Origin of the sequence: Pseudomonas sp. RA_15y_Pfl1_P11, from assembly GCF_963970975.1 — a bacterium.
Classification (GTDB): Bacteria; Pseudomonadota; Gammaproteobacteria; order Pseudomonadales; family Pseudomonadaceae; genus Aquipseudomonas; species Aquipseudomonas tritici.
In genome coordinates this window covers 115,343-170,726 of the sequence record NZ_CAXAOY010000015.1, presented here as the reverse complement: position 1 = coordinate 170,726, position 55,384 = coordinate 115,343, and the positions used below count along the sequence as shown (strand labels likewise).

Genomic DNA, 55,384 nt, shown 5'->3' with positions numbered 1-55,384 from the left:
AGTATCACCGTTCAAGATCTTTCGAGTGCCCGCAACTGTGATTGTTTATGTAGTACGCGGGCTACCTCTAGTGATGATGATTTTCTGGAGCTACTTCCTTGTCCCTCTGATGGTAGGGCGCTCGATTAGTGGGTTCACAGCGCTTCTCTGCACGTTAATTGTGTACGAAGCGGCATACCTTTCAGAGGTTGTACGAGCAGGTATCGAGTCATTGCCTAAGGGGCAAACTGAAGCCGCTCGGTCTTTGGGGCTGAGCTACTGGAAAACCATGATCAAGGTCATCCTTCCGCAAGCGCTATACAACATGGTGCCGAGTCTGATCAGCCAATTCGTTTCGACCATTAAAGAAACATCGTTGGGTTATGTGATCGGCGTGCAGGAAATGACTTTTTCTGCAAACCAGATCAACACCCAGCTTCTGACCAAGCCATTTGAGGTCTTCATGATCTTGGCATTGGTTTACTTTTCCGTATGTTTTTGCCTCACCCAACTGGCGCAGGCACTAGAGCGGCGCGTCACCCGTAAGCGCCTTGGTATAGCCCGTAACAATCGGAGCAAAGTCGATGATCAAGTTCTCCAAAGTCTGTAAGTGGTACGGCGAATATCAAGCCTTGGTTGATGTTAATGCTGAAGTAAAAAAGGGTGAGGTGGTTGTAATTTGCGGGCCGTCAGGTTCTGGTAAATCGACGTTAATCAGAACCATCAACCGCCTTGAAGAGATTCAACGAGGTGAAATCTACCTGGACGGCCAGAATGTTCACGCCAAGGGGCTAGATCTGAATGAGTTCCGGACTCGAGTCGGATTTGTGTTTCAGCAATTCAACCTGTTTCCGCACATGTCGGCTTTAGACAATGTGGCCCTGGCACCAATCACCGTCCGTGGCCATAGCAAGCACGAAGTGAAAAAGAACGCGATGGAGTTATTGGATCGAGTTGGCTTGGCGCATAAGGCCTCCGCATTTCCGCAGCAACTATCTGGTGGGCAGCAGCAACGTGTGGCGATTGCAAGAGCATTAGCAATGAATCCTCCTGTGATGCTATTCGACGAACCTACCAGTGCATTGGATCCAGAAATGGTGGGTGAGGTTCTCAACGTCATGAAAGCGCTTGCCAAAGAAGGGATGACGATGATGTGTGTCACGCATGAGATGGGGTTTGCTCGCGACGTGGCTGACCGGATCTGGTTCATGGATCAGGGCGCGATCCTAGAAGAGAATGATCCTGTCACATTCTTCTCTGCTCCCCAACACCCCAGGGCCAAGGCATTCATTTCAGACCTCCGCGCTCACTAGGATCATTGTTATGCAGACTTCTGCATCTGCGATATCCAATGACGTAATTGTCATCGGTGCGGGTATTGTTGGGCTCTCCATTGCGCTGCAGCTGAAGCTTGATGGCTACAAGGTGACGGTGGTCGATCAATCTCCTGCCATGCAAGGTTGTTCGGCGGGTAACGCGGGGTATTTGTCGCAGGCGAACATCTTTCCGCCTGCTACCTCCGACCTCCTTCTTAAACTGCCAAAGCTGCTTCTGGACAAGGAAGGGCCGCTGGTAATCAAGCCTTCCTACCTTGGCAAAATGATGCCTTGGTCGCTGCGGGCTGTTTCTGCCCTGAGGTCAGCGCCATACGCTATAAATGTGAATGCGCTGTCGAGCTTGATCACTCGATCTCAGGAGAGCCTGGCTTTGTTGGCAGCGCAGGCAAATGCCAGCCATCTCTTAAGCACGGAAGGTGGCTTAATCGTGTATCGCACCGAGGAGGCATTCAAGGCAAAGCAGAAGTCGATCCCGGTATGGCGAGATTATGGTGTAGAAGTCGAGACGCTCACTCGGCAAAAAACACTGGAAATGGAGCCGGCGCTCGCCAGGGACATTACCGGGGCAATCCACTTTACTCACTCGGGCCGTTGCAGCAACCCCCAGGGTCTGGGTCTTCTCTATCTGGAGCAGCTCAAGCGTTCCGGCGCTCGCTTTGTTCAGGATAGGGTGAAAAACGCGCGTCAGATAGGTATTGATCAGTGGGAGATTACCCTCTCTAGTTCACGACTGAAGTCTTCGAAGGTCGTGCTGTGTGCAGGCCATGCTTCGGATGAGCTGCTTAATGGATACGGCTACAGGAAGGCGTTGGTCAGCGAGCGTGGTTACCATTTGATGATCCCCGCCCCACGCGTTCAGCTCAACAGGCCCGTGGTGTTCGGAGAGCCCTATTTTGCCGCCACACCGATGGTGCACGGCTTGCGCCTAGCTGGCACCGCCGAGTTCTGCGCTGCGGATTCCCCGCCCGATATGAAACGTTCGTTGATGTTAAGGGGCTTGGCTGAGAAATACCTGCCAGGGCTCAACTCTGACGATGCCCAACCTTGGATGGGCGTTCGTCCAGCGCTGCCAGATGGCTTGCCGGCTATCGGTAAGGTGGAGCAAGGCATTGGTTTCTATTATGCCTTCGGGCATGGCCATAACGGCCTGATGACATCTGCAATCACAGCCCGATGCGTTTCGGCACTGATTGCTGAACGAGAACCGCCCGTGGATCTAAAGCCTTTTGATCTGAAACGTTTTGGTCACACATTTTGTGATTGATAGGAGTTGTACCATGGCCAATTTTCAGCGTATCGAACATAACGAACTCATGAGTAAGTCTGTTCGTGCCAACGGCTTCGTGTTTATCGGTGGTCAAACTGCGGAGAAACATGATGAAGATGTGTCCAGCCAAACCCGTCAGGTTCTGAAGAAGATTGACGAGCAGCTCGAAGCCATGGGGCTGGACAAGTCTCACTTGGTAAGTGTGTCGGTTTGGCTCAAAGACATTGCTCGCGATTTCGATGCAATGAACGAGGTCTGGGCGGAATGGGTAGACCGTGAACATACTCCTTCGCGTGCGACGGTTGAAGCCCGCGTTCGCACTGCTGACATGCTGGTCGAGATCGCCGCGACTGCAGCGGAGTAATTGAGAATTTCAGGTTCATAGGCCCACGCAGGCTGGGTTGGGTAAAGCCTTCGTTTTGGATAGGCACTGCTTCACACCAGTGTTTATCTCTTTTTGTTTGCAACGAGCTGTAGTTGATTTCATGAAAGAAGACGATGTGATCTCAGTGCAAGGCAAGGCCATGGATTCGGTTACTTCAAATGTGGCGGTTTACGGAGACCTACTTTTCACCACCCAAATTCCCCTGCGCGAGGACGGTTCGGTTGAGCTAGGCAGCATCACCGCTCAGAGCGAGTGCACTCTGAGGTCACTCAAGGTGGCCCTAGAGCAGTCAGGCAGCTCTCTGGATCGAGTGCTTCACCTGACCATTTACTTGATTAACCCAGAAGATCGCCCAGGCTTCGATGCGACCTACAGGCAGTTTTTCAAAAAGTCCTGCCCAGTGCACGCGGGGATTAGGGTTACAAGCTTGGGAGTTTCCGGCGTGAGAGTAGAAGTATCAGCTGTAGCGGCGAAGGGTAAGAGCCAACCTGCATGAGGTCTGCATCCCCCCCGTTGACTGGAAACTACCGAATAGCAATACCAATCCGGCTACGGCAGGGCTGATAACGGCTTACGATAGGCAAGCTCCGGTTCTAAACCCTCAAATCCTCACTTACGTTAGCTCAAAGGCATGGCTTTAGCTGCATGATGCTTGTGTAGCTGGGTGAGGGCGAGGCATCCCAAGCAACCAATTATTCCGGCCAAGAAAGTAATCCCGGTATCCAGCCCGAAGTAGTCGATGAGGTAGCCGGTCAGAACGGGGATTGAGCCAGCAGGTATGTAGCCCCCCATGTTAAACACCGCATTTGCCTCAGCCCTACGTTCGCTCTGAACGTTGTCAGCGATAAGTGTCAGACCTCCAAGTTGGCCGAGGCCCTGACCGGCGCCCGCAAACAGTGCCGAGGCGATTAGCCATGTCACTGAGTGCGCCACCCTCGAAGGCGAGCGCCTCGCCAGCCTGCTGGAGAACGCGCCGATCCTGCGCAGTGAAGGGCGCATGTTCCCGGTGCAGATGCGTTGGGGGCGGCCGTATCAGACGGGTGAATTTATCGAGCCGCGCCTGGTGCAGACCATCCTTGAAGCCCTGCATGACGAAACCGGCAGCGTGCTGGTGTTCTTGCCGGGGCAGGCGGAGATTCGGCGGGTCAATCAACAACTGGCCGACGCCCTGGGTGATCGTACCGATGTGCTGCTGTGCCCACTGCATGGCGAACTCGATTTGAACGCTCAGCGCGCTGCTATCGATCCCGCGCCCGCCGGCAAACGCAAAGTCGTGCTGGCCACCAACATCGCCGAGACCAGCCTGACCATCAATGGCGTGCGCGTGGTGATCGACGCCGGCTTGGCCCGCGTGCCGCGCTTCGACCCGGGCAGCGGCATGACCCGCCTCGACACCCAGCGCATCTCCCGCGCCAGCGCCACGCAACGAGCTGGCCGGGCAGGGCGGTTGGAGCCGGGCGTGTGTTATCGCTTGTGGTCCGAGGACCAGCATGAAGGCCTGGCTGCTTACGGCAGCGCGGAAATCCTCGCCGCCGACCTGGCGGGTTTGGCCTTGCAGTTGGCACGCTGGGGAGTCACGCCTACACAGCTGGTGTGGCTGGATGTACCGCCGACCGCTGTGTATGCCCAGGCGCAGGACTTGCTGATGCGCCTGGGCGCCATGAATGAAGACACACTCACCGCGCACGGCCAGAAGATGGCCGAGTTACCTGCTCATCCGCGTATCGCCCATTTACTCTTGCGCGGGCAGGACTTGGGGCTTGCGGCGACGGCGTGTGATGTCGCCGCCTTGCTGGGTGAGCGCGACATCTTGCGCGGGGGCGGCGCGGATTTGCACAGCCGCCTGGCGCTGTTGTCCGGCGAAGAACGTGCGCGTGGCACGCAAGGCGGCGTGCAGCGCGCCAAGCAACTGGCCCGTCAATATCGCGGCTACCTGAGAGGCAAGGCCACGCAACCGGTGGCTGACCCCGATCACCCACGCTGGCTCGGCGCCTTGCTCGCCCTGGCCTACCCGGACCGCGTCGCCCAGCAACGCCGTTCCGGTGGCGCCGAATACCGTCTGGCCAATGGCCGTGCCGCGTTGTTCGCCGAGGCCGACAGCCTGATGAAACAGCCCTGGCTGGTGATCGCCGACCTGGGCAGCCGCCAGGGCCAGCGTGAAGAACGCATCTACCTGGCGGCGGATTTTGATCCGGCGTTGTTCGACACGGTGTTGGCCGAGCAAGTGCGCAATGTTGACCAACTCGACTGGGACGAACGCGAAGGCGTCTTGCGTGCCGAGCGCCAACGCAAAGTCGGTGAGTTGGTACTCAGCCGCGAACCCCTGACCGGCCTCGACGAATCCGCCCGCAGCCAGGCGCTGGTCAACCTGGTGCGCCGCAAAGGCCTGGAACTGCTGCCCTGGACTCCGGAACTGCGTCAGTGGCAAGCCCGTGTGATGCTGTTGCGCCAACTCGACGCCGGCAACACCAGCGAGTGGCCCGACATCAGCGACAGCGCCTTGCTCGCCAGCCTTGAACACTGGCTGATGCCTTACTTGGGCAAAGTCTCGCGCCTGAGTCATTTCGCCAACCTGGATATCTCCAGCTACCTGCACAACCTGTTGCCGTGGCCGCTGCCGCAGCGCCTCGACGAACTGGCGCCGCAGCACGTGAAAGTGCCGTCGGGTTCGTCAGTGCGGTTGGACTACAGCAAACAGCCGCCGATTCTGGCAGTGCGTTTGCAGGAATTGTTCGGGCTGGCAGACACCCCGCGTATCGCTGGCGGGCGCCTGGCCGTGAAGTTGCACCTGCTGTCCCCGGCGCGGCGGCCGGTGCAGGTGACGCAAGACCTGGCGAACTTCTGGCGCAGTACCTACGCCGAGGTGAAGAAGGATTTGAAAGGGCGCTACCCCAAGCATTACTGGCCGGATGACCCGTTGGTGGCCGAAGCTACGGCCCGGATCAAACCCAGAAAGCCTTGAATGTAAGTAACTCCCCAGTCGTTTTGATGACTGGGGGGTTACCTGAAAGCGTTGAATCAGAGCAAGGTGGTTGTCTTGAAGGGCTTAAAGCGCTTCAAGCGCACTGTCAAATTGCTTATGCGCGTTTGGCAACGATTTGCTCGTTTGGGTGTGGATGCCACAGGTGTACTCGATGAACGAATGCCCGGCGGTTTCAGACTGGGCAACATTGTAGTTCTGAAAGGGCAGCATGGCCCTGCGTACCGGGGATTGATCCAGGATGTTCTTGAATGTGGTGCTCGCGTCATCAGCGATCCACAGCCTTCTTACTTTTCTCTGCTGGTTGCCATCGATGAATTTATGCCGGGCATGCAGGACACGCAGGTTATCCATCACCAGAATGTCCCCTGGCTCAAGGCTGATGGGGGTAATGTAACGCTCGTTGGTGGAGTAGTGGGTCTGGATGTATTTAAACGCCGCGCTGGCCCATTCGGGAATAAACGCAGTGCTGTCATACCGGTAGCGAATTCTTAACGTTTCGTCATCGATTTTTTCAAAGACTGCGCAATCGATGGACAGCAAATCGTCGCGGCAGTAAGTGACACTGCCGCTGGTCATCAATATTTTTAATGTGTCAGCGTGATGGGCAAGCAGGTCATTGTAGATTTTCTGCCCATCCACCAGGAAGTTGTCGCCGCCAAATTCAGGCTTTGAAACGCACTGGAGAATGACGAATTTGGGTGGCGTGATTTTTTTCGCAGTGCCCTCTACGTAGGCGATGCCATTCAAGAATGACCCATCGGTATGCGGGAAAAAATCGCTCGACAGTTCGCCATGATAATCATCCTTGAAGCGTTGCCAGTCCTTGTTGATCGGCTCGCCACCGCCCACCACACCGTGTTCATCGGACTTGGTATGAAACTGAATCAGCCCGAACTTGCCGGCGGTCTCTCTAAAGGCTTCCAGAGAGTGGTCTTGAGGCTTGATAACGCAATATCCATGCTCTTTCAGAAACGTCGAGATTTCTTTGGTTTCAAAAAAATCAAACTTACGTGTGCTCATTTCACGCTCCTTGTTTTATTGGAAGAACTTTTTACAGGCCGTTGAAAAAATGATCGAAGATCATCTTCAAACCAAAAAACGTCACCCCTGCCTTTAACAGCATTGCGCCGACACGCTGCGATATACGGTCTCTGAGAAAGCCGCCCAAGTACGAACCCAATGTAGAGGCGGTAATCATGATGATGATCAGGTTGGCGTAATCCATGAACGCAAAACCTGCAATAACAAAGGCGGCGACCTTGAGCCCGTGCAGTACGCTCATTTGCATGGCGTGGGTGACAATTACTTCGTTTTTATTAATATTCATCTTCATCAGGATGGGCTGCGATATCAAACCGGTTACGGCCACGAACAGTGAAAGGAAGGTTTGAAAAAAGCCCACCAGGGCAAAGTTTTTAAATATAAAACCCAGGCGTGCGACGATCTTGGTCCAGGTGATGGCCAGGATGAAGAAGCCGAGAATCAGTGATAAATATTGCTCGGGAAATTTGCCGATGAAGAAGTAACCGATGAACGCGCCGACCAGGCAGCCGATAACGTATTTAGGCAGGATTTCCACTTTCGCACTTTTAAAGTCAAACGCGAATCGACTGGCGTTGCTGACCATTTGAATCAAGCCGTGAACCGGTACAACCGCAGAGATGGGGATAAATTGAGGCATAACCGCAAGCAGTCCAATCCCGCCGCCCACGCCAATGGCAGCCGTCATGAATGACGTAATAAAACTGACGCCCACCAATAGATACAAACCATCAGAAAGTTCGAGCATTGTTAATTCCTATCCAATTTTATAAAACGTAAAGCATATATATCGATGCGCAGGCTTCTCACCGGGTGAGTAAATCGGGCGCAATCGCCTGCGAGCGCGCTGAGAGAGTCAGGCGCTTTGAATCTGGCGTAGAAGTGGGTATTGCTACGTGAATAAAGGGCAGCAATGATGGCCGCTACTTATAAACTTCCTGCGATAAGTCATTAGCCTGTCATCACTCTGAAGTGATGCGATACGTGCCAGAAACTACGCCATGACTGAGGGGGGTAGAACATGTATATGTTTTACCCACCGATACGCTCATGGCGAGCCTCTCTTACAGCACTCGATTTACTGCTCAGGCAGGGCCCAGGCGATGATGCTGTCACCTAACTTGGTTGGGATTCGGTCATGACCGCCAACCACCGCCACCACGTACTGTCGACCCTGGCTCATGAAGGTCAAGGGCGAAGCCTGATTGCCTGCCGGGAGGCGTTCTTCCCAGAGCAGCTCACCGCTTTCGCTGTTGTAAGCCCGCATGAACCGGTCAATAGCGGCGCCGATGAACGTCACACCGCCAGCGGTTGTCACGCCCGTTGCATCACTTGGCGTACCGATTTCGAAGCGCATCTTGGAGGCGATCCCCCAAGGTCCACTGTCATAGCCTGTGCCGAACGGGCGGCTCCACACGACATCGCGAGTGCGCAGGTCGATACCGGAGATAAAGCCCCAGGGTGGCGCAATGCATGGCTGGTCAAGGGATGACATCCACGGGTCTTTAATCGCGCCGTAAGGTAGCCCGGCCTGGACGCGGAAGCCCTGGGCGTTGCCCGGCGACTCCTGGAACGACTTGGCATTGATGGCGTCGAGTTGTTCGCGCGGCACCAGCCCCTGCATATAAGGAAGGCGCTGGTTATTGATGATCAGCAGCCCTCGCTTAAGGTCGACCATCACACCGCCCCAGTTCAAGCCGCCATGATGGCCGGGGAAGATCAGGCTTTGCTGGCCCACGACCGGCGGGGTGAAGATCCCTTCGTAGCGTGCCTGGCGAAATTCGAGGCGACATTGCATCTGATCGAAAGGCGTCAGGCCCCAGGCATTGGCTTCGGTCAGTACTTCCGGTGTTTTCGATGGGCGCCCCATGGTGCTCGGCATACCAGGGGACAGTGGCTGGGTGGCTGCGGTGTAGTCTCCCGGGGCGGTGCCCTGTGGGACAGGAGCTTGCACGACATCCACCAGTGGTTCGCCGGTGGCGCGGTCAAGCACGAACAACTGGCCGGATTTGGTCGCCTGGATCACGGCCGGGCGTGGCCCGGCAGCCGTCGGAAAATCAATCAGGCTGGGTTGCGGGCTCAGGTCGTAGTCCCATAGATCATGGTGGACTGTCTGGAAGTGCCAGCGGACCTTACCGGTGGTGGCGTCCAGTGCGACCAGTGACGAACTGAACTTGTCTTCTTGTGCTGTGCGGGTGCCGCCATAGAAGTCGCCCGCTGCGTTGCCGGTGGTGACATACACCAGGCCCAGTTCATCGTCGGCCGACAGCGGTGCCCACGAGTTGGGGGTGCTGAGGGTGTAGGTCTCGTTGTTACCCGCGGGGGCATTGGTGTCTGGCCGGCCCAAATCCCAGGCCCACTTCTGTTTGCCGGTCACTGCATCGTAGGCGCGCACCACGCCCGAGGGGGCAGGGCGCACATCCGAGTCGAGTACTCGGCCACCGGTGATCACCACCCCGCGAATGACCAGAGGAGCAGACGTGATACCCGTCGAACCTTTTCTGAAAGTGCCCAGCCCGTCTTTCAAATCCGCAAAGCCTGCGTTGCCGAAGTCGGGACACGCCTGGCCGGTCAGGGCGTCTACCGCGCCGAGGCGAATATCATTGGTGCCCCAAATGATGCGCGAGGCGCACAAGCCACTGGCATTGGGGACTTCGAAATAAGAGACACCACGGCAATAGGCGCCGCCATTGGCGAAGTAGTCCGGGTCGACTTTGGAGTCGAATCGCCAGTTCTCCTTTCCAGTGGTGGCATCCAGGGAAATGATGATTTGCTTGGGGGTGCAGGTGTAGAGCGAGTTACCCACCTTGATCGGCGTGGCTTCGTTCAAGTACTTGGTTTTCTCACCGGGTTGCTTCACGTCGCCGTGGTGGTATTCCCAGGCTTTGACCAGGCCCGACACATTTGAAGGCGTGATCTGCGACGCGGCTGAATAGTGGTTGCCCAGGTTGGAGCCTGCATAGGCGGTCCAGTTGGTCTCGGTGTGTGACGCGGCAATATTGCCGTCTGGAGAGGCGACGGTACTGCGGCTGAAGGCGGCGGCGGGGCGTGTGGTGGCGTGCGCCGAGTCGGCAAGGTGAACGCTTTTCGGGTAGAACAGCGGCACCAGGATGGTAGCCCCCATCACCAGCGGCAGCACACCCATAATGGTGAAGTAATGACTTTTTCTGACGTTGGCAAAATCACGCCGTACTACGGGCCAGAACGCCAGGAACGGCACGCTGAGAACCGCCAGCCAGGCCAGGCGTGGAATATAGGCCCAGCCATCGTAACCAGACTCCCACACCGCCCAGGCATAGGTGGCCACAGAGGCTGCGCCATAAAGGTAGAGGCCCAAGGACTTTTTCAGGCCCAAGAGGATGGCCGATAACAACAGCGCGGTGCCCATCATCGCGTAATAGGGTGACCCGCCCGCGGCCATCAGCACGCCGCCTTTATAGGCCAGCATCACGCCAAGCAGGGCAACCACTGTGTTGTACACCCCGAACAGGAGGTTTGAGACTCCCGCTGCACTACCCAACGTCCTTTCGTTCATGGCCACCATCCCTGTGCGATTCGATACGGATCCGAGTCCGAGCGGCGCGCATGATTGCCTATTGTTGTAACGAAATACAATATGTAGTGAAAAAATTAACTGTTTGGTGATTTTTTTGTATTCTGTTTTGATCAGAAACAATTGTGCTAGGCTGCTTGGCCCGTTATTGGGCGCGGTGATGGCGAAGTTCCGGCACTGACGGGGAGCCAGTGACGCGTTCTAGATTTGGCTTTCTTCTGGCACTGCGCGTTGATCAGTCTTGAGTCGGCCGACTTGATCCAGGTGGCGCCAGAGAAACTGTGCGGCTTCTTCACGCCGATCAGACTCGATGAGGTCGAGCAAATGGATGTGTTCCTGGCATTGCGCCTTAAGACGCGTGCGATCAATGTTGGCCTTGTAGCCCATAAAGCGCCTGAGCTGATTCTGGTGGCGTATGGCGTCGATGAAAAAAACATTGCCGGAGCACTGCACGATCATTTCGTGAAACTGGGCCCCCAGCTGGAACAGTTGCGCGCGGGACAAGGTCTGGATCTCGCCGTCGATCAAGGCCTGTTGCTGTTGCCTGGCCTGGGCAAACGCGGCGTGATTGACCTGATAACCGGGCTCAAGGAGCGCCGCCGGTTCGATGGCCATCCGGAAACGGTAGCTATGAATATGCGCCTGCGTGTTATGCACGAAGTCCTTGAGGCCCCACCCTTGGCCTGGCTTACGCTCCACCATGGCTTCGCCGGCCAACCGGTTCAGCACCTTGAGCAACTGCCCCCGGGGCACCTCATAGCGTCGCAACAACTGCGCTTCGAAAAAGTGCGCAGGTATTTCTCCGCTCAGAATGTCGTCGACCACGCGAAGGTAAAAGTCCTCGAACGGATCGCTGGCGCAAGGGACTGCGGCTTCCTGAATCTGCCCGGCACCTTGTTTGAGGAAATAGCCACGATTGGGCTCTTGAATGGCAAGGTCCCACTCGGCGAGCAAGGCAAAAACCCGCCGGATCGGCGAGCGCGACACCCCGAGCGCTTGCGCAAATGTCTGCTCGCGCAAGGGCTCACCGGCTTTCATCGAACGGGCGCGAACCATGTCGATGACGCGTGGGGCCAACTGCAGGGCGAGGTCTTTCTTGATCACAGGTTTTATTCCGAATGGTTAGCTTCAGTCCGTTCCCGTCGGGGCAGATGCCCCCACCGCACTGGAGTGGGAAAATACCATACGAAGAGCATGAGTATTTGCACTGACCACTTTCAATAGCGTGGCGCTGGAGCCGCGAATGAGGCTCCAGGCTGATGATTTGTTTATTCCCAGGATGGATAGTTACCCATGCTCAAATTCAATGCTCACCTCGGTTTCCAGTTCAACGAATTGCCTTTTCTGCAACGCATCGAAGCCGCCGCCGCTGCCGGTTTCAGGGCGGTGGAGTTCCCATCGCCCTATGAATTTGACGCCAGCCTGCTCGCCGATCACCTGGCTCAATACAACCTGCCGTTGATTCAGTTCGCAGCGCCGGCAGGTGTTACCAAAGGCATCGCTGCCTTGCAGGGCAAGGAGCAGGAATTTCGCGATGGGCTGCGCGAGGCGGCCCGCTATGCGAAGGCGCTGAACTGCTCGGATGTGCACATCATGTCTGGCGTGACCACGCCCCAGGATGAGAGCGCGCCTGCCTACGTCAGTAACCTGGAATACGCGGTCAAGTACCTCGAAGATCAGGGTTTGCGCGCGCTTATTGAAGTGATCTGCCCGCAGGCGATGCCCGGCTATTACATGTCTGACTTCAGCAAGGCGCAACAGGTGCTGGAAACCTTTACGAGTGTCGGGCTGATTCTGGATCTTTACCATGCCCAGCTTTTGACCGGCGACGCAGCCGGGGTGCTGGCGCAGTTTTACGACAGGACCGTCCATGTACAAATCGCCGACAACCCGGGTCGTCATGAGCCGGGCACCGGGACCATGGACTTTGCCGCCTTGTTCGCGGCGCTGGAGCAGCGTGGCTACCGAGGATGGATCGGCTGTGAGTACCGCCCATCCGGCACCACGGTTGAAAGCCTTGAGTGGCTTAAGCCGCTGCGGGCCCAGGTGTTGAAACCCTAGGGGTTATTGCGCGGCAGGCAGCAGGAAGCGGGCGATCACCGGCAGGTGGTTGGAAATACGCAAAGTATCGTCTTGGCGCACCTTCGCTTCCACGCGTTTGATCCGCGAGCTGTAGAACAGGTAATCCAGGGTGCGATCCGGGCCATCAAGGCTTGGGTCGTTGGGGAAGTGCGTCAGCCATTTCTCACGGTCGATGCCACTGGATTGGCTGTTGCTGGGGATCATCGGGTATTTGTCCCACAGCATATGCAGCTCGCTGTCCGGCGAATATTGCCCGCGCTTACCGGCGTCCAAACGCAGGAATTGACCCAGGGGCAGCAGGTTGAAATCCCCGCCGATCAGCCAGGGCGTGCCACGGCCTTCGAGTCTGTCCAGCAGTTTGACCGTGGTTTTGACTTGCTCCTGCACCGCGCTGCGTCCGGGGGCAGCGCCGTCCAGGCGCGTGTTGATCACTGCCAGTTGGCCGCCGTCGCTGAGCGGCAGGTAGGTCAGCAGCAAGGCCGGTTTGGGTCGGAACTGACGGCTGAGGATATTGGCCTCGGGCGCCGGCAATTGCAGGCGTTCGGCGTGTTCGATCTGGTAGCGGCTAAGGGTCGCCAATTTGCGGCCGACGCTGCCGAAGATATGCAGGTTTGGCACAAAGTCGGCTTTCCAGTCGAACGTCTGGGCACTGCAAGGGTAGAGGTCGACCAGGCGTTCCTGCAAAAGGGCGAGCTGGTCCTGGTAGTGGGAAGGCTTGGCGTTTTCGTCGAGTTCCTGCAGCAGCAGGATGTCGGGTTTTTCGTCGCGAATCACCCGCGCCACTTCGTCGAGGCTGGCGGCCATGTCTTCAACCGTGGGGCGATCATCGGGGCCGCTGCCATCGGCGGTGTCGTACCAGAACACGTAATTCTTGCCGGCCAGGTATTGTACGTTCCAGGTCATGACCTTGAGCGCCTGCCCTGGCAGCAGCGTTGGTGCACGCGGCGCGACGCAGCTCACCGGCAGGGTTTCCTTGGCCTCGGGGCGCCAGGTCAGGCTGTAGATCAGTGCGGTGAGCAGGCCTGCGATGATCAACAGGCCCAGCAAGGTTATGCGCAATAAACGGGTCATCGGCTCGGCTTATAGCGTTTCAGGAGTGGCAAGGAGCATATCACCGCGCGTCGGCATCGCCACCGATCAACATGAATAAACGGAACAGCACCACGCTGGTAAACAGTTGCAGGAAGCTGTGGGCGCTGTCTATCAATAGGCCCAGCAATGGCGCCGGTTCTGGATAGGCTGCCACGCTGGCGCCCTTGAGCAGCCACAACGGTGTCATCACGCACAGCAGGCACACCAGGATTCGCCAGAAATGCCCACGGGTCAGGCGGAAGCTTTCCTTCATGGCCTCCAGCGCCGGCATGCCGCGCAGCACCAGCAAGTACTCGGCGAACGCCAGCACCACCATCAGCCACAGGCCCGGCAGGAAATACAGCGACAGCCCCAGCAGAATCAGCAGCGTGCTCATGGCCGTCAGCAGGGCGAAACGCGGCCACAGGGTCAGGGCCATGGCCCAAACATCCTGGGTGCGCGGCGACTCGCCACGGGTGCGGGCATCCAGGAACAGAATCAACGCGCCGGTGTACAGCGGGTACACCAGCAACCCCACCACCACGCTGTAACCGGGGAACGCGTCCGGGCCGACCATGTGGTTGAGCACCTGTTGCAGCAGGGCTTCGAGAATCACCAGCGGCAAGCATAACTGGACGATGGCGCCCAGGTTGTGTCGGGTGAAACGCAAGGAGTCGCGCAATACGTCTAACGGATTCATCAAGTTCATCGCAGGCCTGAAAGCAAGGGCAACACTTTAACCGATCAAGGCTGGCGGTACGCAAACGTAAACCTTGAGTAAAGACCATTGAAACAACTCGTAACACCCCCATAACTAAGACGGCGCCTGATTAAAGGCGAGACCACGATTTCTACCGGCAATCTAACGAGGTCGCCATGAACAGCGAAGAGCAAACCCTGATCGATGGACTGTTTTCACGGTTGCAGCAAGCCGAAACGGACTCAGCCCCCCGCGACGCCCAGGCCGAAGCGCGGATCAAGGAGCACATGACTCGCCAACCGGCGGCCGGGTACTTCATGACCCAGTCGATCCTGGTGCAGGAACACGCGCTCAAGACTCTCGACGCGCAGAACAAACAACAGGCGCAGCAGATCCAGCAATTGCAGGATGAGCTGCAACGGGCCAAATCCGCGCCACCCGCCGCTTCGGGTGGCGGTGGTTTCTTGTCGAGCATCTTTGGCGGAGGCGGTTCACGTGATTCGCAACCGGCACAGAGCGCGCCAGCCTCTTCCAGCGGCGGTTGGCGTGAACCGGCGCGGCCTTCCTTTGGCCAGCCTGCGCCGCAGCAAAACTACGGCGCCCCGCAGCCGAATTATCAACAGCCACAGCAAGCGCCAGCCTCTCCAATTGGCAGTGGTTTCCTCGGTGGTGCGTTGAAAACTGCTGCCGGTGTGGCCGGTGGTGTGATGTTGGCAGAGGGCATCAGCAGCCTGTTCAACCACAACTCACAACAGCCGCAAGTCGTCGAGGAAATCATCCGCGAAGAGCCCGCGCCTGCCAGTGACAACGGCAACTGGGGCAACGATGACCAGAAGTTTGCCGGCAATGACAGCTGGGGCAACGACAACGCCTCGGACAGCTTTGCCGACAGCGATTACGCCGACGATTCCTCTTCCTTCGGCGACGACGATTCCTTCGTCTGACACACCGTGACCGGGGTGCTTCGTCGCCCCGGTCTGATTTTTCCCGGAAACGTTCTCGCGGCTGGCATACTGGCAGCCTTTCCGGGCGCTGGCGCCTGGCTGTCATGAGGAAGTGCGGTGAAGAAAATTGCAGTGTTCGCCGATGTGCAAAACCTCTACTACACCGTCCGCCAGGCCTATGGTTGCCACTTCAACTACGCCGCCCTGTGGGCTGACATCAGCTCGCGGGGGCAGATTGTCGAGGCCTATGCGTACGCCATCGACCGCGGCGACAGCAAGCAGCAGCAATTCCAGCAGATCCTGCGCAACCTCGGCTTTACGGTAAAACTCAAACCGTACATCCAGCGCAGTGATGGCTCGGCCAAAGGCGACTGGGACGTGGGCATCACCCTCGACATCATGGACGCCGCCGACCACGTCGACGAAATCGTGCTGGCCTCCGGCGACGGTGATTTCGACATGCTGCTCGACCGCATCATCCACAAGCACGGCGTTGAAGCCGTGGCTTACGGCGTGCCGGGGCTGACGGCCAACTCACTGATACGCGCTGCCAGTCGCTACGTACCCATCGAAGGCGCGTTGTTGCTCAAATAAGCGCTGCGGCTTAATAAATTGTTAGACGGAGTTGGAACAGGTTTGGAACGTATAGCGGTCATCGACTTTGAAACCACTGGCATCACCCCGAGCAGCCACTGCCGCGCTACGGAAATCGCCGTGGTTATCCTCGAACGCGGCCAGATCGTGGACCGCTACCAGAGCCTGATGAACGCAGGCGTGCGCGTCCCCGGTTTCATCGAACAACTCACCGGCATCAGCAACGCCATGCTGCGCAGCGCACCGCCGGCGGAGCGGGTGATGAACGAGGTCAACGAATTCGTCGGCACCACGCCGTTGATGGCGCACAACGCCGCGTTCGACCAAAAATTCTGGGATTACGAGCTGGGCCTGATCCGCCGCACCCGCCTGCAGAAATTTGCCTGCTCCCTGTTGCTGGCTCGCCGCTTGATGCCCACCGCGCCCAACCACAAACTTGGCACGCTCAACGCCTTTGCCCAACTGCCCCACACCGGCAAGGCTCACCGGGCGATGGCGGATGCCGAGATGGCCGCTAACCTCACCGCGCACCTGGCCCAGCAACTGCGCGGCACCCACGGCCTGCGCGAACTGTCCCACGAACTGCTGTGCACCTTGCAGAAAGTGCCGGCGGCGAAGATCAATGAGCACCTGAAGAAACATCGCGGGTTCTAAACCCGCCGCAATCCCAAGAACACTGAAGGTCAAAATGTGGGAGCGGGCTGGCTCGCGAATGCAGTGTGTCAGTCGCCGAATAAATTGACTGATACACCGCCTTCGCGAGCAAGTCGAATCGTCGCACCGCCGTTCCCACATTTAGTTAGGCGGCGCTCATCAAGGCTGTACACACTCCAGGGCCCGATCCACCACCCCCTTCGCCATCCCCACCAAATGCATCACCGCCCGCTGCTGCGCGCTCAGTACCTCACCCGAATCCTGCACCGTCTCCACCGCGCAATGCAGCAAGTCAGCCGCATGGGCCAGGGCATCTTCGACGCTCAGGTTGTCATTCAGAATAAAATTGGGCGCATCCGGGGCGGACGCTTTGAGGTAGTAGTCGATGGCTCGGCGATTGAGCAGGGCGTCTTCGCTGAGGAAGTTTGCGTTCGATGTGGAAGTTGCTTTGATCATGTTCAGAACTCCAGAGTATTTGACTCGCTCCTTCCGTCAATTTCGGCTTGCACTTCCGGTCATCGAGGGGCCGATGACGTGGGGCAGATTAGTGGTGCAGTCTTTGCGGAGCAAGGGGTTGAAGCTCGCTCGGAAACTTCCCGCAAGTGAAAGGGAGTGGTCTTGCTGGCCATTTAGAACAGCCCTCTGGTACATCTTCGTATATCGGGGGAGAAAAAAAGAGAGTTAGCCAAATGAGGGCCGAGATCAGCGAAAAGGTCATCCAACTGTTCGTCGATATCATTGGCTTCATCGACCGCAGCCAAGTGACAGAGCAAACGGATTTCATTCATGACTTCAAGATCATTGATGACGATTTGACCTGCTTTGTCATGCAGATCAAGTGGCAGTTCAAGCTGCAAGCGACACAGGCAGATTGGGATCACATCACCACGATCAAGCAGATTGTCGATTTGATTGTTGAGGGCTCAAAGGTGCATTGATGCAACTTACGTCATCGCAGGCAAGCCACACACACAGTTGGAATGCATTTCAACGGTGGGAGCCGGGCTTGCCCGCGATGGCGGTGGGTCAGCCACCACTCTTCCCGACCCGCTCCAACTGCCCCAACGGCACCCGCCGCTCTATCGCGCTCGACAAAATGATCGAGGTCTTGCTGAACCCGAACTTCGCTACCCGATTAATCAGGTTTTCCAGCTCGGGCATGCTGCCCACTGCCGCTTGCATGATCACACATGGATCACCCGTCACCCGATGGCACTCGGTCAGCTCAGGGATTTGCGCCAGGGCGTCGTAGGTCTTTTGGCTGCCATGGTTAGTCAGCCGCAGCTCAATCACGCATTGAATCGGCAAGCCGACTTTGGACAGGTCCACCTTGGCCTGATAACCGGTGATCACGCCACTGGCTTCGAGCTTGGCCACTCGCTCAGCGACGGCGGGGGCGGAGAGGTTTACCTTGCGGGCGAGTTGCGCGTAGGAGGCGCGGCCGTCTTCGAGCAGGGCGCTGAGGAGCAGGCGGTCGTATTTGTCCATGATAAGGCTCCGGTAACGCGTGGCTTTCGAAAACATGGCTTATAGCGCTGATAACCATGCTTTGAAAAGTGTATAGGCGGTTTAAACAGGTTTTGTAACTTATGTTTATCGACCTGCTTTTTTAGAATAAGCCTCCCTACACCTGCCATAGAGCTGCCCAATGCCTGGCCCACGTCGCTTTCCCTTACCGTTGATCGCCGCCTTTTTTGCGTTGTATGTGATCTGGGGGTCTACCTACCTGGTGATCCGGATTGGCGTGGCGTACTGGCCGCCGTTGATGCTCGGTGGGATTCGCTTTTTGCTGGCGGGCGCGGCGATGTACGGCTATTTACGCTGGCGCGGGGCGCCGGCGCCGACCTGGGAGCAGTGGAAGGCCGCCGCCAAAATCGGCATTTTGCTGCTGACTTTCGGCAACGGCTCGGTGACGTTGGCCGAGCACTCGGGTGTGTCGTCCGGTGTTGCCGCACTGGCCGTGGCGACCGTGCCGTTGTTCACCTTGCTCTGTGGCTATTTCTGGGGCGCGCGCAATACCCGTCTGGAATGGGCCGGGGTGGTCCTGGGGATTATCGGCATCGCCATGCTCAACATGGGCAGCACCTTGCAATCGAGCCCAACGGGCGCTGCCTTGCTGTTATTTGCTGCCGCTTCGTGGGCATTTGGTTCGGTGTGGAGCCGGCGCTTGCCGCTGCCTCAAGGGGCCATGGCCAGTGCCGCAGAAATGTTGGTGGCCGGCGTCACGTTGTTGATCGGCAGCGTGTTGACCGGTGAGCGCCTGCAGGCTATGCCACCGCTTGAAGGTTGGCTGGCCCTGGCCTATCTGGCTGTGTTCGGTTCGATCATCGCCTTTAACGCTTATATGTACCTGCTCAAGCATGTACGCCCGGCGGCGGCTACCAGCTATGCCTACGTCAACCCGGCGGTGGCGGTGTTGTTGGGGATCGTATTCGTGGGCGAGACCATTGGCATGGAAGAAGCCCTCGCGATGCTGGTGATTATCAGCGCGGTGCTATTGATCAGCCTGCCCCAGTGGCGCAAGCCCAAGCCGGAAATAAGGTAAACTGCCGCGCATTACGCGCAGTGCGCTGAATTTTTCCTACGGTAAACACATGACTTTCGCCACACTTGGCCTGATCGAACCCTTGCTGCGCGCCCTTGAGACGCTTGGCTACCAGACCCCGACGCCGGTGCAGGCGCAAGCCATTCCGGCGGTGCTGGCCGGTCGCGACCTGATGGCCGCGGCCCAGACCGGCACCGGCAAGACCGCCGGTTTCGCCGTGCCGCTGCTGCAGTTGCTGACCATGGAAGGGCCGAAAGTCGCTGCCAACTCGGCGCGTGCGCTGATCCTGTGCCCAACCCGCGAGCTCGCCGAACAGGTTCACGCCAGCGTTGCCGAGTACGCGCAAAACCTGCCGCTGACCACTTACGCCGTGTACGGCGGCGTGAGCATCAACCCGCAGATGATGAAGCTGCGCAAAGGCGTCGACATCCTGGTCGCCACGCCTGGCCGCTTGATCGACCTGTTCCGCCAGAACGCGCTGAAACTCAACCAGCTGCAAACCCTAGTACTGGACGAAGCCGACCGCATGCTCGACCTGGGCTTCTCCGAAGAGCTTGCCAACATTTATCGCATGCTGCCGAAAAAGCGCCAGACCCTGCTGTTCTCCGCCACCTTTTCCGATGAGATCCGCCAGCTCGCCGGGCAGATGCTCAACGACCCGCTGACCATCGAAGTCAGCCCGCGCAACGTCGCCGCCAACACTGTGAAGCAATGGGTGGTGCCGGTGGACAAGAAGCGTAAGGCAGAGCTGTTTGTGCACCTGATGCGCAAAGGCCGTTGGAAGCAGGTGCTGGTGTTCGCCAAGACCCGTAACGGCGTGGATGCGCTGGTGGATAAGTTGCAAGGCTTGGGTATCAATGCCGATGGTATCCATGGCGACAAGCCGCAAGCCACTCGCCAACGTGCGCTGGACCGTTTTAAATCGAGTGATGTGCAGATCCTGGTGGCTACCGATGTGGCGGCCCGTGGCCTGGACATCGAAGACCTGCCGCTGGTGGTCAACTTTGACCTGCCAATCGTGGCTGAGGACTACATCCACCGCATCGGCCGCACCGGTCGCGCGGGCAATACCGGTGAAGCGATTTCCCTGGTGTGCGCCGATGAAGTGAACATGCTGTCGGCCATTGAGATGCTGACGCGTCAGACGCTGAGCCGGCATATTGAGCAGGATTTCGAACCGGAGCACCGCGTGCCGGACACCGATGCCAGCGGGCAAGTGGTGAAGAAGCCGAAAAAACCGAAGAAGCCTAAAACGTCGGGTGGTGGCGGTAAGCGCAACCTGGGCAAGTGGGTGGACAGCGGGGATGCAGCGCCGGTGGAGCCTTCGATCAAGCCGGTGCGCAAGGTGCCTGTGTTTAATACTGGGCCGCGTAAGAAGAAATAGAGCCGCTATGAGCTGCGAGCCAAAAGCTGCAAGTGGGCACGACGCTGCTCTTGCTTGCAGCTCTAGGCTTGCAGCTTGCAACTGCCTTTAAGCCATTCCAACATCCCACGCCCAGCCGCCCATCCGCTGGCAAAGCATCCCGTCAGTAGGTAGCCCCCCGTCGGCGCTTCCCAATCCAGCATCTCCCCCGCACAAAACACCCCCGGCAATTGCTTGAGCATCAAGCGCTCATCCAACGCCTCAAACGGCACGCCGCCCGCAGTGCTGATCGCCTCATCCATCGGTCGCGTCTTCACCAGCGTTAACGGCAACGCCTTGATATCCACCGCCAATTGCGCCGGATCGTTGAAGTGCTCTGCCGGTGCCAACTCACGCAACAGCGCCGCTTTCACCCCATCCAACCCCAACTGACTGTGCAAGTGCTTGCTCATCGAGCGCGAGCCACGTGGCTTTGACAAGGCAGCCAGGACCTTATCCAGCGGCTTGCTCGGCAACAGGTCGATGTGCACCGTGGCCGAACCGTCGCGGTTGATCGCTTCGCGAATCGGCGCCGACAGTGCGTAGATCAAACTGCCCTCAATACCTGTGGCAGTGACCACACATTCCCCTAACCGAGGCTTGTCATCCCCCAAGCCGATGGCGACGTTTTTCAACGGCGCACCGGCGAATTTACTGACCATCAATTCGCTCCAGGCCGACACCTCGAAGCCACAATTGCTGGGTTGCAATGGGATGTAAGGCACGCCTTTGTCTTCCAGCAGCTTGAGCCAGGCACCGTCAGAACCCAGGCGCGACCAACTGCCGCCGCCGAGGGCCAGCAACACTGCCTCGCTGTGGACAGTTTTTTCGCCATCCGGGCTGTGGATAAGTAAATCACCCTGGGCATTCCAGCCGGTCCAGCGATGGCGAGTGTGGATAACCACGCCTTGATCGCGCAGGCGCTTGAGCCACGCACGCAGTAGGGGGGCAGCTTTCATGTCGGTAGGAAATACGCGGCCAGAGGTGCCGACAAAGGTTTCGATGCCCAAGCCATGAATCCATTCGCACAACGCTTCGGCACCAAACCCACGCAACAAGGGCGCCATATGCGGCGCGCGCTCGGCGTAACGTGACAGGAACGCCGGGTACGCCTCGGAATGGGTGATGTTCATGCCGCCCACCCCCGCCAGCAGGAACTTGCGCCCCACCGAGGGCATGCCGTCGTACAGGTCCACGCGCACGCCTGCCTGGCTCAAGACTTCAGCAGCCATCAGCCCGGTGGGGCCGCCGCCGATAATGGCAACGTGAAGAGCAGGGGTCTGAGGCATGGGCTGGGCTACGGTCGCTGAATAGGACGAGCATTCTACCCGAGGACGGCGCAACTGCCTGATCAAAAAATGTACAACTTCCTACAGGCCAGACTGCTTCTGGCTTTCAGGTGCTTACGCTCAAGTTATCCACAGGTGGTTCCACAGGCATTGTGGGTAACGCCCACGGTTCAATGACAACCTGATGACGTCCAGACCCGTTGCGCACTGTGGTGCAGGATGCCGTGGCGGCGGGCGAGGGCCGGGCGGTCCTTGCTGTAGCCGCCGCCGATTACGCCCATCACCGGGATGTCGCGCCCCAGGCAGTGGCGCATGACGCTTTCGTCGCGGGCGGCGACGCCTTCGTCTGTCAGCTTGAGGTAACCGAGGGCGTCGTCTTTATGCACATCGACGCCGGCGTCGTACAGCACCAGGTCGGGCTGGTAGAGCGGCAGCAGGTAGTTGAGCGCGTCGTCCACCACCTTGAGGTAATCGGCATCGCCCATGCCCATCGGCAGTGGGATGTCCCAGTCGCTCTGGGCCTTGCGCGCCGGGAAGTTCTTTTCGCAGTGCAGCGACACAGTGATGGCGTCCGGCGTGTCGTGGAGAATGCGCGCGGTGCCATCACCCTGATGCACGTCGCAGTCGAAGATCAGTACGCGGTTGACGCGGCCGCTCGCCAGCAGGTAGTGGCTGATCACCGCCAGGTCATTGAAGATGCAAAAGCCGGCCGGATAATCGTAATGGGCGTGATGGGTGCCGCCGGCCAGGTGGCAGGCCAGGCCATGGTCCAGCGCCTGTTCCGCCGCGAGAATGGAGCCGCCGACTGCACGCACAGTGCGTCGCGCCAGCGCTTCGCTCCAAGGCAGACCGAGGCGCCGTTGGTCTTCGCGGGACAACTCGCCGCTCATATAGCGCTCGATATACCCAGCGTCGTGGGCCAGGGCCAGAATCTGCGGTGGGCACAGTTGTGGGCGCAGCAGTTGGCTGTCCTCGGTCAGTCCCGTTGACACCAGGTGGTCGCGCAACAGGCGGAATTTGTCCATGGGGAAGCGATGCTCCGCCGGGAACTCGGGGCTGTAGTCATCGTGGTAGATCAACGGCAAAGGCATGGGATTTTCTGACGGGAACCTGCGACGGATCTTACCAGCGCTGTACACTCACGCACATGGCAAGGGAGGGGACCCATGGAGCCGATACTCGAATTGGAAAGCGCACGGCTGGTGCTGCGCCAATGGCGCGACAGCGACCTGCTGGCGTTTGCGCGCATGTGCGCCGACCCGCAGGTGATGCGCTATTTCCCGGCCAAGCTGAGCCATCTGGAAAGCGCTGCGTTGATCGGCCGGGTTCGTGGTCATTTCGCCGAATACGGCTTTGGCCTGTGGGCATTGCAGCGCAAGGACACCGGTGACTTCATCGGCCTTACCGGGTTGCTGAATGTCAGCTTCGAAGCGGATTTTACCCCAGCGGTGGAAATCGGCTGGCGCCTGGCTCACGAACACTGGGGCCTGGGTTACGCCAGCGAGGCGGCGTGGACCGCGCTGCGCTGCGGTTTCGACCGCTTGCAACTGGACGAAATCGTTGCCTTCACCACGGAATCCAATCTGCCGTCACAAAAAGTCATGCAGGCCATCGGTATGCATTACGATCCCCAGGCAGATTTTGAACACCCCAAGGTCGCAGCCGATGACCCGCTGCGCCATCATGTTTTGTATCGCATCACCCGCGCCCAATGGTTGGACACGCTGCACGGATAAGCAGCCCGGAATGCCCTCTCGATTGTTGTAGGAGTTGCTCTATGAGCCAAGTATTGGAAGATCTGGTGGACTTGCTGACCCTGGAGCCGATCGAGGAAAACCTCTTTCGCGGCCGCAGCCAGGACCTGGGTTTTCGCCAACTGTTCGGCGGCCAGGTGCTCGGCCAATCGCTGTCGGCCGCCAGCCAGACTGTAGAAGAAGCGCGGCACGTGCATTCCCTGCATGGTTACTTCCTGCGTCCTGGTGATGCGGCGTTGCCGGTGGTGTATTCAGTGGACCGCGTACGCGACGGCGGCAGTTTCAGCACACGTCGTGTGACGGCGATCCAGAAGGGCCACCCGATCTTTACCTGCAGTGCCTCGTTCCAGTACGACGAACAAGGCTTCGACCATCAGACCACCATGCCCGTGGTGGTCGGACCGGAAAACTTGCCGTCCGAGCTTGAGCTGACCAAACAGCGTGCGCACTTGATCCCCGAGCCTATGCGCGACAAGTTGCTGTGCCCCAAGCCGATCGAAGTGCGCCCGGTCACCGAAAAAGACCCGTTCAACCCGCAGCCATCCGACCCGGTCAAGTACGTGTGGTTTCGTGCCGACGGCGCTTTGGCCGACGCGCCGGCGCTGCATAAGTACCTGCTGGCCTACGCCTCTGACTTCGGCCTGTTGACCACCTCGTTGCTGCCCCATGGCAAGACCGTGTGGCAGAAAGACATGCAGGTCGCCAGCCTCGACCATGCGCTGTGGTTTCACGCTGACCTGCGTGCCGATGACTGGTTGCTGTACGCCATGGACAGCCCGTGGGCCGGCAATTCCCGTGGGTTCTCCCGGGGCAGTGTGTACAACCGCGCCGGGCAACTGGTGGCCTCGGTGACCCAGGAAGGCTTGATTCGCCATCGCAAGGACTGGGCATGAGCCTGACCGACGTTAAGCACTGGGTGTTCGACATGGATGGCACGCTGACGGTGGCCGTGCATGACTTTGCGGCCATTCGCGTGGCCCTGGAGATCCCGCCCGAGGACGATATTCTCACCCATCTGGCGGCGTTGCCCGCGGATGAGGCGGCGGCCAAGCATGCCTGGCTGCTGGAGCATGAGCGCGAGTTGGCGCTGGGTTCGGTCGCCGCAGAAGGCGCGGTTGAGTTGGTGCGCGAGCTGGCCGGGCGTGGTTATCGCCTGGGCATCCTGACCCGCAATGCGCGGGAGTTGGCCCACGTTACGCTGGAGGCAATTGGCCTGGCGGACTGTTTTGCCATCGAGGATGTGCTGGGGCGTGAAGATGCGCCACCGAAGCCGGACCCGGGTGGTTTTCTGAAACTGGCAGCCGCTTGGGATGTCGCGCCGAGCGAGATGGTGATGGTCGGTGATTACCGCTTCGACCTGGATTGTGGCCGAGCGGCAGGTGCGCGGACGGTGTTGGTTAACCTGCCCGAGAACCCGTGGCCGGAGTTGGCGGATTGGCATGCCGAGGATTGCGTGGCGCTGCGTCGGATGGTTTAAACCGGACACCGAAAATCAAATGTGGGGGCGAGCAAGCCCCCACATGTTGATCCGGTTTTGTCTGTTAATTTGTGAACAGTACCTTCTGCCCCTCCGGTGACGTAAACATCCCATCCCCGTTATGCCCCACTCCAGGCTCTTCCACCCACGTGTGGCCCACCTGCGGATGCCGCTGCTGGAGGTCGCACAAAATAGTTGTGCCCGCGACAGTCATTGCCCTTCCAGCGCAGTACCTGGTTGTCCAGGTGGTTGCGCTTCACGTCGAACTCATTCAGAAACTGCGGCGCTATCACCAGCGTATTGGCAGCTTGGCCTGCGTGCTCGGCGGCGTTTTCACCGCTTTGCAGGTAAGTCTGCGCGTTACGCAGGCGACCCTGCACGATGATCAATGCACGGGTGACTTGGGGCAGCGGCTGGCGCCAGTCCTGGCTCACGCCGAGGCTGAGGTCACCGGCATCCAGGTGAAAACGATCGGGACTCACGACTTTGACGCCATGTTCGGCGGCCAAGGTGGTAGAGCAGGTCAGCACCAAACCCAGCAGCAATCCCAATCGTTTATTCATCTAGAGACTCTTGGCCGTAAACGTATCGCATTGATTGATCTGGCCCTGGGCGAAGCCAGTCTTGAACCAGCGTACCCGCTGTGCCGAGGTGCCGTGGGTAAACGAGTCCGGTACGACACGGCCCTGACCCTGTTGCTGCAAGCGGTCGTCGCCAATTGCGTTGGCCGCATTCAGCGCTTCTTCAATGTCGCCGGGCTCCAGCCAGTTCAAGCGCTTTTGCGCACGGTTGGCCCACACCCCGGCGAAGCAGTCGGCTTGCAGTTCCTGACGGACCAGCAGACCTCCATCGCCCTCCATTTGCCGACCCTGTTGGCGCGCGGCCTGGATTTTCGACGAGATGCCGAGCAACGTCTGCACGTGGTGCCCGACTTCGTGGGCGATCACATACGCCTGGGCAAAGTCGCCGGCGGCCTGGAAGCGTTGCGACATTTCCCGGAAAAACCCCAGGTCCAGGTACACCTGCTGGTCAGCCGGGCAATAAAACGGGCCGCTGGCCGAGGTGGCACCACCGCAGGCCGAATTCACCCGGCCACGGAACAGGATCAGTTTCGGATTCTTGTAGGCCAACCCGTTTTCCTGGAACACCTGGCCCCAAGTGTCTTCGGTATCGCCCAGTACGGCCCGCACAAAATCGGCTTGCTCATCGTTGGCCGGCGGCGCCTGGCGCGGCTGTGTACTCACCGACGGTGCCTGTTCCATCTGGCCGGTCAACTGGCCGAGGATCTGCATCGGGTCCTGGCCGGTCAGCCAGCCGATGCCGACGATCAGCACAATCGCCGCCAGGCTCAGGCCTTTGCCGCCACCAAAGCGCATGCCGCCGCCACCGCCGCCGTCACTGCGTGCATCCACCACGTTGTCGCTGCGTCGGCCTTTTTTCCATAGCATGTGGGCAATCCTCTGGGTGATGACAGTGTTTGATTATGGTCGTTATTAGCGGCAATAGCCTTCGCCGGTATCGACAATCAGGCAGTCCTTTTTATCCGCCAGCCATTTCAGCCCGGTGGCGGCACCGTCGCCAGCCCGCAATAGCTGTGGACCGTCGGGGCGGGTGAAGGCGATGCCGTCTTCGGCGGCTTCACCCTTGAAGGTGCCTGAGTCGTCGGCGTCGAGGCCGTATTGCATGGTGAGGATGTAATGACCACGGCCAATGCTGTCGTCCTTGGCGATGGTCAGGTTGAGGCCTTCGACGCCGATCCACTTGCCGACCCATTTGTCGGTGGGCGGGGTCTCTGGCACCAGGGTGGCCTGCACCGAAGCCGGGGCAGGTTTGGGGGCTTCCTTGGCTTCTTGATTGCAAGCGGTGAGCAGGGCAAGGGCAGACAGAACAAAGAGGGTTTTTTTCATAGCGGCAGGGCCTTGGTTAAAAAGTGTGCAACACGGCAGTCAACGTGCAGCGTTGGACTCGAATCCCGTGATTTAGTGCGCTGTTCGCACGGTGTTTGGTTATGCTCTAGGGGCAGACTCCGGCCCGGCTGCTAGATTACCGGGTTGAGCGCTATTTCATTCAGTGCACAGTGTTCAGCCCGCCACGCAAGAGAACTCAATGACCGTCAGTACTCCTCTATCCGGCGTCAACCACCCTTTCAAAGGCATCCTGCTGATTGTGCTGGCGACGTTTCTGTTTTCCAGCCATGACGCCTTGTCCAAATACCTGGCGGGGTTCTACCCCGTCGTGATGGTGGTGTGGGTGCGTTACCTGGTGCATACCTTGTTGATGGCCGGCATCTTCCTGCCGCAATCAGGCCTGCGCGTATTGCGCAGCAAACGACCGGGGATGCAGGTGGTGCGGGCGCTTTGCCTGTTGGGCACGAGCCTGTTTTTTACTGCGGCGCTGCATTACATCCCGCTGGCGGAAGCCACGGCGGTTAACTTCCTCGCGCCGATCCTGGTGACGGCACTCTCGGTGCCGCTGCTCGGCGAGCACGTGACGCGCGGCCAGTGGCTGGCGGTCATCTGCGGGTTTGTCGGCGTGCTGATCATCATCCACCCCGGCGGCGAGCTGTTTACCCCGGCCGTATTGCTGCCGCTGTGTTCGGCGATGTTCTTCTGCTTCTACCAACTGCTGACGCGCATCCTGAGTAAAGTCGACACCCCCACCACCAGCAACTTCTTTGCCGGCCTGTGCAATACCTTGGTGATGAGTGCGATGGTGCCGTTCTTCTGGCAGGTTCCGACGCTGTGGCATGGCGTGTTGATGCTGGCCCTGGGCACATGCGGGATGACCGCGCACTTGATGCTGACCCAGGCGTTCCGCTTCGCGGCGCCGGCCTTGTTGGCGCCGTTCGGCTATTGCCAGATCGTATTCGCGGGGTTGTTGGGCTGGCTGGTGTTCAACCATACCCCCGACTTGACCACGGTGGTCGGCATCGGGGTGATCTGCATGAGCGGGCTGGCCGCTGCCTGGCAGCAGCGGCGCAGATAGCTCAGGGGGTAGCTCAGACGTCTACGGTAGGAATTCTGCGCGGCGCCATGAAGTACATCCAGGTCAGCGCAATGAAGTACATCGCCGGGATCAGCGTGAACAACACGGTGTAGTTATTGTTGGTCACGGTAAGGATGTGGCCGACGATCTGAGTCATGAACATACCGCCGATGGCCGCGCACATGCCGCCGAAACCAAACACCGTGCTCATCATGTGCTTGGGCGTGTAGTCCATCACCAGGCTCCAGATGTTGGCGGTCCAGGCCTGATGCGCACCAATCGCCAGGGAGATGGCAAACACGGCGACCCACAGCTGGCTGGAGCCGGCAGCCATGATCACGCTGACGATGCAGCAGGCAAACAGCAGCATCGACAGCAGCCGGGCCTTGATCGAGTTCATGCCACGGCCGATCAGGAATGACGACAGAATCCCGCCTCCCACGCTGCCGAAGTCGGCGGTCAGGTAAATGATGATCAGCGGGATGCCCATCTGCGTGACGTTGATGCCCAGGTTGTATTGCTGATTCAGGAACGGCGGCAGCCAGTACAGGTAGAACCAGAACACTGGCGCGGTCAGCGCGTAGGCGATGGCGAAGGCCCAGGTGCCGCGCATGCGCAGGATACGGCTGAAGGGTACGCCGGGTTGTTCCGGTTCGATTTCCCGTTGCACGTAGTCCAACTCGGATTGTTTAACCGTCGGATGGTCTTCCGGGTTGTAGTACTTCAAACCCCAGAACACCAGCCAGATCGCGCCAAGTGACGCCATGCACAGGAACGCCGCCTGCCAGCCCCACACCTGCAGGATCAACGGCAACAGCATCGGCGTCATCATCGCGCCCACGTTGGTGCCGGCGTTGAAGATACCGGTCGCCACCGCACGCTCACCGGCCGGGAACCAGAGGCGCGTGGTTTTGACGCACGCCGGGTAGTTGGCGGCTTCGGTGAGCCCGAGGATGAAGCGACACACCATAAAGCCTACCGCCGAAGTGGCCAGGCCGTGGGCGCCCGTCGCCAGGCTCCACAGCAATACCGCGCAGAAGAACACGCGTTTCACGCCCACTCGGTCGATCAGTCGGCCCTGCAGCACAAAGCCGATGGCGTAGCCGACCTGGAACCAGAAGTTGATGTTGGCGTAGTCCATCGCCGTCCAACTCATCTCTTTGGCGAGGATCGGCTGCATGACGCCTAACGCGGCGCGGTCGATGTAGTTCAGGGTGGTGGCGAAAAACACCAGGGCCAGCATGCCCCAGCGCGTTTTACCCACGGCCAGGGCGCCGCGGATCTTGTCGCCGATGCCGGCGTGCGGGGTGCCCGGGCGCGCGGCCAGGGCGGAGTTTTGCAGAGGCATGAGGTCGTACCCGTTTTTTGAAATTTTTATGGTGTGTTCTGGGTCTGTTGCGTCATTGATGGTGCGCAGTGGCTAAAAAATCGTCAATTCGCCAAACCGGCATAGTGTTCGATAATCGCACTAAAAACTAACCGGTTCGTACATTTTAATTGCTGCGTGTAGGCTGGGGGCGAATAATTTGCTGCAAACAACAATTTCCGGGAGTCGCCCATGCAACGTTCCATCGCCACTGTTTCCTTGAGCGGCACCCTGCCGGAAAAGCTCGAAGCCATTGCCGCCGCCGGGTTTGATGGGGTCGAAATCTTCGAGAACGACTTGTTGTACTACGACGGCAGCCCCCGTGAAGTCAGGCAGATGTGCGCCGACCTCGGCATTGCCATCACCTTGTTCCAGCCGTTTCGTGACTTTGAAGGCTGCCGCCGCGACAGGCTGGCGCGCAACCTGGAACGCGCCGAACGTAAGTTCGACTTGATGCAAGAGCTGGGCACCGACCTGGTGCTAGTGTGCAGCAATGCGTCGGCCGACTGTGTAGGTGACGAGCGCATTTTGCTCGATGACCTGAGCCTGTTGGCCGAACACGCCGGTCGCCGTGGCCTGCGCATCGGCTATGAAGCCCTGGCCTGGGGCAGGCATGTGAACACATGGCAACAGGTGTGGAACCTGGTGCGTCAGGTTGATCACCCAAACTTGGGCGTACTGCTCGACAGCTTTCACACCCTGTCCCTCAAAGGCGACCCGAGTGCCATTGCCGAGATCCCCGGCGACAAGATCTTTTTTGTACAAATGGCCGACGCGCCGATCCTGGCCATGGACGTCCTGGAGTGGAGCCGACATTTCCGCTGCTTCCCCGGTCAGGGCGAATTCGACCTGGCGGGGTTCCTCGCGCCGATCATCAAGAGTGGCTACACCGGGCCACTGTCCCTGGAAATCTTCAACGACGGCTTCCGCGCCGCGCCCACCCGCGCGAATGCGGCGGATGGCCTGCGCTCCTTGCTGTACCTGGAGGAGAAAACCCGCGAACGCCTGAAGCAGGAAGCACCGGTGCAACCGGTCGAGATCCTGTTTGATACCCCGGCGGCCAGCGAATATGACGGTATCGAGTTCCTCGAATTCGCTGTCGATGAAAGCCTTGGCGCCAAGCTCACCCATTGGCTCGAGCGCCTGGGCTTTGTCAAGGCCGGGCAGCATCGCTCCAAGAGCGTTAGCCTGCTGCGCCAGGGTGATATCAATCTGATCCTCAACTGCGAACCCTATTCTTTCGCCCACAACTTTTTCGAGGCCCACGGGCCGTCGTTGTGCGCCACCGCGATCCGGGTCAAGGACAGCGCCAAGGCGCTGGAGCGCGCGGTGGCCTACAAGGGCCAGCCGTATCGCGGCCTGGTCGGGCCCAACGAGCTGGAATTGGCGGCCGTGCGCGCACCGGATGGCAGCCTGATTTACTTGGTGGACCCCAGCGAAGGCACGCTGTACGACACCGACTTCAACCTGCAAACCGCTTCGACGGCCAGCGCAGGCCTATTGCGTATTGACCATATGGCGATGGCCCTGCCGGCCGACAGCCTCGACAGTTGGGTGCTGTTCTACAAGAGCCTGCTGGATTTCGAGGCCGATGATGAAGTGGTGCTGCCCGATCCTTACGGCCTGGTGAAAAGCCGTGCACTGCGCAGCCGTTGCAGCTCGATTCGCCTGCCGCTGAACATCTCCGAGAACCGCAATACCGCCATTTCCCATGCCCTGTCGAGCTATCGCGGCTCGGGCGTGCACCACATTGCCTTCGATTGCGCAGATATTTTCGCCGAAGTGAGCCGCGCCAAGGAGGCGGGGGTGCCGCTGCTGGATATCCCGCTCAACTATTACGATGACCTGGCGGCACGTTTCGATTTTGACGAGGCGTTCCTCAGCGAGCTGGCGTACTACAACGTGCTGTACGACCGCGACGCCCAGGGCGGTGAGTTGTTTCATGTGTACACCGAGCCGTTCGAAGGGCGGTTTTTCTTCGAGATCATCCAGCGCAAGAATGGCTATGCCGGCTACGGTGCGGCCAATGTGGCGGTGCGCTTGGCGGCAATGGCCAAATCGCGCAGCGGTGCTGTTCGCCAGGCGCGTTTATAACGACGGGTCCGGTGCTTTCTTTCAGGCCGCATCGCGGCCCATAATCACGGCCTGCACAACACTGGCCGTGAGCGCACCATGACCTCCGAGGCACCCCGCAAGAGTCGTAAGAACAACCCGGAAAAGACCCGCGAGAACATACTCCAGGAAGCCATTGTGGAGTTTGTCCAGCAGGGCCTTTCCGGCGCTCGCGTGGATGCGATCGCCGAGCGCATCCACACCTCCAAGCGCATGATCTATTACTACTTCGGCAGCAAGGAGCAGTTGTACGTCGAGGTGCTGGAGAAGCTCTACGGCGACATCCGCACTACCGAAACCCAGATGAACCTCACCGCGCTGGAACCGCGCGAAGCGATCCGTCGGCTGGTGGAATTCACCTTTGATCACCACGACCAGAACGTGGATTTCGTGCGCATTGTCAGCATCGAAAATATCCACAATGCCGAGTACGTGAAGCGCTCGGATGCGATCAAGGCGATGAACAGCAACATTCTCGAAGCGCTGGGCACGACGTTGCGTCGCGGGGCCGAGATGGGGGTGTTTCGCGAGGGGCTGGAGCCGCTGGACGTGCACTTGCTGATCAACTCGTTCAGCTTTTACCGTGTGTCCAACCGCCATACGTTCAGTGAGATCTTTCAAATTGAGTTGTCGGATGAAGCGATTAAACAGCGGCACCGGGACATGATTTGTGACTCGGTGATGCGCTATTTGCAGGTTTGAGTCCATGCGAGGCTCGAGGCTGAAATGCAAGCCCCACATTTGGATTCGGTTCCTACAGTGAAACGTTCATGCTCTGGAAGTGCGCCAACATCCGGTCTGCATCCGGCACTTCCCCACTGAACAACTCAAACGCCTTCACCGCCTGAAACACCGCCATGTTGCCGCCATCCAGCGTGCGGCAGCCCAAGGCGCGGGCGTCGCGCAGCAGCTCGGTCTCGAGTGGGAAATACACGATTTCCGCGACCCATAACTCAGTGCGCAACAGAGCGACCGGCACCGGTGTGCCGGGCAGCTTGGCCATACCCATCGGCGTGGTATTGACCACGCCGTCGGCCTCGGCCATCGCGTTCTCCAAGTGGTTGCCGACCTGGGCCCGGCCAGCACCGAAACGTTGCGTGAGGTTATCCACAAGGTCGCGGGCGCGATTGGCGTCCACGTCGAAAATGCTCAACTGCTCGACACCTTCCGCCAACAGCGCGTGGGCCACCGCTGCGCCCGCACCGCCAGCGCCCATCTGCACCACACGTTGGCGCGCCACGTCATTCAAGTTGCGCCGAAACCCTTCGGCGAACCCCAGGCAATCGGTGTTGTGGCCGATACGTTTGCCGTCCTTGAACACCACTGTATTGACCGCACCGATGCCGCGGGCCTCGTCGGACAGTTCATCGAGCAGCGCCAGGATCGCCTGTTTGCACGGATAGGTAATGTTCAGCCCGGTGAAGTGCATCAGCTCGGCGGCATGCAGCAGGTCGGGCAGGGCGTTGATGTCCAAGTGCAGGGGCTCAAGGTCGATCAAGCGATACAGGTAGCGCAGGCCTTGGGCGTCGCCTTCGCGTTCATGCAGGGCCGGCGTGCGGGAAGCCTGGATGCCGGCACCGATCAGGCCAGCGAGGATGCGCGGTTTCATCGGGCCGATCCTTTTAGCAGATGGCTGAAATGTTCCAGGGCCAGGTGGTAGCCATGGCTGCCGAACCCCGCCAGCACTGCCTTGGCGATGGGCGACACAAAGGAGTGATGGCGGAACGCTTCACGGGCATGCACGTTGGACAGGTGCACCTCAATCACCGGCACCTCACTGGCTACCAGCGCGTCGCGAATGGCTACGGAGGTGTGGGTCCAGGCCGCAGGGTTGATCACGATACCGGCGCAACGGGCGCGGGCGCCGTGGATCCACTCGAGCAATTCGCCTTCGTGGTTGGTCTGGCGAAATTCGATTTTCAGCCCGAGCTGTTCGGCGCTGCGGCCACACAGCGCGGCGACATCGGCGAGGGTTTCATGGCCGTAAGTGGCGGGCTCGCGGGTGCCGAGCAAGTTGAGATTGGGGCCATTGAGCACCAGCACGATGGGCGGCATTGAAGGTTTCTCCACAGTTCTTGTTAGTTGTGTGGATAAAATGTACTGGTTAGTTAATTTGGTCAATTGATGGCGGCGTATGTGTTCGATAATCGAACCGTTAATCAGACACGTCGTACAGTTGAATCGGATGGGGTATCAATTGAGCGTCATTCTCGACAGCGCTTAAGATGCCGCCCGAGCCAATGGCAAGAAGGGCGGACGGCCGCGCAAGAAGGTTTTGGAGCCCAGCGATTCTACGGAGGCATGAAAAACCACAGGAGATTGTGGGTGCCTGGCAGATTTATCTGCGGGTCAGCAGAACCCCGGACTCCATATGGTGCGTCCACGGGAACTGGTCAAACAGCGCGCATTGGGTGATGCGGTGCGTGTCATGCAGTTGCGCGATGTTCGCCGCCAACGTCTCCGGGTTGCAGGAGATGTACAGGATGTTGTCGAAGCGTCGGGTCAGTTCGCAGGTGTCCGGGTCCATGCCGGCGCGCGGCGGGTCGACGAACACGCTGCCGAACTCATAGCGCTTCAGGTCGATGCCGTGCAGGCGGCGGAACGGGCGCACTTCGTTGAGCGCTTCGGTGAGTTCTTCAGCGGAGAGTCGCACCAGGGTGACGTTATCCACGGCGTTTTCATCGAGGTTGCTCAGCGCCGCATTCACTGAGGTCTTGCTGATCTCGGTGGCCAGCACTTTGCGCACGCGGGTTGCCAAGGGCAGGGTGAAGTTGCCGTTGCCGCAGTACAGCTCGAGCAAATCATCCGGGCGGTCACCCAAGGCTTCGTATGCCCAGTTGAGCATCTTCTGGTTCACCGTGCCGTTGGGCTGGGTGAAGGCGCCTTCGGGTTGGCGGTAGCTGAAGGTGCGCCCGCCAACGTCGAGTTTTTCCACCACGTAATCATGGCCGATCACATCGCGCTTGCCCTTCGAGCGGCCGATGATGCTCACGTTCAAGTCGGCAGCCAGCTGGTTCGCGGCGGTGTGCCAGTGCTCGTCCAGCGGGCGGTGATAGCACAGAGTAATCATCGCGTCGCCGGCCAGGGTGGTGAGGAACTCTACCTGGAACAGCTTGTGGCTCAGGGCGGCGCTGGCTTGCCAGGCGGCCTTGAGTTGCGGCATCAACTGGTTGATGCGGGCGCTTGCGATGGGGAACGCTTCGATCAGGATCGGCGTGCGCTTGTCGTCCTGGGAAAACATTGCGTAGTGGCGCTCACCGCCTTCGCGCCACAGGCGGAACTCCGCGCGCAGGCGGAAGTTCTGTGGGGGCGAGTCGAAGACCTGTGGCTCCGGTGCATCGAACGGTGCCAGCAGGTCACGCAAGCGCGTGACCTTGTCTTGCAGTTGAGCGGTGTAGCGTGCGGCGTCAAAAGTCATGCGTTGAACCAGCCCAGCTTGATCACGAACAGAATCGACAGAATCACCAGCGCCGGGTTCAGCTCACGGTAGCGGCCCGAAAGCAGCTTGATGGCGGTCCAGGCGATGAAACCGAAGGCGATGCCGTTGGCAATGGAGTAAGTGAAGGGCATCGCCAGGGCGGTGATCACCACCGGCGCTGCAACGGTAATGTCGTCCCAGTCGATTTCGGCCAGGCCCGACGTCATCAGCACGGCCACGAACAGCAGTGCCGGTGCAGTTGCGAAGGCAGGTACGCTGGCGGCCAGTGGCGAGAAAAACAGCGCCAGCAGGAACAGGATCGCTACCACGACGGCGGTCAAACCGGTGCGGCCACCTGCGCTCACGCCGGCAGCCGATTCGATGTAGCTGGTAGTCGTTGACGTACCCAGCAGCGAACCGGCCATGGCGGCGGTGCTGTCGGCGATCAGCGCACGGCCCATTTTCGGCATGTGGCCGTCCTTGCCCATCAGGCCCGCGCGCTTGGCGACGCCGATCAGGGTGCCGGAGTTATCGAACAGGTCGACGAACAGGAACGCGAAGATCACGCTCACCAGGCCGATATCGAGCGCGCCTTTAATATCCAGCTGCAGGAACGTCGGGGCCAGGGACGGCGGCATTGAGGTCACGCCGCCGAACGGGGTGACGCCCAGCAGGATCGACACGATGGTCACTGCCAGGATGCCAATCAGCACGGCTCCGCGTACCGCCAGGGCTTCCAGCGCAACGATGAGCACGAAACCCAGGGTGGCGAGGATCGGAGCAGGTTGCTTCAAGTCACCCAGGCCAACCAGCGTGGCCGGGTTGGCAACCACAATCCCGGCGTTGTGCAGCGCAATCAGCGCCAGGAACAGGCCGATACCCGCAGCAATCGCCGAGCGCAGGGGCAGGGGAATGCTGTTGATGATCCACTCACGGATACGAAAGATCGACAGCAGGAAGAACAGCACCGCCGAGATAAACACCGCACCCAGCGCAACCTGCCAGGTATGGCCCATGTGCAGGACCACGGTGTAGGTAAAGAAGGCGTTGAGGCCCATGCCCGGCGCGAGGGCGATCGGGTAGTTGGCGATCAGGCCCATCACGGTCGAACCGATGGCGGCCGCCAGGCAGGTCGCGACGAATACCGCGCCCTTGTCCATGCCGGTCTCGCCGAGGATGCTCGGGTTCACGAACAGGATGTAGGCCATGGCCAGGAATGTTGTGATGCCCGCGAGGATCTCGGTGCGCACGTTGGTGTTGTGTGCCTTGAGTTGAAACAGCTTTTCCAGCATGCCTGCTCCCTGTGACGCTCTGTGGCGTCGTGATTTGTTGACCTCTAAGTCAAAGCACAAACTGCGCCAAGCGCCTGTGGTTTCAGAGAGGATCGGAAAAAGCGGCGCATCATACCAGCAGCCGAGGCCTTGAGGCATACTGCGACGACGTTTAAACGAAGGTCACCCGCAGCATGAAAAACGCCAAACCGTGGAGTCTAGTCCTGATCCCCTGTATCAGCCTGTTGCTCGGCGCAGCACCGGCGTGGGGCGCGACTGCACCGCCCTTGAGCGAAGTGCGTGTGTTCAAGGTCGAGTCGGCGAAGTGCAGCGAGACCATTGCGGAACGTGTAAACACTACCCAGATGTGTGAGCACCGCGGGCCCACCCGGGTTTCTGTGATGGAAGTCGGCCTGGGCAACAACCCCATGGGTCGCTTCAATGGTGCTGAGTTGAATGGCCAGCGCACGGCGGTTTGCCAGGTGGGCAACATCAGCGAAGCCTGCACGGGGGCCGGCACATTGATGGGCTACATCTATGTGTTTGACCTGAACGTCGAAGCCCAGGGCTGGTTCCAGTACAGCAACTCCTCGATCAACCCCCCGCGAAATACCTTGACCACACAGCTCAATATCCGCTGATCAATCACCTTGAACGCTCAATACCCTGGGAAGTCGTACCCCTGAGACGGCGACTTTCCTGAACGCCGCGGATGTAGACCAACCCGTGAGGTGTTTATGAGCGCGACCCCCAATGGCGCGGCGACCCAACCGTTCGCCAGCCACTCCATATGCCTGAGGCTCAACGGCCAGGATCGCCAGTTGGATGTGCTGCCCTGGACCACACTACTCGACCTTTTGCGTGAGCAGCTCGACTTGGTGGGCAGCAAAAAAGGCTGCGACCACGGCCAGTGCGGCGCCTGCACCGTATTGCGCGATGGCAAGCGGATCAATGCCTGCCTGACGCTGGCGGTGATGTGCGACGGTGCCGAACTCACCACCATCGAGGGCCTGGCCAACGGCGACCAACTGCACCCGATGCAGCAGGCGTTTATCAAACACGATGCCTTCCAATGCGGTTACTGCACCCCTGGACAGATCTGCTCGGCCGTCGGCCTGGCCAATGAAGGTCGGGCCCACGACACGGCGCAAATCCAAGAGCTGATGAGCGGTAACCTGTGCCGCTGCGGGGCTTACAGCAATATTCGCGATGCCATTGAAGACGTAGTGGGAGGTGAGCAATGAATCCCTTCCACTACAGCAAGCCTGCGGATGTGCAAGAAGCGGTTCATCTGAGCAGCGCCGCGTCGCGCTTTATTGCCGGTGGCACCAACCTGCTGGACCTGATGAAAGAAAACATCAGCCGCCCCGAGCATCTCATCGATATCACAGGATTGCCGCTCAATGACATTCAGGAGACTGCCGGTGGCGGTCTGTTGATCGGCGCGTTGGTGAGCAACGCCGACCTGGCTTGGCACCCGCTGATCGAACAACGTTACCCGCTGCTGTCCCAGGCCATCCTGGCCGGCGCCTCGCCGCAACTGCGCAACATGGCCAGTACCGGCGGCAACCTGTTGCAGCGCACCCGTTGCTACTACTTCTATGACGCTACCGTGCCGTGCAATAAGCGTGAGCCCGGCAGTGGCTGCCCGGCACGCACCGGTTTGAACCGTATTCACGCGATCCTCGGCGCCAGTGGACAGTGTGTCGCCACCCATCCCTCCGACATGTGCGTCGCTTTGGCAGCGCTGGAGGCGAGGGTGCATGTAGAGGGGCGTGGCGGTTCGCGAATCATTGAGTTCGCCGACTTTCATCGCCTACCGGGTGATGCGCCGCAACGTGACAACCAATTGGCCGACGATGAGCTGATCACCGCCATCGAACTGCCTGCCGATCACCTGGCAAACCATAGCAATTACCTGAAAATCCGTGACCGTGCCTCCTATGCGTTCGCCCTGGTGTCTGTGGCTGCCGCGCTTGAGCTGGACGGCGACACCATCATCGACGCGCGCCTGGCCCTTGGCGGCGTGGCCCACAAACCCTGGCGTGACCGCGTGGTGGAAGCCGCACTGATCGGCCAGGTTGTTAGCCGTGAAACTTTCAGTAACGCCGCCGATGCCCTGTTGCAAGACGCCGAGCCGCTGCAACACAACGGCTTCAAGATCAAGCTGGCACGCCGGGGGGTTATTCGCGCCCTGAGCGACGCCGCTGTTGCAGGAGAACGCCCATGAGCGCTATCGGCAAACCCTTGGACCGCGTTGACGGTCTGCTCAAGGTCACAGGCAAAGCGCGGTATGCCGGTGAGTTTCCCGAAGAAGGCCTGCTGCATGGCAGCGTAGTGTCGAGCACCGTGGCCAAGGGCCGCGTGCTGCGTATCGACGCAACCAAGGCGCTGGCCCTACCGGGCGTAGTGGACGTTATCCATCACCTCAACCGACCCAAAATCGCCAGCTACGATGATGCTTTCCAGGACGATGATGCGGCCGACGGCTCGCCGTTTCGCCCGCTGTACAACGATCGCGTACTGTACAGCGGCCAGCCACTGGCGCTGGTGATCGCCGATAACCTCGAGCTGGCGCGACATGCCGGCTCCCTGGTGGAGATCGAGTACGAAACCGAAGCCTTTGAAACCGACTTGCTGGCCTTGCAGGAACAAGCCTACGCCTCGCCGCAGACTCCGCCCAAGCCGCGCGGCAACTTCCAGGCCGAATGGACCGGCGCTGCCGTCAGCCTGGATCGGCACTACAGCACCCCCATCGAACACCACAACCCGATGGAGCCCCACGCCAGCACCGTGCTGTTTCAGCCGGACGGCACGCTGCACATCCACGACAAGACCCAAGGCCCGCAGAACTGCCAGGCCTATGTGCAAAAAGTCTTCGGCCTGGATAAAAGCCAGGTGCGTGTCTTCGCGGCATTTGTCGGCGGCGCCTTTGGCTCGGGCCTGCGCCCGCAGTATCAATTGCCGCTGGCGGTGATGGCGTCCTTGGCGCTCAAGCGCTCGGTGCGGGTCACGCTGACGCGTCAGCAGATGTTCACCTTCGGTTACCGCCCACGCACCTTGCAGCGTTTGCAGCTGGGCGCCGCCGCCAACGGCCGCCTGCTGGCACTGGGGCACACCGCGATTGGCCAGACGTCGCGCTTCGAGGATTTCAGTGAGCATGTGGTGGAGTGGAGCGGCATGCTCTACCACTGCGATAACGTGCAGCTTACTTATAAGTTGGTGCCACTGGATGTGTTCACGCCGCTAGACATGCGTGCACCTGGGGCGGCCCTCGGGGTGATCGGCCTGGAGTGCGCCATGGACGAACTGGCCTGCGCGCTGGGGATGGACCCGGTGCAACTGCGGCTGATCAACTATGCCGAACGCAATCAGAACGAAGACAAGCCCTGGTCGAGCAAAGCCCTGCGCGAGTGTTACCGCGAAGGCGCCGAGCGTTTCGGCTGGCACACACGCAACCCGGAACCGCGCAGCATGCGCGACGGCCGCCAGTTGATCGGCTGGGGCATGGCCGGCGGCGTGTGGGAGGCCATGCAGATGAAGGCCAGCGCCAAGGCGCGTATTGATGCCGAGGGCAAACTGACCGTCAGCAGCGCCACCACCGATATCGGCACTGGCACCTACACGGTGATGACCCAGATCGCGGCTCAGGCCAGTGGCGTGGCGGTTGAGGACGTGGCCTTTGTGTTGGGGGATTCATCGTTGCCCACTGCGCCGCTGCAGGGCGGATCGTTTACCGTGTCCTCCGTCGGCACGGCTGTGCAGCAGGCCTGCGAAGCGTTGAATGCCAAGCTGTTGGCCGTTGCTCGGCAAACGTACCCGGTATTCAAGGAGGCCGAGTCCGTACGCTTTGAAGACGGCCAGTTGCATACCGGTGACGTCAGTGTGTCATTGGCACAGCTGGTCAAGGACAGTGGCGAAGACGCGTTGGCGGTGCAGGTCGACAGCGAGCCCGACAAGAAGCGCGAGGGGTTTGCTACCGCTACCCATTCGGCGGTATTTGTCGAGGTGCGTGTGGATGAAGACCTGGGCACGATCAAGGTCAGCCGGGTGGTCAGCGCGATTGCCGCCGGGCGCGTGGTCAACCCGAAGATGGCGCGCAGCCAGATCCTCGGCGGGGTGGTATGGGGTATCGGCATGGCCCTGCACGAAGAAACCCAGATCGACCATCAATTGGGGCGTTACATGAACCATAGCCTGGCGGAGTACCACATCCCGGTAAACGCCGATATCGGCGAGATTGACGTGGTGTTTGTCGAAGAACGCGACGATATCGTCAACGCCCTTGGGTCGAAGGGGGTTGGTGAGATTGGTATTGTGGGCGTAGCGGCGGCGGTGGCGAATGCGATTTATCACGCCACTGGGAAGCGGGTGCGGGCGTTTCCGATTACTTTGGACAAAGTGCTCTGACGCAATCTCCTGCCCACTGAAGATCAAGTGTGGGAGCTGGCTTGCCTGCGATGGCGGTGGGTCAGCTCCTGATGAGGTGACTGACACACCGCTATCGCGGGCAAGCCCGGCTCCCACAGTATTTTGCAGTGTGGCTTAAACCTTGGGCTCTTCCACCGGCACATGCATCCGATCCCGATTCGCCAGGGTCGGGAACAGCTTGATCCACACCCCCGTCACCACCAGCGTGCCGATCCCACCCATGACCACGGCAGGCACGGTGCCGAACCAGTGGGCGGTGATGCCCGATTCAAACTCGCCCAACTGATTCGACGCGCCGATAAACAAACCGTTGACTGCACTGACCCGCCCGCGCATTTCGTCCGGTGTCTCCAACTGCACGAATGAGGCGCGGATCACCATGCTGATCATGTCTGCCGCACCCAGCACCACCAGCACCGCCAGGGAAAACCAGAACGAGGTGGACAGGCCGAAGGCGATGGTCGCCACGCCGAATACGCCGACGGCGGTGAACATCACGCGGCCCACATGCCGGTCCACCGCGAACCGCGCCAACCACAACGACATCAATAGCGCGCCCACTGCCGGTGCCGAACGCAGCAGGCCCAGGCCCCAGGCGCCCGTCAGCAGGATGTCCTTGGCGAACACCGGCAGCAACGCGGTGGCGCCACCCAGCAGCACGGCGAACAAGTCGAGGGAGATGGCACCGAGAATATCCGGGCGGCTGCGGATAAAGCGGATACCGGCGAGCAGAGAGTCCATGGTCGCCTTGGCTTTGTTCAGCGGCGTTTGGCGCGCGGGCAAATTCAGGGTCAGCACGCAGGCAATGAGGTACAGCACCACCGTGGGGCCATACACCCACACGCTGCCAAAGGCGTAAAGCAAGCCGCCAAGGGCCGGCGCGACAATGGTCGCCAGCTGCTGGGCCGACTGCGACGAGGCCACGGCCCGTGGGAACAGTGCGGCGGGCACAAGGCTCGGGAGCATGGCCTGGGTGGTGGGCATTTCAAACGAGCGCGCAGCACCCAGCAGGAAGGCGAGGATAAAGATCATCTCGCGGGTCACGTTGCCGGTCAGGCCTCCAATGGCCAGGGACAAGGCGATAAGCGCCTGCACGGTCTGGCAGATGGCGGCAACTTTGCGCCGCTCATAGCGGTCGGCCACATGCCCGGTGTGCAGCATGAACAGCACGCGCGGCACGAATTCCACTAATCCGACCAAACCCAGGTCCAGCACGTTGCCCGTCAGTTGGTAGAGGTTCCAGCCGATCGCCACGGTGAGCATCTGGAAGCCGCTGGCGGTGAAGATGCGCGCCAGCCAGAAGGCGATGAAAGGGCGATGGTGACGTAACAGCAACGCAGGTTCGCTAGGCATCGGGAATTCGGGTCAAGGCCGGGGGAAGCGCCGAGATTATCATTAAGTTGTAACAGATAGTTGCAAGAACTGAGCTGAGGCAGTCTGTCACGCGGCAAAAGACCACACAGGTCAACCTCAAAAATGGGACTACTCTTTCAGCAATGCTTGATTCAGATCAATGCCGTCGCAGGGGCAGTTCAAGTCGGCAGACCAGGCAAGCATCCCAGCGTGATTGGACAAAAAAAGAAACGAATTGAAATTCGCCGTACTCCATAGCGATGGGGCAGTGATTGCAGGCCGCCGGCCGGCATTCGGTATTACCTGAAAGAGGACAACATATGTTCGGTTTGGAGGCGCTAGATCTCGCCCGCGTCCAGTTCGCGTTCACCATCTCATTCCATATCCTGTTCCCGGCGATCACCATCGGCCTGGCCAGTTACCTTGCGGTGCTGGAAGGCTTGTGGCTCAAGACCCACAACGACACTTACCGTGATCTCTACCACTTCTGGTCGAAGATTTTTGCCGTCAACTTCGGCATGGGCGTGGTGTCCGGCTTGGTCATGGCCTACCAGTTCGGCACCAACTGGAGCCGCTTCTCAGACTTCGCTGGCGCCGTCACCGGGCCACTTCTGACCTACGAAGTGCTCACGGCCTTCTTCCTTGAGGCCGGTTTCCTCGGCGTGATGCTGTTCGGTTGGAACAAGGTCGGGCGCAACCTGCACTTTTTCTCCACCGTGATGGTGGCCGTGGGTACGTTGATTTCGACCTTCTGGATCCTGTCGTCCAACAGCTGGATGCAGACGCCCCAGGGCTTTGAAATCATTGACGGCCGCGTGATCCCAACCGATTGGTTCGCCGTGGTCTTCAACCCGTCGTTCCCTTATCGCCTGGCGCACATGGCCACGGCGGCCTTCGTGGCGACAGCGTTCTTCGTCGGCTCCTCAGCGGCCTGGCACTTGTTGCGCGGCAAGGACAACCCGGCGATCCGCAAAATGCTCTCGATGGCGATGTGGATGGCGCTGATTGTTGCGCCTATCCAGGCGGTGATCGGCGACTTCCATGGCCTCAATACCTTGAAGCACCAGCCGGCGAAAATCGCCGCGATTGAAGGCCACTGGGAAAACAAAGGCAACGAACCGACACCGCTGATCCTGTTTGGCTGGCCCGACATGAAGGCCGAAAAAACCAAATACGCGGTGGAAATTCCGTACCTGGGCAGCCTGATCCTCACCCACTCCCTGGATAAACAGGTGCCTGCGCTCAAGGACTTCCCACCGGAAGATCGTCCGAATTCGACCATCGTGTTCTGGTCGTTCCGGGTCATGGTCGGCCTGGGCTTCCTGATGATCTTCACCGGCCTGTTCAGCCTCTGGCTGCGCCGGGGCGACAAGATGTACACGTCCAAACCGTTCCTGTACCTGGCGCTGTGGATGGGCCCGTCCGGCCTGATTGCGATCCTTGCGGGTTGGTTCACCACCGAGATCGGCCGCCAGCCGTGGGTGGTCTACGGCTTGATGCGCACAGCGGATGCTTCTTCCGGGCATAGCCTGGCGCAGATGACCATTACCCTGGTGTTGTTCGTGGTGGTGTACTTCGCGCTGTTTGGTGCGGGTCTTGGCTACATGATGCGTTTGGTGCGCAAAGGCCCTGTAGCCCATGACGTGACCGAGCCGACCCACGGTGGTCCTGGCCAGAAGCGCACGCCGGCGCGTCCTTTGTCTGCTGCCGATGACGGCACTGACAACGACCACGACCACATCCAGCATAAGGGGAATTGAGATGGGTATTGATCTTCCGCTGATCTGGGCCGTGATCATCATCTTCGGCATCATGATGTACGTGGTCATGGACGGCTTCGACCTGGGTATCGGCATCCTGTTTCCGTTTATCCCGGGCAAGACCGACCGTGACGTGATGATGAACACCGTGGCGCCGGTCTGGGACGGTAACGAAACTTGGTTGGTATTGGGCGGCGCGGCGCTGTTCGGCGCGTTCCCGCTGGCCTATTCGGTGGTGTTGTCGGCGCTGTATCTGCCGCTGATGCTGATGTTGATCGGGCTGATCTTTCGCGGCGTCGCGTTCGAGTTCCGCTTCAAGGCCAAAGACCACAAGCGTCACCTGTGGGACAAGGCGTTTATCGGTGGCTCGTTGGCTGCGACGTTCTTCCAGGGCGTGGCGCTGGGGGCGTTTATCGATGGCATCCCGGTAGTGAATCGCCAGTTCGCCGGCGGTTCGCTGGACTGGGCCACACCGTTCACGATGTTCTGCGGTGTGGCGTTGATCGTGGCCTATGCGTTGCTCGGTTGCACCTGGCTGATCATGAAGACCGAAGGCCCGTTGCAGGAGAAGATGCACAACCTGGCGCGGCCCCTGGCGTTCGTGGTGCTGGCGGTGATCGGCATCGTGAGTATCTGGACGCCGCTGACGCACCCGGAAATTGCCTCGCGCTGGTTCACCCTGCCCAACCTGTTCTGGTTCCTGCCAGTGCCGATCCTGGTGCTGGTGACCATGTACGGCCTGTTCCGCGCCGTGGCACGCAACGCGCACTACACGCCGTTCCTGCTGACGCTGGTGCTGATCTTCCTGGGCTACAGCGGCCTGGGTATCAGCCTGTGGCCGAACATCATTCCGCCATCGGTGTCGATTTGGGACGCTGCCGCGCCGCCGCAAAGCCAAGGCTTCATGCTGGTGGGCACGTTATTCATCATCCCGTTCATCCTGGGCTACACCTTCTGGAGCTACTACGTATTCCGCGGCAAGGTCACCCACGAAGACGGTTATCACTAGGAGGGTCGTCTCATGTCCGGCAAACCTACGTTGCACGAGATTGAACAGGCCGAGAAACAACCGTTGTGGCGGCGCCTGGGGTGGCTGGCGATGATCTGGACTGGCAGCGTGCTGGCCCTGTTCGTCGTGGCCAGCCTGATGCGCATGTTCATGAACGCGGCTGGCTTGACCACCCACTGACATCCCATCCCGTTGCCTTGCGGCACGGTTTTTTGGCCCCGCCTCTCCTCGCAGTGGCGGGGCTTTTTTATTTGCGCGCTTTGAGGATCACGAATTTCGGCGTGGTGGCGATTTGCTCGACACCCCGGAACAAGCGCGCCAGCTTGGTGTGATAACCCAAGTGGCGGTTGCCGACTATATAGAGGGCGCCGCCGACTACCAGCGCTTCCCGCGCCTGCTGGAACATACGCCAGGCGAGGAAGTCACCGACCACCTGCTGCTGGTGGAACGGCGGGTTGCACAGCACCACGTCCAGCGAATCGGGTGCCTGGCCGGCCAAGCCATCGGCGGCGCGTACGATGACATCGCGCTCACCGAGCGCTGCTTGCCAGTTTTGGGCCGCCGACTGCATGGCCATATAGGACTCGTCCACCAGGGTGTATTGCGCCTCGGGGTTTTGCAGGGCGCTGGCAATCGCCAGTACACCGTTGCCACACCCCAGGTCCGCCACCCGCGCGCTGCCCAGGCTTTTGGGTAGGTGCGGCAGGAACGCACGGGTGCCGATGTCCAGGCTTTCGCGGCAGAACACGTTGGCGTGGTTCAGCAACTCGATGGCTGGCGCGTCGAGGGTGTAGCGGGTCGGATACGGCGAGACAGCCGCGGGACGATCTTCAACAGTGGCGATCAGCAATCGCGCTTTCTTGACCGCCAGCGATGCGTGCATCGGCCCGATGTAGCGTTCCAGCAACTCGCCCGCCGCCCGTGGCAAGTGCTTGATCATCGCCCCGGCAATCACTTCGGCGCCTGGCGCAAGCTGGCCTTGCAGGCGGATCAATTGCTCTTCGAGCAGGGCCAAGGTTTTCGGCACGCGGATCAGTACGCGGTCAAAAGGCCCTGCCGGGATTTGGCTGGCCGGGATGAACGGCACAGCGTCAAACGCCTTGCTGTTGCGCACCAGGTTTTTCTCCAGGCCCTGGGCTGCCAGGAATGAGTCGCCGCTGGAGGTTACCTGTACTTGGCCCTGGAGGCTGACGGCCAGAGCGCCGAAGCTGTCATTGAGCACCAACACGCGGGTCTCAGTAGTCGGCTGCTGTTCGGCCAGATGATTGAGCAGGTACTCGTCAGCTGCATCGAAGGCTTGCAGCGGATCATTATGTTGCTCTGGCTGGCGGATCAGATCGAGCTGGGCGAAGGGGCTTTCGAGCAGGGGCATGGAGGGGGAGGCTCTGGGTAAACGATAAGTGTTCGGCAGTGGCCAGCCGAGACGTCTGAGTGAACGACTGGCGGCACCCGGGGGGTGGCTGCTCAACACTCAGAATTGGCCGCAAATGTTACTTTTTTTTCAGGGGGATTACATGCGGTGTTTGCTGGCGGGTCAAATAATCCCGTCTTGCGCGGCGCGGAGCACGGCGGCGATCTTGTTGTTGACCCCCAGTTTTTTCAGGCAACTGCAGACATGAAAGCCCACCGTGCGTTCGGATAAACAAAGGATGGCGGCGATGTCCGCTGCGGTCTTGCCCTTGCCGGACCACATGAGCACTTCCGTTTCACGCGGGGTCAACAGGCTGGCGGGTTTAGTACTGGGTGGTATGTCGGCATACTTATGCGCCAGTACTGCATGCATCGCGTGACACAACCACAGCATCAGCCCCGCTTTTTCGTAAAGTTCTTCCGGCGTGATTGCGCCTTTACCGCGGCTCAGGGTCAACATGCTGAACATGCCCCGGAAATCATGGACGGTTATGGTCAGCGCGATGTGCACGCCTGAAGTCTGCGCCAATGACCAAAGGCTGGGTACGTCTTTAAAGGTTTCTTCCTTCCAGACAATGGGCAGCGGGCTCTCCCTACAGTGCTTAACCACCGGGTCTACGCCAAAGAAGCTCGCCTGGTCATACACTGTTTTCCATTCATTTGGGTAGTTGGTGAATTCAATCGGCTTGACTTGGTTTTTAGGCAGGTTAGCGCTCATTTTGAAGGAACAGTGTTGGAAGCCGAGCTCTAAGGTTCTGATGGCTACCATTTCAAACACGCTGGTGGCCTCATCTTCGCCTTCTAGTTTGGGATGCCGTGTGTTGCGCCAGTTAATCATTGGTAACGCTCCATGGAATTCTCCGTGCCTTGAGGTACGTCCTGGACCCCCAACGCTGCACGGAAATGAGTGTAGGACAACGGCTACATGTCGAGAGGAAAATTTCGTACTTGCGCGCAGGTTTTTAAGAATTTTTCTGCAAAGTGACCTGCTGGCGTTGGCCGCGGGCAGTCTGAAAGTCGCGGGTTATTAGGCGTTTGAAGGCCCTGTAACGATCAACTAACAACCTGTTTGTAAGGGGGGTTGAGAGGCTAATAGCCAATTGATTGGCGGTGCAATTGGATAGCCATTACTGCATGTGTTGCGCGATACCACTACCAACCACAGGTGTTTCCACGCGCCACTTTGAGAGACACTAGGGCACCTGTTGAACGGAGGCCCCCATGACGGCCAGCGCTGAGAAATTCACCCGCCAGACCTTGCTCGATGTGCAATCGCTGACCCCCAGCCTGTTTACCCTGCGCACCACCCGCGATCCCGGTTTCCGCTTCACTGCGGGCCAGTTTGTGCGCCTGGGGGTGACCAAGGCGGATGGCAGCACCGTCTGGCGCGCCTATTCCTTAGTGTCCTCGCCGTTTGATGAGCACTTGGATTTTTTCTCGATCGTCGTCCCGGGCGGTGAGTTCACCAGTGAGCTGAGTCGCCTGCGGGTGGGCGATACCTTGATGGTGGAACGCCAGGCCACCGGATTCCTGACGTTGAACCGTTTCGTCGATGGTCGCGATTTGTGGATGCTGGGCACTGGCACCGGGGTGGCGCCGTTTTTGTCGATCCTGCAGGACTTCGAGGTCTGGGAGAAATTCGAGCGCATCATCCTGGTGTACAGCGCCCGCGAAGCCAAGGAGCTGGCCTATCAGGCGCTGATCAACGAACTGGGCGAGCGCGAGTACCTGGCCGAATACGCGCACAAGCTCACCTACATTCCTATCGTCACCCGTGAACAACACCCGGGCGCGCTGAATGGGCGCATCACGACGCTGATCGAAAATGGCGAACTGGAACGCGCGGCCGGCGTTGAGCTGGCTCCGGAGCATTCCCGCGTGCTGATCTGCGGCAACCCGCAGATGGTTGATGACACGCGGCAGTTGCTCAAGCAGCGCGATATGAATCTGAGCCTGAGCCGTCGTCCTGGTCAGGTGGCGGTAGAAAATTACTGGTAATAAAAAAGGCGCCTCAAGCAGGCGCCTTTTTTTCAAGCCGGTGTTTACTGAAGCGGCTTGTCGTTCTGTGCCTTGAGCAGATCACGGATCTCACCCAACAACAGTTCTTCCTTGGTCGGCGTCGGTGGCAGGCTTGGTGCCACGGCCTCTTCACGCTTCAGGCGATTGATCGCCTTCACACCCATGAAGATCGCAAACGCGACGATGACAAAGTCGATGACGCTCTGGATGAACTTACCGTAGGCCAGCACCACCGCAGGCACATCGCCTTGCGCTGCCTTGAGCGTTATCGCCAGGTCAGCGAAGTCCACGCCACCGATCAGCAGACCAATGGGCGGCATTATTACGTCGCCAACAAAGGAGGAAACAATTTTGCCGAAGGCCGCGCCGATGATAATACCGACGGCCATGTCGACCACATTACCTTTGACCGCGAAGGCCTTGAACTCACTGATCACGCCCATGGTTATTCCTTGTTACAGATGAGAAGGGTGGGGCTCAGTGTAATTCAGTCGTAGCGGGCTTGCCTGACACAACCGTTAACACTGTTAGTTTTAATCGACACATTAAATCGAAAATAGTTTGCAAAGTGCCATCAATCGCGCGCGAAATACTCGCTAAATCAGGTGCTTACTAGATTATTTTATCAATCGGGTTGGTACGTCTTTTCTATTTATCTTCTGACTCTCGGGTCACTAGCCTCTGGCAAGCACAACTGAATGTGCACTAAAAAAACCAGAGGAAACCTTGATGAACACCCCAATGAGCCGCGGGCCTGTTACAGCGCGAACTGCGCTGGTACTGGTGACCGCCAGCCTGCTGTCCCTCTCTGTGCAAGCCGCCAACTTGACCCGCGATAACGGTGCAGCGGTGGGCGACAACCAGAACTCGCAAACCGCCGGCGCCAATGGCCCTGTACTGCTGCAGGACGTGCAACTGATCCAGAAGCTGCAACGCTTCGACCGCGAACGCATCCCGGAGCGCGTGGTACACGCCCGTGGCACGGGCGCCCACGGCACCTTCACGGTCACCGACAACCTCAGCGATTTGACCAAGGCCAAGGTATTCGCCGCTGGCGAAACCACACCGGTGTTCGTGCGCTTCTCCGCCGTGGTACACGGCAACCACTCCCCGGAAACCCTGCGCGACCCGCGCGGTTTCGCCACCAAGTTCTACACCGCCGACGGCAACTGGGACCTGGTGGGCAACAACTTCCCGACGTTCTTTATCCGCGATGCGATCAAGTTCCCGGACATGGTCCACGCGTTCAAACCCGACCCGCGCACCAACCTCGATGACGACTCCCGTCGCTTCGACTTCTTCTCCCATGTGCCCGAGTCCACGCGCACGCTGACCGAGCTGTACGCCGACTCCGGCACCCCGGCCAGCTATCGGGAAATGGATGGCAACGGTGTGCACGCCTACAAGCTGATCAATGCCAAAGGCGATGTGCACTACGTCAAATTCCACTGGAAAAGCCTGCAAGGCATCAAGAATCTGGATCCTAAGCAAGTTACCGAAGTGCAGGGCCGTGACTACAGCCACATGACCAACGATCTGGTCACGCATATCAACAAGGGCGACTACCCCAAGTGGGACCTGTACGTACAGGTGCTCAAGCCTGAAGACCTGGCCAAGTTCGACTTCGACCCACTGGACGCCACCAAGATCTGGCCGAATGTGCCCGAGCGCAAAGTCGGGCAGATGGTGCTGAACCGCAACCCGGCCAACGTCTTCCAGGAAACCGAGCAAGTGGCCATGGCCCCGGCCAACCTGGTGCCGGGCATCGAACCGTCGGAAGACCGCCTGCTGCAAGGCCGAGTGTTTTCCTACGCCGACACCCAAATGTACCGCCTGGGCGCCAATGCCCTGCAACTGCCGATCAACGCACCACGCGCAACCGTCAACAATGGCAATCAGGACGGCGCACTGAATTCCGGCAAAACCACCAGTGGCGTGAACTACCAGCCAAGCCGCCTGGAGCCTCGGGAAGAGCCGCAAGCCGCACGCTATAGCCAATCGGCCCTGTCGGGCAGCACCCAGCAGGCGAAGATCCAGCGTGAGCAGAACTTCAAGCAAGCCGGTGATCTGTACCGCTCCTTCAATAAAAAAGAGCGTCAGGACCTGATCGAGAACTTCGGCGGCTCGCTGGCAACCACCGATGATGAAAGCAAGCACATTATCCTGTCGTTCCTTTACAAAGCCGATCCGGAGTACGGCACTGGCGTAGCCAAGGTTGCCAAGGGGGACCTGGCGCGCGTGAAGGCGCTGGCGGAAAAACTGACTGACTGATCCGTTGGTTCTGGTCGGCGCCCAGAGACGGGCGTCGACCCTTGGCAGGAGAACACCCATGCGAATTTCTATCGGTCTGCTGATGGCCATGCTGGCCTTTGTCGCACACGCCGAGTCGCCCGACCCGGTTGCGCTCAAGGTCCAGTTGCAGGATTACTACTTCGACGCCGCCCGTCGTGGCGACCTCGACATGCTCAACACCTTTATCGATTCCGGCTACAGCCTCAACACCCAGGATGACAAGGGCTACACCGCGTTGATCCTCGCCGCGTACCACGGCCAGGGCCCGTTCGTGGAGCGCTTGCTCAACGCCGGTGCCGACGCCTGCGTGCAGGACAAACGCGGCAACACTGCGCTGATGGGCGCGATCTTCAAGGGCGAACTGAAAATTGCCCAACGCCTGCTGGCCACCGACTGTAACCCCGATCAGCGCAATGGCGCCGGGCAGACGGCGGCCATGTACGCCGGGCTGTTCAAACGCGTCGAGCTGTTGGATGAGTTGAAGGCCAAAGGCGCCGACCTCAACGCCGAAGACCCGATCGGCAACAGTGCTTCACGATTGGCCAGCGGTGAAATCCGGACCCCGGCGCCGCGCTGAGCTATCATCGCGGTTTTTCGGTTGGAGGTTCTCAAATGGCAAAGGCCAAGCGCATGTACGGCTGCACGGAGTGCGGCGCGACCTTTCCCAAGTGGGCCGGCCAGTGCGGCGAATGCGGTGCGTGGAACACCCTGACTGAAACCATGATCGAAAGCGGCGGCGCGGCGGCCCCCACTGGCCGTGCCGGCTGGACCGGGCAACAGGCGCAGATCAAGACGTTGGCCGAAGTCAGCGTTGAAGAAATCCCGCGTTTTTCCACCGCTTCCGGCGAGCTGGACCGGGTGTTGGGTGGCGGTCTTGTGGACGGTTCGGTGGTGTTGATCGGCGGTGATCCGGGCATCGGCAAATCGACGATCCTGCTGCAAACCCTGTGCAGCATCGCCAGTCGCATGCCGGCGCTGTATGTCACTGGCGAAGAATCCCAGCAGCAAGTCGCCATGCGCGCCCGTCGCTTGGGTTTGCCCCAGGACCAACTGCGGGTGATGACCGAAACCTGCATCGAAAGCATCATTGCCACGGCGCGTATCGAAAAGCCCAAGGTCATGGTGATCGACTCGATCCAGACCATTTTTACCGAGCAATTGCAATCAGCGCCGGGCGGTGTGTCCCAGGTGCGCGAGAGCGCGGCGCTGCTGGTGCGTTATGCCAAGCAGAGCGGCACGGCGATCTTCCTGGTGGGGCATGTGACCAAAGAAGGCGCGCTGGCCGGGCCACGGGTGTTGGAGCATATGGTCGACACTGTGCTGTATTTCGAAGGCGAATCCGACGGCCGCTTGCGTTTGCTGCGGGCGGTGAAGAACCGTTTTGGTGCGGTAAACGAGTTGGGTGTGTTTGCCATGACCGACCGGGGGCTGAAAGAAGTCTCCAACCCGTCGGCGATTTTTCTGACTCGCGCTCAGGAAGAAGTCCCGGGCAGTGTGGTAATGGCAACGTGGGAAGGCACTCGCCCGATGCTGGTGGAAGTGCAGGCGCTGGTGGATGACAGCCATCTGGCCAACCCTCGGCGTGTGACCTTGGGTCTGGATCAAAACCGCCTGGCGATGCTGCTCGCGGTGTTGCACCGACACGGCGGCATTCCTACCCATGACCAGGATGTATTCCTGAACGTCGTGGGTGGGGTCAAGGTGCTGGAGACCGCGTCTGACCTGGCGTTGATGGCGGCGGTGATGTCCAGCCTGCGTAATCGGCCGTTGCCGCATGACTTGCTGGTGTTCGGTGAAGTCGGCCTGTCAGGCGAAGTACGCCCGGTGCCCAGCGGGCAGGAGCGTTTGAAGGAAGCGGCCAAGCACGGCTTCAAGCGCGCCATCGTGCCCAAGGGCAACGCACCGAAGGAATCGCCGCCGGGGATCACGATTATTGGCGTGACGCGGTTGGAACAGGCGTTGGATGCGTTGTTCGAGTAATCAGCAACACCGCAAACCAATGTGGGAGCGGGCTTGCTCGCGAAAGGGGTGTATCAGCGATGAATTCGTCGACTGACACTGCGCCTTCGCGAGCAAGCCCGCTCCCACGTTTGGATTGTATTGGCTGTTAAATCTCCAGCAAAGCACCCAGCTCGCGCTCCAACTCTTCCTCGTCACCCAGGTTCAATTCGACCAGCCGCCGCAAATGGCTGATCGAGTCCAGGTCGATGTGCTGGCACACAAAGCCCAATTGGTCATGATCCTCATGAGTCAGCCGAACCTGCATCTTGATATGGGCCTTTGGGTCCAAGCGAATATCGACGTCAAACGCCAGCGCCTTATTGCCCTTCCAATCCTCGGGGCGCTTTACCAACAAGCCCTTCAGCGACAAATCCACCAACTGCGCCGGCCACTCGCGGCCGTTTTGCCGAAGTTCGGTCTTGGCATCAAAGGCGATCCGGCGAAAACGGCGGCGGTCAGACGCTTGCTCGGTCATGGTCACACCCTCTGGTAGATAGAAAGAGTGTAGCTCTGCGCCATTATCAGGCCATTTTTTCTGCTTTTTTTGCGCTGGCAAGGCTCTAGACCAACGTAGGGGGGTGGCCTTTAAGGCCAGTAGCGCTAAACTCCGGATGGCTGTCCTTTCTGTCCACCCTGGCTGGAATATAAAAATGAAAAATAATAATAGCCTGCTACGCCATCTACCCTGGCTGGTGCTGGCAATTGTAGGAGCGTGCGCCCTGGGCGTAGTGGCCTTGCGCCGCGGCGAGGCGATCAACGCCTTGTGGATTGTGGTCGCTGCGGTGGCCATCTATCTGGTTGCGTACCGTTACTACAGCCTGTTCATCGCTAATAACGTGATGCAACTCGACCCACGGCGGGCCACCCCCGCAGTGGTCAATAATGATGGTCTGGACTATGTGCCGACCAACAAACACATCCTTTTCGGTCACCACTTTGCGGCGATTGCCGGTGCAGGCCCGTTGGTCGGCCCGGTGCTGGCGGCGCAAATGGGCTACCTGCCTGGCACGCTCTGGCTGATTGCCGGCGTGGTGCTGGCCGGTGCCGTGCAGGACTTCATGGTCCTGTTCCTGTCCACTCGTCGCAACGGCCGCTCCCTGGGGGACATGGTCCGCGAAGAAATGGGCCGCATCCCTGGGACCATCGCGCTGTTCGGTTGCTTCCTGATCATGATCATCATCCTGGCGGTGCTGGCGCTCATCGTGGTCAAGGCCCTGGCCGAGAGCCCATGGGGCATCTTCACAGTGATGGCGACCATCCCGATCGCGATGTTCATGGGCATCTACATGCGCTACATCCGCCCGGGCCGCATCGGTGAAATCTCGATCATCGGCGTGCTGTTGCTGCTGGGCTCGATCTGGCTGGGCGGGCAGATTGCTGCTGATCCGGAGTGGGCCAAGGCCTTCTCTTTCACCGGTATCCAGATCACCTGGATGCTGATCGGCTACGGTTTCGTCGCGGCGGTACTGCCGGTGTGGCTGATCCTCGCGCCACGCGATTATCTGTCGACCTTCCTCAAAATCGGCACCATCATCGCCCTGGCGATCGGCATCCTGGTGACCATGCCCGACCTGAAAATGCCGGCGTTGACCCAGTTCATCGATGGCACCGGTCCGGTCTGGAAGGGCGGTCTGTTCCCGTTCCTGTTCATTACCATTGCCTGCGGCGCGGTATCGGGTTTCCACGCACTGATCTCGTCGGGCACTACGCCCAAACTCTTGGCCAGTGAAAGCCATGCCCGCTACATCGGTTACGGCGGCATGCTGATGGAGTCGTTCGTGGCCATCATGGCCATGGTTGCCGCGTCGGTGATCGAACCTGGCGTGTACTTCGCCATGAACAGCCCGGCCGCGATTGTCGGCACGGACGTGGTCACCGTGGCGCAGACCGTCAGCAGCTGGGGCTTTGCGATTACGCCTGAGGCGCTGTCTGCCGTCGCCCATGACATCGGTGAAACCACCATCCTGGCGCGTGCCGGTGGTGCTCCGACGCTAGCGGTGGGTATCGCGCAGATCCTGCATAGCGTGCTGCCGGGTGAAAACACCATGGCGTTCTGGTACCACTTTGCGATCCTGTTCGAAGCGCTGTTCATCCTGACGGCGGTGGACGCCGGTACCCGTGCCGGCCGCTTCATGCTGCAAGACCTGCTGGGTTCCTTCGTGCCGGCGCTCAAACGCACCGATTCCTGGACGGCCAACCTCATCGCGACCGCTGGTTGCGTGGCCATGTGGGGTTACCTGCTGTACCAAGGTGTGATCGATCCCTTGGGCGGCATCAACACCTTGTGGCCGCTGTTCGGTATCTCCAACCAGATGCTCGCGGGTATCGCGCTGATGCTGGCAACCGTTGTGCTGATCAAAATGAAACGCCAACGCTACATCTGGGTGACCATGCTGCCAGCCGTCTGGCTGCTGATCTGCACCACCACGGCGGGCTTCATCAAGCTGTTCGACGCGAATCCTGCGATCGGCTTCCTGTCGCTGGCCAAGAAGTACAGCGATGCCCTGGCCAACGGCCAGATCCTGGCCCCGGCCAAGAGCATCGACCAGATGCAGCACGTGATCTACAACGCCTACACCAACGCAACGCTGACGGCGCTGTTCCTGTTCGTGGTGTTCAGCATCCTGTTCTATGCGCTCAAAGTCGGCGTCGCCGCTTGGGGCAACAAAGAGCGTACGGATAAAGAAGCCCCGTTCCAGGCTGTACCGGACGCGTAATAGAGGATTGCAGCCATGTTCAATGACATCAGTCGCCTCGGTAAATACCTCGGTCAGGCCGCGCGCTTGATGGTCGGCATGCCCGACTACGACACGTACGTCGAGCATATGCAAACCAAGCACCCGGACAAACCGATGATGGACTACAAGGCGTTCTTTCGGGAACGCCAGGAAGCCCGTTAC

The 55,384-nt window shown here is 59.6% G+C and carries 54 protein-coding genes and 2 pseudogenes (2 of these 56 cut by a window edge); 32 read left to right on the top strand and 24 right to left on the bottom strand.

Translation table 11 applies throughout. The features are described 5' to 3' along the window. The 5 genes from AACY44_RS19375 to AACY44_RS19355 all read left to right on the top strand — a co-directional run. Positions 1-589, top strand: the 3' portion of a protein-coding gene (locus tag AACY44_RS19375; protein WP_339436753.1) for an amino acid ABC transporter permease. 149 nt of this gene lie to the left of the window's left edge; only the last 589 of its 738 coding nucleotides appear in the window; the start codon falls outside the window, past its left edge; the stop codon is at positions 587-589. Beyond that, entirely contained in the window at positions 564-1,292 is a 729-nt protein-coding gene (locus AACY44_RS19370) for an amino acid ABC transporter ATP-binding protein (protein ID WP_339436754.1), read from the top strand. Before AACY44_RS19375 ends, AACY44_RS19370 begins: the two co-directional genes overlap by 26 nt. Positions 1,293-1,302: 10 nt before the next feature. Then, positions 1,303-2,580, top strand: coding sequence for an NAD(P)/FAD-dependent oxidoreductase (locus AACY44_RS19365; protein ID WP_339530885.1), 1,278 nt, complete (start codon positions 1,303-1,305; stop codon positions 2,578-2,580). A gap of 13 nt (positions 2,581-2,593) precedes the next feature. Then, positions 2,594-2,947, top strand: a complete 354-nt coding sequence (locus AACY44_RS19360; RefSeq protein ID WP_339436756.1) for a RidA family protein — start codon at positions 2,594-2,596, stop codon at positions 2,945-2,947. Between the two features lie 121 nt (positions 2,948-3,068). Beyond that, entirely contained in the window at positions 3,069-3,464 is a 396-nt protein-coding gene (locus AACY44_RS19355; RefSeq protein ID WP_339436757.1) for a RidA family protein, read from the top strand. A 122-nt stretch (positions 3,465-3,586) separates the two neighbouring features. Here AACY44_RS19355 and AACY44_RS19350 read toward each other — a convergent pair whose 3' ends face one another. Next, positions 3,587-3,967 carry an MFS transporter gene (locus tag AACY44_RS19350; RefSeq protein WP_339436758.1) on the bottom strand — a complete coding sequence of 127 codons (381 nt, stop codon included), beginning with the start codon at positions 3,965-3,967 and terminating at the stop codon, positions 3,587-3,589. Between AACY44_RS19350 and hrpB the strand changes: the two are divergent. Continuing rightward, positions 3,897-5,930 (top strand): annotated as a pseudogene (gene hrpB, locus AACY44_RS19345) (ATP-dependent helicase HrpB); the annotation flags it as partial. The gene AACY44_RS19350 and the pseudogene hrpB sit on opposite strands and share 71 nt — an antisense overlap. Positions 5,931-6,014: 84 nt before the next feature. Here the strand turns inward: hrpB and AACY44_RS19340 are convergent. The 4 genes from AACY44_RS19340 to AACY44_RS19325 all read right to left on the bottom strand — a co-directional run bounded on the left by AACY44_RS19340 (position 6,015) and on the right by AACY44_RS19325 (position 11,649). Further along, the gene (locus AACY44_RS19340) at positions 6,015-6,971 is read right to left on the bottom strand and encodes a TauD/TfdA family dioxygenase (protein ID WP_339416888.1); all 957 of its coding nucleotides are present in this window, start codon (positions 6,969-6,971) and stop codon (positions 6,015-6,017) included. Between the two features lie 31 nt (positions 6,972-7,002). After that, positions 7,003-7,740: a TSUP family transporter gene (locus AACY44_RS19335; protein ID WP_005791677.1), complete on the bottom strand. Its 738-nt coding sequence runs from the start codon at positions 7,738-7,740 to the stop codon at positions 7,003-7,005. Positions 7,741-8,070: 330 nt separating this feature from the next. Then, positions 8,071-10,527: a membrane-bound PQQ-dependent dehydrogenase, glucose/quinate/shikimate family gene (locus AACY44_RS19330; RefSeq protein WP_339530882.1), complete on the bottom strand. Its 2,457-nt coding sequence runs from the start codon at positions 10,525-10,527 to the stop codon at positions 8,071-8,073. 219 nt (positions 10,528-10,746) lie between these two features. Then, a complete protein-coding gene (locus AACY44_RS19325; protein WP_005791674.1) occupies positions 10,747-11,649 on the bottom strand; it encodes a GntR family transcriptional regulator in 903 nt (300 codons plus the stop codon). Between the two features lie 189 nt (positions 11,650-11,838). On the opposite strand from AACY44_RS19325, the gene AACY44_RS19320 reads away from it, so the two are divergent. Further along, positions 11,839-12,606, top strand: a complete 768-nt coding sequence (locus AACY44_RS19320) for a hydroxypyruvate isomerase family protein (RefSeq protein ID WP_339416884.1) — start codon at positions 11,839-11,841, stop codon at positions 12,604-12,606. 3 nt (positions 12,607-12,609) lie between these two features. On the opposite strand, the gene AACY44_RS19315 is transcribed toward AACY44_RS19320, so the two are convergent. Both AACY44_RS19315 and AACY44_RS19310 read right to left on the bottom strand, forming a co-directional pair. Next, a complete protein-coding gene (locus AACY44_RS19315; RefSeq protein WP_339416883.1) occupies positions 12,610-13,698 on the bottom strand; it encodes an endonuclease/exonuclease/phosphatase family protein in 1,089 nt (362 codons plus the stop codon). A 40-nt stretch (positions 13,699-13,738) separates the two neighbouring features. Next, positions 13,739-14,398, bottom strand: a complete 660-nt coding sequence (locus AACY44_RS19310; protein ID WP_339416881.1) for a YciC family protein — start codon at positions 14,396-14,398, stop codon at positions 13,739-13,741. 176 nt (positions 14,399-14,574) lie between these two features. On the opposite strand from AACY44_RS19310, the gene AACY44_RS19305 reads away from it, so the two are divergent. The 3 genes from AACY44_RS19305 to AACY44_RS19295 all read left to right on the top strand — a co-directional run bounded on the left by AACY44_RS19305 (position 14,575) and on the right by AACY44_RS19295 (position 16,590). Beyond that, on the top strand, positions 14,575-15,342 hold the full coding sequence (locus AACY44_RS19305; protein WP_339530880.1) for a DUF2076 domain-containing protein: 768 nt from the start codon (positions 14,575-14,577) through the stop codon (positions 15,340-15,342). A gap of 117 nt (positions 15,343-15,459) precedes the next feature. Further along, the gene (locus tag AACY44_RS19300; protein WP_065873655.1) at positions 15,460-15,936 is read left to right on the top strand and encodes a LabA-like NYN domain-containing protein; all 477 of its coding nucleotides are present in this window, start codon (positions 15,460-15,462) and stop codon (positions 15,934-15,936) included. A gap of 42 nt (positions 15,937-15,978) precedes the next feature. Then, complete coding sequence (locus AACY44_RS19295) at positions 15,979-16,590, top strand: 3'-5' exonuclease (protein ID WP_065873654.1); 612 nt, start codon at positions 15,979-15,981, stop codon at positions 16,588-16,590. Between the two features lie 159 nt (positions 16,591-16,749). Here the strand turns inward: AACY44_RS19295 and AACY44_RS19290 are convergent, their stop codons facing one another. Next, the gene (locus AACY44_RS19290) at positions 16,750-17,046 is read right to left on the bottom strand and encodes a DUF6124 family protein (protein WP_339530878.1); all 297 of its coding nucleotides are present in this window, start codon (positions 17,044-17,046) and stop codon (positions 16,750-16,752) included. Positions 17,047-17,279: 233 nt separating this feature from the next. On the opposite strand from AACY44_RS19290, the gene AACY44_RS19285 reads away from it, so the two are divergent. Then, positions 17,280-17,528, top strand: a complete 249-nt coding sequence (locus AACY44_RS19285; protein ID WP_339427992.1) for an acyl carrier protein — start codon at positions 17,280-17,282, stop codon at positions 17,526-17,528. A gap of 88 nt (positions 17,529-17,616) precedes the next feature. Here the strand turns inward: AACY44_RS19285 and AACY44_RS19280 are convergent, their stop codons facing one another. Then, the gene (locus tag AACY44_RS19280; RefSeq protein WP_339530876.1) at positions 17,617-18,078 is read right to left on the bottom strand and encodes an Lrp/AsnC family transcriptional regulator; all 462 of its coding nucleotides are present in this window, start codon (positions 18,076-18,078) and stop codon (positions 17,617-17,619) included. Between the two features lie 160 nt (positions 18,079-18,238). Between AACY44_RS19280 and yedA the strand changes: the two genes are divergently transcribed. Together yedA and AACY44_RS19270 are read left to right on the top strand one after the other, a co-directional pair. Further along, entirely contained in the window at positions 18,239-19,135 is an 897-nt protein-coding gene (gene yedA, locus AACY44_RS19275) for a drug/metabolite exporter YedA (protein ID WP_339530874.1), read from the top strand. Between the two features lie 49 nt (positions 19,136-19,184). Next, positions 19,185-20,519 carry a DEAD/DEAH box helicase gene (locus AACY44_RS19270; protein ID WP_339530872.1) on the top strand — a complete coding sequence of 445 codons (1,335 nt, stop codon included), beginning with the start codon at positions 19,185-19,187 and terminating at the stop codon, positions 20,517-20,519. 62 nt (positions 20,520-20,581) lie between these two features. Here the strand turns inward: AACY44_RS19270 and AACY44_RS19265 are convergent, their stop codons facing one another. Together AACY44_RS19265 and AACY44_RS19260 are read right to left on the bottom strand one after the other, a co-directional pair. After that, entirely contained in the window at positions 20,582-21,826 is a 1,245-nt protein-coding gene (locus tag AACY44_RS19265) for a TIGR03862 family flavoprotein (protein ID WP_339427986.1), read from the bottom strand. A gap of 170 nt (positions 21,827-21,996) precedes the next feature. After that, the gene (locus AACY44_RS19260; protein WP_339530870.1) at positions 21,997-22,917 is read right to left on the bottom strand and encodes a histone deacetylase family protein; all 921 of its coding nucleotides are present in this window, start codon (positions 22,915-22,917) and stop codon (positions 21,997-21,999) included. Positions 22,918-22,992: 75 nt separating this feature from the next. On the opposite strand from AACY44_RS19260, the gene AACY44_RS19255 reads away from it, so the two are divergent. From AACY44_RS19255 to AACY44_RS19245, 3 genes are read left to right on the top strand one after another with little or no spacing between them, the layout of a single operon-like run. Next, positions 22,993-23,562 carry a GNAT family N-acetyltransferase gene (locus AACY44_RS19255; protein WP_339471404.1) on the top strand — a complete coding sequence of 190 codons (570 nt, stop codon included), beginning with the start codon at positions 22,993-22,995 and terminating at the stop codon, positions 23,560-23,562. Between the two features lie 41 nt (positions 23,563-23,603). Next, on the top strand, positions 23,604-24,473 hold the full coding sequence (tesB, locus tag AACY44_RS19250; protein WP_339416859.1) for an acyl-CoA thioesterase II: 870 nt from the start codon (positions 23,604-23,606) through the stop codon (positions 24,471-24,473). Next, positions 24,470-25,057 (top strand): HAD family hydrolase, encoded by a 588-nt coding sequence (locus tag AACY44_RS19245; protein WP_339530867.1) that lies wholly within the window; start codon positions 24,470-24,472, stop codon positions 25,055-25,057. Before tesB ends, AACY44_RS19245 begins: the two co-directional genes overlap by 4 nt. Before the next feature lie 205 nt (positions 25,058-25,262). Here AACY44_RS19245 and AACY44_RS19240 read toward each other — a convergent pair. From AACY44_RS19240 to AACY44_RS19230, 3 genes and pseudogenes are all read right to left on the bottom strand, one after another. Continuing rightward, positions 25,263-25,620 (bottom strand): annotated as a pseudogene (locus tag AACY44_RS19240) (alpha/beta hydrolase); the annotation flags it as partial. Then, on the bottom strand, positions 25,621-26,505 hold the full coding sequence (gene ypfJ, locus AACY44_RS19235; protein ID WP_339416855.1) for a KPN_02809 family neutral zinc metallopeptidase: 885 nt from the start codon (positions 26,503-26,505) through the stop codon (positions 25,621-25,623). A gap of 45 nt (positions 26,506-26,550) precedes the next feature. Next, a complete protein-coding gene (locus AACY44_RS19230; RefSeq protein ID WP_049711418.1) occupies positions 26,551-26,964 on the bottom strand; it encodes a membrane lipoprotein lipid attachment site-containing protein in 414 nt (137 codons plus the stop codon). A 199-nt stretch (positions 26,965-27,163) separates the two neighbouring features. On the opposite strand from AACY44_RS19230, the gene AACY44_RS19225 reads away from it, so the two are divergent. Next, positions 27,164-28,042 (top strand): DMT family transporter, encoded by an 879-nt coding sequence (locus AACY44_RS19225; protein ID WP_339416852.1) that lies wholly within the window; start codon positions 27,164-27,166, stop codon positions 28,040-28,042. Positions 28,043-28,055: 13 nt separating this feature from the next. Here the strand turns inward: AACY44_RS19225 and AACY44_RS19220 are convergent, their stop codons facing one another. After that, positions 28,056-29,390, bottom strand: a complete 1,335-nt coding sequence (locus tag AACY44_RS19220; RefSeq protein ID WP_339530865.1) for an MFS transporter — start codon at positions 29,388-29,390, stop codon at positions 28,056-28,058. A 210-nt stretch (positions 29,391-29,600) separates the two neighbouring features. Here AACY44_RS19220 and quiC point away from each other — a divergent pair, with 210 nt between their 5' ends. Together quiC and AACY44_RS19210 are read left to right on the top strand one after the other, a co-directional pair. Beyond that, the gene (gene quiC, locus AACY44_RS19215; protein ID WP_339416849.1) at positions 29,601-31,502 is read left to right on the top strand and encodes a 3-dehydroshikimate dehydratase QuiC; all 1,902 of its coding nucleotides are present in this window, start codon (positions 29,601-29,603) and stop codon (positions 31,500-31,502) included. A 78-nt stretch (positions 31,503-31,580) separates the two neighbouring features. Next, positions 31,581-32,222, top strand: a complete 642-nt coding sequence (locus AACY44_RS19210; RefSeq protein WP_339416847.1) for a TetR/AcrR family transcriptional regulator — start codon at positions 31,581-31,583, stop codon at positions 32,220-32,222. A 52-nt stretch (positions 32,223-32,274) separates the two neighbouring features. On the opposite strand, the gene AACY44_RS19205 is transcribed toward AACY44_RS19210, so the two are convergent. The 4 genes from AACY44_RS19205 to AACY44_RS19190 form a co-directional block, all read right to left on the bottom strand. Further along, on the bottom strand, positions 32,275-33,129 hold the full coding sequence (locus AACY44_RS19205; RefSeq protein WP_339471411.1) for a shikimate dehydrogenase: 855 nt from the start codon (positions 33,127-33,129) through the stop codon (positions 32,275-32,277). Continuing rightward, the gene (gene aroQ, locus AACY44_RS19200) at positions 33,126-33,575 is read right to left on the bottom strand and encodes a type II 3-dehydroquinate dehydratase (protein WP_065873640.1); all 450 of its coding nucleotides are present in this window, start codon (positions 33,573-33,575) and stop codon (positions 33,126-33,128) included. Before aroQ ends, AACY44_RS19205 begins: the two co-directional genes overlap by 4 nt. Positions 33,576-33,858: 283 nt before the next feature. Next, positions 33,859-34,938, bottom strand: coding sequence for a tRNA (uridine(54)-C5)-methyltransferase TrmA (gene trmA / locus AACY44_RS19195; RefSeq protein ID WP_339530863.1), 1,080 nt, complete (start codon positions 34,936-34,938; stop codon positions 33,859-33,861). Then, a complete protein-coding gene (locus AACY44_RS19190; protein WP_339416840.1) occupies positions 34,935-36,230 on the bottom strand; it encodes an NCS2 family permease in 1,296 nt (431 codons plus the stop codon). The genes trmA and AACY44_RS19190 overlap by 4 nt, the downstream gene beginning before the upstream one ends. A 173-nt stretch (positions 36,231-36,403) precedes the next feature. Between AACY44_RS19190 and AACY44_RS19185 the strand changes: the two genes are divergently transcribed. The 4 genes from AACY44_RS19185 (at position 36,404) to AACY44_RS19170 (ending at position 40,619) form a co-directional block, all read left to right on the top strand. Further along, complete coding sequence (locus tag AACY44_RS19185) at positions 36,404-36,850, top strand: DUF4879 domain-containing protein (RefSeq protein ID WP_339416839.1); 447 nt, start codon at positions 36,404-36,406, stop codon at positions 36,848-36,850. Between the two features lie 96 nt (positions 36,851-36,946). Beyond that, positions 36,947-37,453 carry a (2Fe-2S)-binding protein gene (locus AACY44_RS19180; protein WP_339416838.1) on the top strand — a complete coding sequence of 169 codons (507 nt, stop codon included), beginning with the start codon at positions 36,947-36,949 and terminating at the stop codon, positions 37,451-37,453. After that, positions 37,450-38,439 carry an FAD binding domain-containing protein gene (locus AACY44_RS19175; RefSeq protein WP_339456779.1) on the top strand — a complete coding sequence of 330 codons (990 nt, stop codon included), beginning with the start codon at positions 37,450-37,452 and terminating at the stop codon, positions 38,437-38,439. Before AACY44_RS19180 ends, AACY44_RS19175 begins: the two co-directional genes overlap by 4 nt. After that, positions 38,436-40,619, top strand: coding sequence for a xanthine dehydrogenase family protein molybdopterin-binding subunit (locus AACY44_RS19170; protein WP_339530861.1), 2,184 nt, complete (start codon positions 38,436-38,438; stop codon positions 40,617-40,619). The genes AACY44_RS19175 and AACY44_RS19170 overlap by 4 nt, the downstream gene beginning before the upstream one ends. A gap of 135 nt (positions 40,620-40,754) precedes the next feature. On the opposite strand, the gene AACY44_RS19165 is transcribed toward AACY44_RS19170, so the two are convergent. Continuing rightward, entirely contained in the window at positions 40,755-41,993 is a 1,239-nt protein-coding gene (locus AACY44_RS19165) for an MFS transporter (protein WP_049711440.1), read from the bottom strand. Positions 41,994-42,313: 320 nt separating this feature from the next. On the opposite strand from AACY44_RS19165, the gene AACY44_RS19160 reads away from it, so the two are divergent. The 3 genes from AACY44_RS19160 to AACY44_RS19150 are packed head-to-tail and all read left to right on the top strand — an operon-like array spanning position 42,314 to position 44,942. Next, entirely contained in the window at positions 42,314-43,753 is a 1,440-nt protein-coding gene (locus AACY44_RS19160) for a cytochrome ubiquinol oxidase subunit I (RefSeq protein ID WP_339436771.1), read from the top strand. Between the two features lies 1 nt (position 43,754). After that, entirely contained in the window at positions 43,755-44,762 is a 1,008-nt protein-coding gene (gene cydB, locus AACY44_RS19155; RefSeq protein ID WP_339416833.1) for a cytochrome d ubiquinol oxidase subunit II, read from the top strand. Positions 44,763-44,774: 12 nt separating this feature from the next. Beyond that, positions 44,775-44,942, top strand: coding sequence for a DUF2474 domain-containing protein (locus AACY44_RS19150; protein WP_010562540.1), 168 nt, complete (start codon positions 44,775-44,777; stop codon positions 44,940-44,942). Positions 44,943-45,009: 67 nt separating this feature from the next. Here the strand turns inward: AACY44_RS19150 and AACY44_RS19145 are convergent, their stop codons facing one another. Beyond that, positions 45,010-46,134, bottom strand: coding sequence for a class I SAM-dependent methyltransferase (locus AACY44_RS19145; RefSeq protein ID WP_339416832.1), 1,125 nt, complete (start codon positions 46,132-46,134; stop codon positions 45,010-45,012). A 162-nt stretch (positions 46,135-46,296) separates the two neighbouring features. Continuing rightward, positions 46,297-47,010, bottom strand: coding sequence for a helix-turn-helix transcriptional regulator (locus AACY44_RS19140; RefSeq protein WP_339427988.1), 714 nt, complete (start codon positions 47,008-47,010; stop codon positions 46,297-46,299). 383 nt (positions 47,011-47,393) lie between these two features. Here AACY44_RS19140 and AACY44_RS19135 point away from each other — a divergent pair, with 383 nt between their 5' ends. Next, on the top strand, positions 47,394-48,170 hold the full coding sequence (locus AACY44_RS19135) for a ferredoxin--NADP reductase (protein WP_339436773.1): 777 nt from the start codon (positions 47,394-47,396) through the stop codon (positions 48,168-48,170). 44 nt (positions 48,171-48,214) lie between these two features. On the opposite strand, the gene mscL is transcribed toward AACY44_RS19135, so the two are convergent. Next, complete coding sequence (gene mscL, locus AACY44_RS19130) at positions 48,215-48,634, bottom strand: large-conductance mechanosensitive channel protein MscL (RefSeq protein ID WP_339416826.1); 420 nt, start codon at positions 48,632-48,634, stop codon at positions 48,215-48,217. Between the two features lie 286 nt (positions 48,635-48,920). On the opposite strand from mscL, the gene katB reads away from it, so the two are divergent. From katB to radA, 3 genes are read left to right on the top strand one after another with little or no spacing between them, the layout of a single operon-like run. Then, on the top strand, positions 48,921-50,462 hold the full coding sequence (katB, locus tag AACY44_RS19125) for a catalase KatB (protein WP_339436774.1): 1,542 nt from the start codon (positions 48,921-48,923) through the stop codon (positions 50,460-50,462). Positions 50,463-50,520: 58 nt separating this feature from the next. Beyond that, positions 50,521-51,060, top strand: a complete 540-nt coding sequence (locus AACY44_RS19120) for an ankyrin repeat domain-containing protein (RefSeq protein WP_339416822.1) — start codon at positions 50,521-50,523, stop codon at positions 51,058-51,060. Between the two features lie 35 nt (positions 51,061-51,095). Then, positions 51,096-52,463, top strand: coding sequence for a DNA repair protein RadA (radA, locus tag AACY44_RS19115; RefSeq protein ID WP_099584746.1), 1,368 nt, complete (start codon positions 51,096-51,098; stop codon positions 52,461-52,463). Between the two features lie 127 nt (positions 52,464-52,590). Here the strand turns inward: radA and AACY44_RS19110 are convergent, their stop codons facing one another. Continuing rightward, positions 52,591-52,959 (bottom strand): PilZ domain-containing protein, encoded by a 369-nt coding sequence (locus tag AACY44_RS19110; protein ID WP_339436776.1) that lies wholly within the window; start codon positions 52,957-52,959, stop codon positions 52,591-52,593. A gap of 175 nt (positions 52,960-53,134) precedes the next feature. On the opposite strand from AACY44_RS19110, the gene AACY44_RS19105 reads away from it, so the two are divergent. After that, on the top strand, positions 53,135-55,201 hold the full coding sequence (locus tag AACY44_RS19105; protein ID WP_339456786.1) for a carbon starvation CstA family protein: 2,067 nt from the start codon (positions 53,135-53,137) through the stop codon (positions 55,199-55,201). Between the two features lie 15 nt (positions 55,202-55,216). Further along, positions 55,217-55,384 carry the 5' portion of a YbdD/YjiX family protein gene (locus tag AACY44_RS19100; protein ID WP_003176208.1) on the top strand. Its footprint extends 30 nt past the window's final position, so 168 of the gene's 198 nt are visible here — the first part of the coding sequence; the start codon lies at positions 55,217-55,219; its stop codon lies off the right edge, out of view.

Bases quoted from the DNA above. Each gene is read 5' to 3' on its own strand.
- AACY44_RS19260 (WP_339530870.1), bottom strand. From the start codon at position 22,917: ATGCCTTTGCCGTTGATCTACCACGATGACTACAGCCCCGAGTTCCCG.
- yedA (WP_339530874.1), top strand. From the start codon at position 18,239: ATGCCTGGCCCACGTCGCTTTCCCTTACCGTTGATCGCCGCCTTTTTT.
- trmA (WP_339530863.1), bottom strand. From the start codon at position 34,938: ATGACTTTTGACGCCGCACGCTACACCGCTCAACTGCAAGACAAGGTC.
- AACY44_RS19170 (WP_339530861.1), top strand. From the start codon at position 38,436: ATGAGCGCTATCGGCAAACCCTTGGACCGCGTTGACGGTCTGCTCAAG.
- AACY44_RS19140 (WP_339427988.1), bottom strand. From the start codon at position 47,010: ATGATTAACTGGCGCAACACACGGCATCCCAAACTAGAAGGCGAAGAT.
- AACY44_RS19175 (WP_339456779.1), top strand. From the start codon at position 37,450: ATGAATCCCTTCCACTACAGCAAGCCTGCGGATGTGCAAGAAGCGGTT.
- AACY44_RS19210 (WP_339416847.1), top strand. From the start codon at position 31,581: ATGACCTCCGAGGCACCCCGCAAGAGTCGTAAGAACAACCCGGAAAAG.
- AACY44_RS19320 (WP_339416884.1), top strand. From the start codon at position 11,839: ATGCTCAAATTCAATGCTCACCTCGGTTTCCAGTTCAACGAATTGCCT.
- AACY44_RS19150 (WP_010562540.1), top strand. From the start codon at position 44,775: ATGTCCGGCAAACCTACGTTGCACGAGATTGAACAGGCCGAGAAACAA.
- AACY44_RS19220 (WP_339530865.1), bottom strand. From the start codon at position 29,390: ATGCCTCTGCAAAACTCCGCCCTGGCCGCGCGCCCGGGCACCCCGCAC.
- AACY44_RS19360 (WP_339436756.1), top strand. From the start codon at position 2,594: ATGGCCAATTTTCAGCGTATCGAACATAACGAACTCATGAGTAAGTCT.
- AACY44_RS19105 (WP_339456786.1), top strand. From the start codon at position 53,135: ATGAAAAATAATAATAGCCTGCTACGCCATCTACCCTGGCTGGTGCTG.
- AACY44_RS19310 (WP_339416881.1), bottom strand. From the start codon at position 14,398: ATGAATCCGTTAGACGTATTGCGCGACTCCTTGCGTTTCACCCGACAC.
- AACY44_RS19355 (WP_339436757.1), top strand. From the start codon at position 3,069: ATGAAAGAAGACGATGTGATCTCAGTGCAAGGCAAGGCCATGGATTCG.
- quiC (WP_339416849.1), top strand. From the start codon at position 29,601: ATGCAACGTTCCATCGCCACTGTTTCCTTGAGCGGCACCCTGCCGGAA.
- AACY44_RS19280 (WP_339530876.1), bottom strand. From the start codon at position 18,078: ATGGACAAATACGACCGCCTGCTCCTCAGCGCCCTGCTCGAAGACGGC.
- AACY44_RS19145 (WP_339416832.1), bottom strand. From the start codon at position 46,134: ATGCCCCTGCTCGAAAGCCCCTTCGCCCAGCTCGATCTGATCCGCCAG.
- AACY44_RS19185 (WP_339416839.1), top strand. From the start codon at position 36,404: ATGAAAAACGCCAAACCGTGGAGTCTAGTCCTGATCCCCTGTATCAGC.
- AACY44_RS19205 (WP_339471411.1), bottom strand. From the start codon at position 33,129: ATGAAACCGCGCATCCTCGCTGGCCTGATCGGTGCCGGCATCCAGGCT.
- AACY44_RS19135 (WP_339436773.1), top strand. From the start codon at position 47,394: ATGACGGCCAGCGCTGAGAAATTCACCCGCCAGACCTTGCTCGATGTG.
- AACY44_RS19230 (WP_049711418.1), bottom strand. From the start codon at position 26,964: ATGAAAAAAACCCTCTTTGTTCTGTCTGCCCTTGCCCTGCTCACCGCT.
- AACY44_RS19290 (WP_339530878.1), bottom strand. From the start codon at position 17,046: ATGATCAAAGCAACTTCCACATCGAACGCAAACTTCCTCAGCGAAGAC.
- AACY44_RS19330 (WP_339530882.1), bottom strand. From the start codon at position 10,527: ATGAACGAAAGGACGTTGGGTAGTGCAGCGGGAGTCTCAAACCTCCTG.
- AACY44_RS19335 (WP_005791677.1), bottom strand. From the start codon at position 7,740: ATGCTCGAACTTTCTGATGGTTTGTATCTATTGGTGGGCGTCAGTTTT.
- AACY44_RS19340 (WP_339416888.1), bottom strand. From the start codon at position 6,971: ATGAGCACACGTAAGTTTGATTTTTTTGAAACCAAAGAAATCTCGACG.
- AACY44_RS19180 (WP_339416838.1), top strand. From the start codon at position 36,947: ATGAGCGCGACCCCCAATGGCGCGGCGACCCAACCGTTCGCCAGCCAC.
- ypfJ (WP_339416855.1), bottom strand. From the start codon at position 26,505: ATGCTATGGAAAAAAGGCCGACGCAGCGACAACGTGGTGGATGCACGC.
- radA (WP_099584746.1), top strand. From the start codon at position 51,096: ATGGCAAAGGCCAAGCGCATGTACGGCTGCACGGAGTGCGGCGCGACC.
- AACY44_RS19110 (WP_339436776.1), bottom strand. From the start codon at position 52,959: ATGACCGAGCAAGCGTCTGACCGCCGCCGTTTTCGCCGGATCGCCTTT.
- AACY44_RS19255 (WP_339471404.1), top strand. From the start codon at position 22,993: ATGGAGCCGATACTCGAATTGGAAAGCGCACGGCTGGTGCTGCGCCAA.
- aroQ (WP_065873640.1), bottom strand. From the start codon at position 33,575: ATGCCGCCCATCGTGCTGGTGCTCAATGGCCCCAATCTCAACTTGCTC.
- AACY44_RS19120 (WP_339416822.1), top strand. From the start codon at position 50,521: ATGCGAATTTCTATCGGTCTGCTGATGGCCATGCTGGCCTTTGTCGCA.
- AACY44_RS19370 (WP_339436754.1), top strand. From the start codon at position 564: ATGATCAAGTTCTCCAAAGTCTGTAAGTGGTACGGCGAATATCAAGCC.
- cydB (WP_339416833.1), top strand. From the start codon at position 43,755: ATGGGTATTGATCTTCCGCTGATCTGGGCCGTGATCATCATCTTCGGC.
- AACY44_RS19350 (WP_339436758.1), bottom strand. From the start codon at position 3,967: ATGCGCCCTTCACTGCGCAGGATCGGCGCGTTCTCCAGCAGGCTGGCG.
- katB (WP_339436774.1), top strand. From the start codon at position 48,921: ATGAACACCCCAATGAGCCGCGGGCCTGTTACAGCGCGAACTGCGCTG.
- AACY44_RS19270 (WP_339530872.1), top strand. From the start codon at position 19,185: ATGACTTTCGCCACACTTGGCCTGATCGAACCCTTGCTGCGCGCCCTT.
- AACY44_RS19245 (WP_339530867.1), top strand. From the start codon at position 24,470: ATGAGCCTGACCGACGTTAAGCACTGGGTGTTCGACATGGATGGCACG.
- AACY44_RS19285 (WP_339427992.1), top strand. From the start codon at position 17,280: ATGAGGGCCGAGATCAGCGAAAAGGTCATCCAACTGTTCGTCGATATC.
- AACY44_RS19190 (WP_339416840.1), bottom strand. From the start codon at position 36,230: ATGCTGGAAAAGCTGTTTCAACTCAAGGCACACAACACCAACGTGCGC.
- AACY44_RS19265 (WP_339427986.1), bottom strand. From the start codon at position 21,826: ATGCCTCAGACCCCTGCTCTTCACGTTGCCATTATCGGCGGCGGCCCC.
- AACY44_RS19225 (WP_339416852.1), top strand. From the start codon at position 27,164: ATGACCGTCAGTACTCCTCTATCCGGCGTCAACCACCCTTTCAAAGGC.
- AACY44_RS19365 (WP_339530885.1), top strand. From the start codon at position 1,303: ATGCAGACTTCTGCATCTGCGATATCCAATGACGTAATTGTCATCGGT.
- AACY44_RS19315 (WP_339416883.1), bottom strand. From the start codon at position 13,698: ATGACCCGTTTATTGCGCATAACCTTGCTGGGCCTGTTGATCATCGCA.
- AACY44_RS19165 (WP_049711440.1), bottom strand. From the start codon at position 41,993: ATGCCTAGCGAACCTGCGTTGCTGTTACGTCACCATCGCCCTTTCATC.
- mscL (WP_339416826.1), bottom strand. From the start codon at position 48,634: ATGGGCGTGATCAGTGAGTTCAAGGCCTTCGCGGTCAAAGGTAATGTG.
- AACY44_RS19160 (WP_339436771.1), top strand. From the start codon at position 42,314: ATGTTCGGTTTGGAGGCGCTAGATCTCGCCCGCGTCCAGTTCGCGTTC.
- AACY44_RS19305 (WP_339530880.1), top strand. From the start codon at position 14,575: ATGAACAGCGAAGAGCAAACCCTGATCGATGGACTGTTTTCACGGTTG.
- tesB (WP_339416859.1), top strand. From the start codon at position 23,604: ATGAGCCAAGTATTGGAAGATCTGGTGGACTTGCTGACCCTGGAGCCG.